Origin of the sequence: Pseudomonas sp. AG1028, assembly GCF_007993955.1 — a bacterium.
GTDB lineage: Bacteria > Pseudomonadota > Gammaproteobacteria > Pseudomonadales > Pseudomonadaceae > Aquipseudomonas > Aquipseudomonas straminea.
The window spans coordinates 173,015-228,736 of sequence record NZ_VIVP01000001.1 but is presented as its reverse complement, the minus strand read 5'-3'; the positions used below and the strand labels follow the sequence as shown (position 1 = coordinate 228,736).

The 55,722-nt window shown below is 63.6% G+C and carries 57 protein-coding genes (2 of these 57 only partly in view); 22 read left to right on the top strand and 35 right to left on the bottom strand.

Annotated elements, in window-relative coordinates; translation table 11 throughout:
• Positions 1-350, bottom strand: partial view of a DNA/RNA nuclease SfsA gene (sfsA, locus tag FB481_RS00995; protein ID WP_147174820.1) — the start only. The gene continues 361 nt to the left of window position 1, outside the view; only the first 350 of its 711 coding nucleotides appear in the window; it begins with the start codon at positions 348-350; its stop codon lies off the left edge, out of view.
• On the bottom strand, positions 340-1,521 hold the full coding sequence (locus FB481_RS00990; RefSeq protein ID WP_147174819.1) for a pyridoxal phosphate-dependent aminotransferase: 1,182 nt from the start codon (positions 1,519-1,521) through the stop codon (positions 340-342). Before FB481_RS00990 ends, sfsA begins: the two co-directional genes overlap by 11 nt.
• A gap of 316 nt (positions 1,522-1,837) precedes the next feature.
• On the opposite strand from FB481_RS00990, the gene dksA reads away from it, so the two are divergent.
• From dksA to FB481_RS00975, 3 genes are all read left to right on the top strand, one after another.
• Positions 1,838-2,281, top strand: a complete 444-nt coding sequence (dksA, locus tag FB481_RS00985) for an RNA polymerase-binding protein DksA (protein ID WP_013792734.1) — start codon at positions 1,838-1,840, stop codon at positions 2,279-2,281.
• Between the two features lie 64 nt (positions 2,282-2,345).
• Positions 2,346-3,233, top strand: a complete 888-nt coding sequence (gluQRS, locus tag FB481_RS00980; protein ID WP_147174818.1) for a tRNA glutamyl-Q(34) synthetase GluQRS — start codon at positions 2,346-2,348, stop codon at positions 3,231-3,233.
• A gap of 52 nt (positions 3,234-3,285) precedes the next feature.
• Positions 3,286-3,816, top strand: coding sequence for a hypothetical protein (locus tag FB481_RS00975; protein ID WP_147174817.1), 531 nt, complete (start codon positions 3,286-3,288; stop codon positions 3,814-3,816).
• Between the two features lie 49 nt (positions 3,817-3,865).
• Here the strand turns inward: FB481_RS00975 and FB481_RS00970 are convergent, their stop codons facing one another.
• Positions 3,866-4,768 (bottom strand): triacylglycerol lipase, encoded by a 903-nt coding sequence (locus tag FB481_RS00970; RefSeq protein WP_093504194.1) that lies wholly within the window; start codon positions 4,766-4,768, stop codon positions 3,866-3,868.
• 144 nt (positions 4,769-4,912) lie between these two features.
• Here FB481_RS00970 and FB481_RS23290 point away from each other — a divergent pair, with 144 nt between their 5' ends.
• Positions 4,913-5,047, top strand: coding sequence for a hypothetical protein (locus FB481_RS23290; protein ID WP_256662692.1), 135 nt, complete (start codon positions 4,913-4,915; stop codon positions 5,045-5,047).
• Positions 5,048-5,153: 106 nt separating this feature from the next.
• Entirely contained in the window at positions 5,154-5,507 is a 354-nt protein-coding gene (gene osmE, locus FB481_RS00965; RefSeq protein ID WP_013792739.1) for an osmotically-inducible lipoprotein OsmE, read from the top strand.
• Between the two features lie 115 nt (positions 5,508-5,622).
• On the opposite strand, the gene cysN is transcribed toward osmE, so the two are convergent.
• Positions 5,623-7,512: a sulfate adenylyltransferase subunit CysN gene (gene cysN / locus FB481_RS00960; protein ID WP_147174816.1), complete on the bottom strand. Its 1,890-nt coding sequence runs from the start codon at positions 7,510-7,512 to the stop codon at positions 5,623-5,625.
• 12 nt (positions 7,513-7,524) lie between these two features.
• On the bottom strand, positions 7,525-8,442 hold the full coding sequence (cysD, locus tag FB481_RS00955) for a sulfate adenylyltransferase subunit CysD (RefSeq protein ID WP_147174815.1): 918 nt from the start codon (positions 8,440-8,442) through the stop codon (positions 7,525-7,527).
• A gap of 372 nt (positions 8,443-8,814) precedes the next feature.
• On the opposite strand from cysD, the gene FB481_RS00950 reads away from it, so the two are divergent.
• Positions 8,815-11,685: an autotransporter outer membrane beta-barrel domain-containing protein gene (locus FB481_RS00950; RefSeq protein WP_147174814.1), complete on the top strand. Its 2,871-nt coding sequence runs from the start codon at positions 8,815-8,817 to the stop codon at positions 11,683-11,685.
• A gap of 57 nt (positions 11,686-11,742) precedes the next feature.
• On the opposite strand, the gene FB481_RS00945 is transcribed toward FB481_RS00950, so the two are convergent.
• Positions 11,743-12,501: a Nif3-like dinuclear metal center hexameric protein gene (locus FB481_RS00945; protein ID WP_147174813.1), complete on the bottom strand. Its 759-nt coding sequence runs from the start codon at positions 12,499-12,501 to the stop codon at positions 11,743-11,745.
• A gap of 109 nt (positions 12,502-12,610) precedes the next feature.
• Here FB481_RS00945 and algW point away from each other — a divergent pair, with 109 nt between their 5' ends.
• Positions 12,611-13,756 (top strand): Do family serine endopeptidase AlgW, encoded by a 1,146-nt coding sequence (algW, locus tag FB481_RS00940; RefSeq protein WP_093504197.1) that lies wholly within the window; start codon positions 12,611-12,613, stop codon positions 13,754-13,756.
• Between the two features lie 62 nt (positions 13,757-13,818).
• Here algW and hisC read toward each other — a convergent pair whose 3' ends face one another.
• The 10 genes from hisC to FB481_RS00890 form a co-directional block, all read right to left on the bottom strand.
• Positions 13,819-14,871: a histidinol-phosphate transaminase gene (hisC, locus tag FB481_RS00935; RefSeq protein WP_093504198.1), complete on the bottom strand. Its 1,053-nt coding sequence runs from the start codon at positions 14,869-14,871 to the stop codon at positions 13,819-13,821.
• Positions 14,872-14,928: 57 nt separating this feature from the next.
• Positions 14,929-16,239 carry a histidinol dehydrogenase gene (gene hisD, locus FB481_RS00930; RefSeq protein WP_147174812.1) on the bottom strand — a complete coding sequence of 437 codons (1,311 nt, stop codon included), beginning with the start codon at positions 16,237-16,239 and terminating at the stop codon, positions 14,929-14,931.
• A gap of 130 nt (positions 16,240-16,369) precedes the next feature.
• The gene (gene hisG / locus FB481_RS00925; RefSeq protein ID WP_093504200.1) at positions 16,370-17,005 is read right to left on the bottom strand and encodes an ATP phosphoribosyltransferase; all 636 of its coding nucleotides are present in this window, start codon (positions 17,003-17,005) and stop codon (positions 16,370-16,372) included.
• 4 nt (positions 17,006-17,009) lie between these two features.
• Positions 17,010-18,275: a UDP-N-acetylglucosamine 1-carboxyvinyltransferase gene (murA, locus tag FB481_RS00920; RefSeq protein ID WP_027903674.1), complete on the bottom strand. Its 1,266-nt coding sequence runs from the start codon at positions 18,273-18,275 to the stop codon at positions 17,010-17,012.
• 15 nt (positions 18,276-18,290) lie between these two features.
• Positions 18,291-18,530: a BolA family protein gene (locus tag FB481_RS00915; protein WP_013792748.1), complete on the bottom strand. Its 240-nt coding sequence runs from the start codon at positions 18,528-18,530 to the stop codon at positions 18,291-18,293.
• A 194-nt stretch (positions 18,531-18,724) separates the two neighbouring features.
• The gene (locus FB481_RS00910; RefSeq protein ID WP_147174811.1) at positions 18,725-19,033 is read right to left on the bottom strand and encodes a lipid asymmetry maintenance protein MlaB; all 309 of its coding nucleotides are present in this window, start codon (positions 19,031-19,033) and stop codon (positions 18,725-18,727) included.
• On the bottom strand, positions 19,030-19,662 hold the full coding sequence (locus FB481_RS00905; protein ID WP_147175033.1) for a phospholipid-binding protein MlaC: 633 nt from the start codon (positions 19,660-19,662) through the stop codon (positions 19,030-19,032). The genes FB481_RS00910 and FB481_RS00905 overlap by 4 nt, the downstream gene beginning before the upstream one ends.
• Positions 19,663-19,673: 11 nt before the next feature.
• A complete protein-coding gene (gene mlaD, locus FB481_RS00900; RefSeq protein ID WP_093504203.1) occupies positions 19,674-20,147 on the bottom strand; it encodes an outer membrane lipid asymmetry maintenance protein MlaD in 474 nt (157 codons plus the stop codon).
• Positions 20,147-20,944 carry a lipid asymmetry maintenance ABC transporter permease subunit MlaE gene (mlaE, locus tag FB481_RS00895; protein WP_013792752.1) on the bottom strand — a complete coding sequence of 266 codons (798 nt, stop codon included), beginning with the start codon at positions 20,942-20,944 and terminating at the stop codon, positions 20,147-20,149. The genes mlaD and mlaE overlap by 1 nt, the downstream gene beginning before the upstream one ends.
• The gene (locus FB481_RS00890; RefSeq protein WP_093504204.1) at positions 20,944-21,753 is read right to left on the bottom strand and encodes an ABC transporter ATP-binding protein; all 810 of its coding nucleotides are present in this window, start codon (positions 21,751-21,753) and stop codon (positions 20,944-20,946) included. Before FB481_RS00890 ends, mlaE begins: the two co-directional genes overlap by 1 nt.
• Positions 21,754-21,995: 242 nt before the next feature.
• Between FB481_RS00890 and FB481_RS00885 the strand changes: the two genes are divergently transcribed.
• From FB481_RS00885 to FB481_RS00840, 10 genes are all read left to right on the top strand, one after another.
• Complete coding sequence (locus FB481_RS00885; RefSeq protein WP_147175032.1) at positions 21,996-22,970, top strand: KpsF/GutQ family sugar-phosphate isomerase; 975 nt, start codon at positions 21,996-21,998, stop codon at positions 22,968-22,970.
• On the top strand, positions 22,970-23,491 hold the full coding sequence (locus FB481_RS00880) for an HAD family hydrolase (protein WP_093504206.1): 522 nt from the start codon (positions 22,970-22,972) through the stop codon (positions 23,489-23,491). The genes FB481_RS00885 and FB481_RS00880 overlap by 1 nt, the downstream gene beginning before the upstream one ends.
• 9 nt (positions 23,492-23,500) lie before the next feature.
• Positions 23,501-24,070 carry an LPS export ABC transporter periplasmic protein LptC gene (lptC, locus tag FB481_RS00875; protein WP_147174810.1) on the top strand — a complete coding sequence of 190 codons (570 nt, stop codon included), beginning with the start codon at positions 23,501-23,503 and terminating at the stop codon, positions 24,068-24,070.
• On the top strand, positions 24,057-24,605 hold the full coding sequence (gene lptA / locus FB481_RS00870; protein WP_093504208.1) for a lipopolysaccharide transport periplasmic protein LptA: 549 nt from the start codon (positions 24,057-24,059) through the stop codon (positions 24,603-24,605). Before lptC ends, lptA begins: the two co-directional genes overlap by 14 nt.
• Before the next feature lie 2 nt (positions 24,606-24,607).
• Positions 24,608-25,333, top strand: a complete 726-nt coding sequence (gene lptB, locus FB481_RS00865) for an LPS export ABC transporter ATP-binding protein (RefSeq protein WP_093504209.1) — start codon at positions 24,608-24,610, stop codon at positions 25,331-25,333.
• 162 nt (positions 25,334-25,495) lie between these two features.
• The gene (locus tag FB481_RS00860) at positions 25,496-27,004 is read left to right on the top strand and encodes an RNA polymerase factor sigma-54 (protein ID WP_147174809.1); all 1,509 of its coding nucleotides are present in this window, start codon (positions 25,496-25,498) and stop codon (positions 27,002-27,004) included.
• An 88-nt stretch (positions 27,005-27,092) separates the two neighbouring features.
• A complete protein-coding gene (gene hpf / locus FB481_RS00855; protein ID WP_013792760.1) occupies positions 27,093-27,401 on the top strand; it encodes a ribosome hibernation-promoting factor, HPF/YfiA family in 309 nt (102 codons plus the stop codon).
• 15 nt (positions 27,402-27,416) lie between these two features.
• Entirely contained in the window at positions 27,417-27,881 is a 465-nt protein-coding gene (gene ptsN, locus FB481_RS00850; protein WP_093504211.1) for a PTS IIA-like nitrogen regulatory protein PtsN, read from the top strand.
• A 16-nt stretch (positions 27,882-27,897) separates the two neighbouring features.
• Positions 27,898-28,755, top strand: coding sequence for an RNase adapter RapZ (gene rapZ, locus FB481_RS00845; protein ID WP_093504212.1), 858 nt, complete (start codon positions 27,898-27,900; stop codon positions 28,753-28,755).
• Between the two features lie 12 nt (positions 28,756-28,767).
• Positions 28,768-29,040, top strand: coding sequence for an HPr family phosphocarrier protein (locus FB481_RS00840; protein WP_093504213.1), 273 nt, complete (start codon positions 28,768-28,770; stop codon positions 29,038-29,040).
• A gap of 25 nt (positions 29,041-29,065) precedes the next feature.
• On the opposite strand, the gene FB481_RS23285 is transcribed toward FB481_RS00840, so the two are convergent.
• The 6 genes from FB481_RS23285 to pmbA all read right to left on the bottom strand — a co-directional run bounded on the left by FB481_RS23285 (position 29,066) and on the right by pmbA (position 33,668).
• The gene (locus FB481_RS23285; RefSeq protein WP_013792764.1) at positions 29,066-29,200 is read right to left on the bottom strand and encodes a hypothetical protein; all 135 of its coding nucleotides are present in this window, start codon (positions 29,198-29,200) and stop codon (positions 29,066-29,068) included.
• A 22-nt stretch (positions 29,201-29,222) separates the two neighbouring features.
• Entirely contained in the window at positions 29,223-29,834 is a 612-nt protein-coding gene (locus tag FB481_RS00835; protein WP_147174808.1) for a superoxide dismutase, read from the bottom strand.
• Positions 29,835-29,846: 12 nt separating this feature from the next.
• Positions 29,847-30,296 carry a hypothetical protein gene (locus tag FB481_RS00830; protein ID WP_147174807.1) on the bottom strand — a complete coding sequence of 150 codons (450 nt, stop codon included), beginning with the start codon at positions 30,294-30,296 and terminating at the stop codon, positions 29,847-29,849.
• Positions 30,297-30,329: 33 nt separating this feature from the next.
• Complete coding sequence (gene fumC, locus FB481_RS00825; protein WP_147174806.1) at positions 30,330-31,718, bottom strand: class II fumarate hydratase FumC; 1,389 nt, start codon at positions 31,716-31,718, stop codon at positions 30,330-30,332.
• Positions 31,711-32,106 carry a FagA protein gene (locus FB481_RS23280; RefSeq protein ID WP_244154158.1) on the bottom strand — a complete coding sequence of 132 codons (396 nt, stop codon included), beginning with the start codon at positions 32,104-32,106 and terminating at the stop codon, positions 31,711-31,713. Before FB481_RS23280 ends, fumC begins: the two co-directional genes overlap by 8 nt.
• A gap of 215 nt (positions 32,107-32,321) precedes the next feature.
• Complete coding sequence (pmbA, locus tag FB481_RS00815; protein WP_147174805.1) at positions 32,322-33,668, bottom strand: metalloprotease PmbA; 1,347 nt, start codon at positions 33,666-33,668, stop codon at positions 32,322-32,324.
• A gap of 102 nt (positions 33,669-33,770) precedes the next feature.
• On the opposite strand from pmbA, the gene yjgA reads away from it, so the two are divergent.
• Positions 33,771-34,289, top strand: a complete 519-nt coding sequence (gene yjgA / locus FB481_RS00810) for a ribosome biogenesis factor YjgA (RefSeq protein ID WP_093504218.1) — start codon at positions 33,771-33,773, stop codon at positions 34,287-34,289.
• A gap of 35 nt (positions 34,290-34,324) precedes the next feature.
• Here the strand turns inward: yjgA and tldD are convergent, their stop codons facing one another.
• The 8 genes from tldD to mreB all read right to left on the bottom strand — a co-directional run bounded on the left by tldD (position 34,325) and on the right by mreB (position 45,259).
• Positions 34,325-35,767, bottom strand: coding sequence for a metalloprotease TldD (gene tldD / locus FB481_RS00805; protein WP_147174804.1), 1,443 nt, complete (start codon positions 35,765-35,767; stop codon positions 34,325-34,327).
• Positions 35,764-36,618 (bottom strand): carbon-nitrogen hydrolase family protein, encoded by an 855-nt coding sequence (locus tag FB481_RS00800; protein ID WP_093504220.1) that lies wholly within the window; start codon positions 36,616-36,618, stop codon positions 35,764-35,766. The genes tldD and FB481_RS00800 overlap by 4 nt, the downstream gene beginning before the upstream one ends.
• A gap of 13 nt (positions 36,619-36,631) precedes the next feature.
• Positions 36,632-40,459: a YhdP family protein gene (locus tag FB481_RS00795; protein ID WP_147174803.1), complete on the bottom strand. Its 3,828-nt coding sequence runs from the start codon at positions 40,457-40,459 to the stop codon at positions 36,632-36,634.
• Positions 40,460-40,490: 31 nt separating this feature from the next.
• Positions 40,491-41,948, bottom strand: a complete 1,458-nt coding sequence (gene rng / locus FB481_RS00790; RefSeq protein WP_093504222.1) for a ribonuclease G — start codon at positions 41,946-41,948, stop codon at positions 40,491-40,493.
• Positions 41,949-42,031: 83 nt separating this feature from the next.
• Complete coding sequence (locus tag FB481_RS00785) at positions 42,032-42,628, bottom strand: nucleoside triphosphate pyrophosphatase (RefSeq protein ID WP_093504223.1); 597 nt, start codon at positions 42,626-42,628, stop codon at positions 42,032-42,034.
• A 34-nt stretch (positions 42,629-42,662) separates the two neighbouring features.
• On the bottom strand, positions 42,663-43,151 hold the full coding sequence (gene mreD, locus FB481_RS00780; RefSeq protein ID WP_093504224.1) for a rod shape-determining protein MreD: 489 nt from the start codon (positions 43,149-43,151) through the stop codon (positions 42,663-42,665).
• Complete coding sequence (gene mreC, locus FB481_RS00775) at positions 43,151-44,092, bottom strand: rod shape-determining protein MreC (protein WP_372239516.1); 942 nt, start codon at positions 44,090-44,092, stop codon at positions 43,151-43,153. The genes mreD and mreC overlap by 1 nt, the downstream gene beginning before the upstream one ends.
• Positions 44,093-44,221: 129 nt before the next feature.
• Complete coding sequence (mreB, locus tag FB481_RS00770) at positions 44,222-45,259, bottom strand: rod shape-determining protein MreB (protein WP_013792778.1); 1,038 nt, start codon at positions 45,257-45,259, stop codon at positions 44,222-44,224.
• A gap of 328 nt (positions 45,260-45,587) precedes the next feature.
• On the opposite strand from mreB, the gene gatC reads away from it, so the two are divergent.
• From gatC to FB481_RS00750, 4 genes are all read left to right on the top strand, one after another.
• Positions 45,588-45,875 (top strand): Asp-tRNA(Asn)/Glu-tRNA(Gln) amidotransferase subunit GatC, encoded by a 288-nt coding sequence (gene gatC / locus FB481_RS00765; protein ID WP_013792779.1) that lies wholly within the window; start codon positions 45,588-45,590, stop codon positions 45,873-45,875.
• A gap of 15 nt (positions 45,876-45,890) precedes the next feature.
• The gene (gatA, locus tag FB481_RS00760) at positions 45,891-47,342 is read left to right on the top strand and encodes an Asp-tRNA(Asn)/Glu-tRNA(Gln) amidotransferase subunit GatA (protein WP_093504226.1); all 1,452 of its coding nucleotides are present in this window, start codon (positions 45,891-45,893) and stop codon (positions 47,340-47,342) included.
• Positions 47,343-47,353: 11 nt separating this feature from the next.
• A complete protein-coding gene (gatB, locus tag FB481_RS00755; RefSeq protein WP_147174801.1) occupies positions 47,354-48,802 on the top strand; it encodes an Asp-tRNA(Asn)/Glu-tRNA(Gln) amidotransferase subunit GatB in 1,449 nt (482 codons plus the stop codon).
• A 63-nt stretch (positions 48,803-48,865) separates the two neighbouring features.
• Positions 48,866-49,279, top strand: coding sequence for a septal ring lytic transglycosylase RlpA family protein (locus FB481_RS00750; RefSeq protein ID WP_147174800.1), 414 nt, complete (start codon positions 48,866-48,868; stop codon positions 49,277-49,279).
• Between the two features lie 205 nt (positions 49,280-49,484).
• On the opposite strand, the gene FB481_RS00745 is transcribed toward FB481_RS00750, so the two are convergent.
• From FB481_RS00745 to FB481_RS00725, 5 genes are all read right to left on the bottom strand, one after another.
• On the bottom strand, positions 49,485-50,345 hold the full coding sequence (locus FB481_RS00745; protein ID WP_147174799.1) for a LysR family transcriptional regulator: 861 nt from the start codon (positions 50,343-50,345) through the stop codon (positions 49,485-49,487).
• A gap of 89 nt (positions 50,346-50,434) precedes the next feature.
• Complete coding sequence (locus tag FB481_RS00740) at positions 50,435-51,565, bottom strand: HPP family protein (RefSeq protein ID WP_147174798.1); 1,131 nt, start codon at positions 51,563-51,565, stop codon at positions 50,435-50,437.
• 332 nt (positions 51,566-51,897) lie between these two features.
• A complete protein-coding gene (locus tag FB481_RS00735; RefSeq protein WP_147174797.1) occupies positions 51,898-52,698 on the bottom strand; it encodes a YfaP family protein in 801 nt (266 codons plus the stop codon).
• A 4-nt stretch (positions 52,699-52,702) separates the two neighbouring features.
• On the bottom strand, positions 52,703-54,298 hold the full coding sequence (locus FB481_RS00730; RefSeq protein WP_178109818.1) for a DUF2300 domain-containing protein: 1,596 nt from the start codon (positions 54,296-54,298) through the stop codon (positions 52,703-52,705).
• A gap of 52 nt (positions 54,299-54,350) precedes the next feature.
• Positions 54,351-55,722, bottom strand: the end of a protein-coding gene (locus FB481_RS00725; protein ID WP_147174795.1) for an alpha-2-macroglobulin. The gene runs 3,158 nt beyond the window's last position; 1,372 of the gene's 4,530 nt are visible here — the last part of the coding sequence; its start codon lies beyond the right edge, outside the window; it ends in the stop codon at positions 54,351-54,353.

Sequence of the window (55,722 nt, the reverse complement as noted above, 5' to 3'; positions counted from 1 at the left end):
CGCTCCACACCGTAGGGCACCTCGCGGCGCAGCGCGCTGAAGCCGGCCAGCTCGGGGATTCGCCCGGCACGCAGGGCCTCTTCGACCAGCGCGTTGGCCCGCGCGGTATTGATGCAGGCCAGCCGGCCATGGGGCGTTTCACCGACTTCCCAGGTGCCGGGCAGTTTGCGTTTGGGGTCGTTGGAGCGGCTGAACCATACCCGACAGCCCTCGCTCATGCAGTTGAGCATCGAGCCGGTGTTCGGGCAGTGGATGGTCAGCAATTCACCGCCAGCGGTTTCGATATCGGCGAGAAAGCGCTTGTAGCGGCGCAGCAACCGGGCCTCTTCGAGGGGCGGATCAAACTGCATGGGCTTGCCAGCTCTTCAGGCCACGGGCGATGCGCGCGACGGCTTCTTCGAGACGCGGCAGGCTCTGGGTGTAGGCGAAACGCACATGGTGGCCGGCCTGGTGGCGACCGAAGTCCAGCCCCGGCGTGAAGGCCACATGCTCGGCTTCCAGGAAATGCTGGCAAAAGGCATAGGCATCGCCGCCAAAGGCGCTCACGTCGGCGTACAGATAGAAGGCTCCCTCGGGCTCGACGGCAATGCCGAAGCCGAGCTCGCGCAATGCTGGCAGCAGAAAGTCGCGGCGCTCGGCAAAGGCGGCGCGGCGCTCCTCGAAGATGGCCATCGACTCCGGCTGGAAACAGGCCAGCGCAGCATGCTGGGCCATGCTCGGCGCGCTGATGTAGAGGTTCTGCGCCAGCTTCTCCAGGTCCGCCACCGCCGCCTCGGGCGCCACCAGCCAGCCCAGGCGCCAACCGGTCATGCCGAAGTACTTGGAGAAGCTGTTGAGCACGAAGGCTTCGTCATCCACTTCCAGCACGCTGCTGGCGTGCACGCCGTAGGTCAGGCCGTGGTAGATCTCGTCGACCACCATATGCCCACCACGGGCTTTCAGCACCTGGGACAGGGCAGCAAGCTCGGCGGCGCTCAGCAGCGTGCCCGTCGGGTTGGCCGGCGAGGCGAGCAAGGCGCCGACGCTGTCGGCATTCCAATGCTCGGCAACCGTTTCCGGCGTGAGCTGATAACGCTGCTCGGGGCCGACCGGCACCAACTGCGCCGCCCCTTCGACCAGACGCAGAAAATGCCGGTTGCAAGGGTAGCCCGGGTCGGCCAGCAGCCAGTGCTTGCCCGGGTCGACCAACAGGCTGGCCGCCAGCAGCAGCGCACCGGAGCCGCCCGGGGTGATGAGAATACGCTGGGGGTCTATGCTCAGCCGGTAGCGCTGCTGGTAGAAGCCGGCAATCGCCTCGCGCAACGCCGGCAAACCGCGCGCGGCGGTATAGCGGGTATGGCCGGCAGCCAACGCGGCCTGGCCGGCGGCGACGATGGGCGCGGCGGTGGTGAAGTCCGGCTCGCCAATCTCCAGGTGAATGACGTCGTGGCCCTCGGCCTGCAATTGGTTGGCGCGGCCCAGCAGGGCCATCACGTGGAAGGGTTCGATCGCGCGGCTGCGGGCGCTGTAAGGCTGTGCCATGGGTCTGCCTTGGTAAACGATAAAGGTGGAATTGTATCAGCGGCGCTTTGTCATACCGTGCCAACGCACCACTGAAATACGTGTTTACATTGCGATTGCAGGCACCTGGAAGCTGGTGTGCGGTGGCTCTTAGCGGCCACTTTGAACCCTAGACAGGGCCGGCTGGAAACCAGACGCACAACCGCGACATCCGGGAGTGGCGCGGCCGGAGTCGATCTGGTAAGTTCGCCGGCTTGCAGTCGCAGGGCCGTTATTGTAAACGGCAACGGACACATTCCCTGCGCAGTGGATTAGAGAGAGTGAGAGGCGGTCATCCATGCCCACCAAAGCAAAAGCAACAAACGGCCAATTGATTCGTGGCTTCGAACCCTACAAGGAAACCAAGGGCGAGGAGTACATGAGCGAGGCGATGCGCGCCCACTTCACCAGTATCCTGAACAAATGGAAGCTGGAGCTGATGCAGGAAGTCGACCGTACCGTGCATCACATGCAGGACGAAGCGGCCAATTTCCCGGATCCAGCCGACCGCGCCAGCCAGGAAGAGGAATTCAGCCTGGAACTGCGTGCCCGTGATCGCGAGCGCAAGCTGATCAAGAAGATCGACGAGACGTTGCAGCTGATCGAAGACGAAGATTACGGCTGGTGCGACTCCTGCGGTGTCGAGATCGGCATCCGTCGCCTGGAAGCGCGCCCTACCGCCACCCTGTGCATCGATTGCAAGACCCTGGCGGAAATCAAGGAAAAACAGGTCGGCTCCTGAGTCGATCCACAGACGGGGCGCTCAGGCGCCCCGTTTCGTTTCGCCCCCGCACAAACGCCCCGCCATGCATAAACCCGCCTATATCGGTCGCTTCGCGCCCACGCCCAGTGGCTACCTGCACTTCGGCTCACTGGTCGCCGCCCTTGCCTCCTATCTCGATGCCCGCTCCGTCGGCGGCCGCTGGCTGCTGCGCATGGAAGACCTCGACCCGCCCCGGGAAGTGCCTGGTGCCCAGGCCACCATCCTGCAGACCCTGGAGCGCTATGGCCTGCACTGGGATGGCGAGCTGGTGCGCCAGAGCGATCGCCATGGCGAATACGAAGCGCTGGTGCAGCGCCTGTTCGACCAGGGCCTGGCCTACGCCTGCACCTGCTCGCGCAAGCAGCTCGAAGGCAGCGGCGGCATCTATCCGGGCAGCTGCCGTAACGCCGGGCATGCCCGCCACGACGCAGCCATCCGCCTGCGCGTGCCCGAGCTGACCTACCGTTTCACCGATCGCGTGCAGGGCGAATACAGCCAGCACCTGGGCCGCGAGGTCGGCGACTTCGTGATCCGTCGCCGCGACGGCCTGTACGCCTACCAGCTCGCCGTGGTGCTGGACGATGCCTGGCAGGGCATCAACAGCGTGGTACGCGGCGCCGACCTGCTCGACTCCACGCCGCGCCAGCTCTACCTGCAGGAGCTGCTCGGCTTATCCCAGCCGCGTTATCTGCATGTGCCGCTGATCATCCAGCCCGACGGCCACAAGCTCGGCAAGTCCTACCGCTCGCCGCCCCTGCCCAGCGACCAGGCCACGCCTTTGCTGATCCGCGCATTACGTGCCCTGGGTCAGCCCGCGCCCGACGAGTTGGTCGATACCAGCGTCGAAGAGCTGCTGCAGTGGAGCGCCAGGCATTGGGACGCCAGCCTCATTCCCCGTACCCGCAACCTCGCGGAAAGCCAGTTGCGCTGAACGCCGCTAACGGTCAGCCTTGCCCACCCAACGTCATCATCAGGAAATCGCCATGCGCGCCCAGCTCGAAGAACTCATCGGCAAAATCAGCTCGGGCTGCCTGCCGCAGGATGAAATCACCCGCATTGCCGACGAGGCCGCCCAGGCCTACGCGGACCCGGCCGCTTTCCTGGCGGCCAATCCGGACATCAATTACGACGACAGCTTTCCCATTCCCCTGGGCGAGTGGATGGTGGTCGGCAACCTGCCGGAGACCGTGCTGTTCCAGGCCGACAGCTACGAAGCGCTGTTCGGCCAGATCACCGAGTCGTTCGGGCCCGAAGTTAGCTTCGTACTGGCCGCCAAGCAGTTGAAGAAGGTCGAACCGCTCAAGGCCCTGAACCGCATCCAGGTGCAGCTCGGCAGCCTGTCGAAGGAAACCCAGGGCTACACGCTGGTCGACTTCAGCGAACCGCTGGATGACGAGCTGCAGGCGGTGCTGGTTTACACCACCGACCTGCCACGAGTGCTGGAGCTGGCGGTCGAGATCGGCATTTACGCGGCGCCGGCTTACGAAGCGCTGAAGGCTGCTCGGGCGCAATAAATACTGCTGGCACCTGAGTGTCGCTTCGCTCGACCCAGGCTACGTCACTTTAAAGCCCCGCGTCGTGCAGCCGACGCAGGTGCTCGATATACAGGCCGACCGGATCGACACCCTCGCCGACCCGGCCGAAGTGCTGGTTGACGATATCCAGGTGATCGAGCGGGTAATCGTCGCGGATCACCTTGCCCAGATGCGAACTGACCCGCCCGACCATGCCGTCGCATTGACCGGCCTCGCGCACGAAGGTGCGGGCGAAACGCCGACAGAACCAGTTCGACGGATCACGTCGGTTGCCACCCTGGTCGGTGATGCCCGGCTGCAGGGTGCCGGACCAGGAGTAATAGCGCACGCCATTGACCTCCTCGGGCCCGTCTTCGCCCCAAGCCGAGGGCAAACCCTGCGGGTACTGGTGGTTGAAAATGCCCACGCCCTCGGTGGTCAGCGAGCGGTGGGCGGCGGTGGCGTTGATCGGCAGGCTCGCCCCGCGTAGCCCGCCGTCGAGCAGGGTAAATAGCCGCGCCAGCATATGGGTGCTGGTGCGCATCAGCAGGCTGCGCAGGCTTTTCGAGGCGTACTTGCGTTCTAGGTGATCGGCCAGCTCGGAACCCTGGTTGGGCCCGGCCACGGAGGTTACCGAGGCGACCCATTCCGGGCGGTGGGCGGCGGCGTACCGGCACACCAGTGCGCCCTGGCTATGGCCGATCAGGTGCACCTTCTGCGCGCCGCTGCGCCGCCGCGCCTCGGCAATCTGCAGCAGCAGCTGTTCACCACGCAGTTCGGTGGCATGCACCGGCGACAGACGCGCCGGGTATACCTCAACACCCTGATTGCGCAGCGCAGTGGTGATGCCATACCAGTAGTCCATCCCGCACAGTTTTACGAAGCCCAGCATGCCGGGCACCAGCACCAGTGGATACCGGGGAACTGCGCGATGACCCTTTTCAGCTTCCATTGGAGCGTTACCTCGTGAGCGACTGGTCACGTGCAACGCGCATCATGACAGTCGATGGCCACTATCGAGCCGTTCGACTTCATCCAAGACTGCCTCGCCCCTAGCATGGTTCCGTGAAACACCGAATGCGAAACGAGGTACACCATGAAAGCCCTGACAATTACCCTGCTGCTGAGCCTGCTCAGCACCCAAGTGATGGCCCTCCCAAGCCGCAACCCGTCGCCGATCCTTGGTGAAGCCGTAGACAGCACCCAGCTGCAGATGCCGACCGAGCAGTGAGGCGCCCACCGCAAGGCCTGTGCGAAAGGCACCTGATTTAAGCCGAACTTAATTCCCTGGCCCAGGCTCAGAAAAATGGTCTGGTTCATCACAAGGGAAATTAACCATGTTCAAGCAAAGCCTGGGTGCCGCCTGCGTACTGGCCGTTCTGACCGGTTGTGCCGGCAAGCCGGAAAATCCGGTCGACCACTTCACCTTCCGCAACGAACCGCTGGTCAAGCAGGTCGAGAAGGATATGAGCAAGTCCACCGTTCTCGAACTGGGCGGCCCACCTTCCACGGAAATCAACCGCACCGTCGCGCCGGGCACCTGCAACAACTACATCCTCAACAAGGATGGCAAGCAGCAGCCCTACTACGTCGCGTTCAACTCGGCTGACCGCGTGGAAAGCAAGGGCTTCCTGACCTGCGAACAGATGGAGATCAACGAGCGCGAGCGCGCCCGTGGTCACGGCATCTGATTGCTGACGCTGAAATTAAAAATGCCCGCCTCGTGAGAGAGCGGGCATTTTTTATGTCCAGCAAAACCTGCCTCTAACGCAGCTGCGCCGAAGCGCAGCTGACCATAAGCAGGTTTTAGATGGCGCCGCGGGCACGCAGTACGGCTAGCACCTGCTTGACGCCGTCCTCCACCGACACGCTTTGGGTGTCGATGACCAGGTCGGCATTGAGCGGTACATCGTACGGGAAGGACTCGCCCGGGATGTTGTCGCCACCGGCCGCGTACAGCCCCTGCGGATCGCGCTCGGCGCACACCTGCGGCGAAGCCTGTACGTAGACGGTGACCAGTCGCTCGGCGCCGATCAGCGCCCTGGCCTGCTCGCGGCCTTCGGCATCCGGCGCCACGAACGCAGCGAGAGCAATCAGCCCTGCTTCGTTGAACTGACGCGCCACATGGGCGGCACGACGCCAGTTCTCGGCACGGCCGGCACGATCCTGCGGCAGCCCTTTGTTCAGGTCATGGCGCAGGTTCTGGCCGTCGAGCACGTACACCGCACGCCCCATGTCGAACAGCTTGCGCTCCAGGGCATAGGCCAGGGTGCTCTTGCCAGCGCCGGACAGACCACTGAACAGCACGGTGGCCGGCTGCTGGCCGAGGCGCGCAGCACGTTCCTCGGTAGACACGTGGCCGCTGTCGGCATGGTGCGCACCACTGCTGGCATCGGCGATGATCATGCCGGCGCCTACGGTGCCGTTGGTCAGGCGATCAATGACGATGAACGCACCGGTGGTGCGGTTGTGCTCGTAGCCGTCGAGCGCAATCGGGGCATCCAGGGCGATTTTGACCTTGCCGATCTCGTTGAGCTGGAGGCTGCTCGCCGCCCCCTGCTCCAGAGTGTTCACGTCGACCCGGTGGGTGATGCTGGCGATCGAGCCCGGCACATAACTGGTAGCACGCTTGATGTCGTATTTCTTGCCCGGCAGCATCGGCTCTTCGGCCATCCACACCAGCATGGCGTCAAAGCTGTCGGTCACCTGCGGACGGTTGTCGGCATGCACCAGCATGTCGCCGCGCGACACGTCGATCTCGTCTTCCAGGGTCAGGGTAATCGCCTGGCCCGGGCCGGCCTGCTCCAGCTCACCTTCGAAGGTGACAATGGACTTCACCCGGCTGCCCTTGCCCGACGGCAGCGCGATGACTTCATCGCCCTTGCGCACGATGCCGCTGGCCAGGGTGCCGGCGAAACCGCGGAAATTGAGGTTCGGGCGGTTGACGTACTGCACCGGGAAGCGCAGGTCGTCGAAGTTGCGATCGCCCGCCACTTCCACGCTCTCAAGAATTTCCATCAGCGACTGGCCGGTGTACCAGGGCGAGCGCTCGGACTTGTTGACCACGTTGTCGCCCTTGAGCGCCGACATGGGTACAAACTCCAGGGTGGTCGGGCGCAGGTCGATCTTCTCGGCAAAGGCCAGGTAATCGGCCTTGATCTGCTCGAACACGCCCTGGTCGAAGTCCTTGAGGTCCATCTTGTTGACGGCGACGACGATGTGCTTGATGCCCAGCAAAGACGCGATAAAGCTGTGCCGTTTGGTCTGGGTCTGCACGCCGTAACGGGCGTCGATCAGGATGATGGCCAGGTCGCAGGTCGAAGCGCCGGTGGCCATGTTGCGCGTGTACTGCTCATGGCCGGGGGTGTCGGCGATGATGAACTTGCGCTTGGCGGTTGAGAAATAGCGGTAGGCGACATCGATGGTGATGCCCTGCTCGCGCTCGGCCTGCAGGCCGTCGACCAGCAGCGCCAGGTCGACCTCCTCACCAGTGGTGCCGCTCTTCTTCGAATCGCGGGTGATGGCTTCCAGGTGATCTTCGTAGATCATCTTGGAGTCGTGCAGCAGGCGCCCGATCAGGGTGCTCTTGCCGTCATCGACGTTACCGCAGGTGAGGAAGCGCAGCAGTTCCTTGCGCTCGTGCTGAGCCAGGTAGGCGTGAATGTCCTGGCTGATCAAATCGGATTGGTGACTCATGGTGCGTGATCCTCAGAAATAGCCCTGACGTTTCTTTTCTTCCATCGAGCCGGCGGCGTCGTGATCGATCACGCGGCCCTGGCGCTCGGAAGTCCGGGTCAGGAGCATTTCCTGGATGATGTCGGTCAGGCTTTCGGCCTCGGACTCCACCGCGCCGGTCAGCGGGTAGCAGCCCAGGGTGCGGAAACGCACCTTCTTCTTCTGGATGCGTGCCTTCTCCTCGTCGCTCAGGTGCTCGAGGATACGCTCGTCATCGATCATGATCAGCGTGCCGTTCTTCTCGATCACTTCACGCTCGGCGGCGAAGTACAGCGGCACGATCGGGATCTGTTCCAGATAGATGTACTGCCAGATATCCAGCTCGGTCCAGTTGGAGAGCGGGAACACGCGGATCGACTCGCCCTTCTTGACGTTGCCGTTGTACACGTTCCACAGCTCGGGGCGCTGGTTCTTCGGGTCCCAGCGGTGCTTGCTGTCGCGGAACGAGTAGACACGCTCCTTGGCACGGGACTTCTCTTCGTCGCGGCGTGCCCCACCGAAGGCGGCGTCGAAGCCGTACTTGTCCAGCGCCTGCTTGAGGCCCTCGGTCTTCATCACATCGGTGTGCTTGGCACTGCCGTAGGTGAAGGGGTTCATGTCCTGCGCCACACCGTCGGGATTGATGTGGGTGATCAGGTCCAGACCCATCTCGCTGACCATCTTGTCGCGGAAGCTATACATTTCCTGGAATTTCCAGCGCGTATCGACGTGCATCACCGGAAACGGCAGTTTGCCGGGAAAGAACGCCTTACGCGCCAGATGCAGCATCACGGCGGAATCCTTGCCGATGGAATAGAGCATCACCGGGTTATCGAATTCGGCGGCCACTTCACGAATGATGTGGATACTTTCCGCCTCGAGCTGTTTCAAGTGCGTCAGTTTGTCGAGCATGGCTACTCACGAGGTCACGGTATTTATTCAGGCCAGACGGGCCTTGGACGAGCGCGCACTCTAGCACAGCGCCTACTTCTAATCAGGGAGGGGCTTAGATCGAAACGCTCTAGCTTTATTCCAGCGAAACAAGCAGACATCGGCGCCCAGGGATAGGCCCCTCAAGGCTGCACGCCAGAACGCTGACCGAGCCTTGCCAAAGCACGGCAGCGCCGCGACTTTGTGAAACGCGCGGCAGCTTCACCGGCTAAGCCTTGACTCGGGCGCCTCCACTGAGCACCCTTGCGCCGCGTCGCCCGCCTGCCTGCCTGCGGCGACACGCGCCCAGCTCGCGGCGCATCGGAACCCGCTACTGCGCTCAAGGAGAGCCCCATGCAACACAGCCCCCTGTCCCTTTCCCTTCTTACCCTCGCCATCGCAGCCGCCAGCCTCTCGGCCCGGGCAGAAACCTACCAGATCGAAAACGGCCCCAAGACCTGGGAGAACGTCATCATCGCGGATGGCCTGAGCATCGGCGGCGAGCTGACCACGCCAGCCAACGCGCTGATCCTGAAGCCGGGAACCCATGTGCAGGGTGACCTGATCATCGATGCCACGATCAATACCACTGGATCCGAAAGCTCACAGGATCGTTACGGTCGTCCGTTGACGCTGGGGGAAGGACTGAGCGCCTTCTCCGATGCAGTGCGCATTGATGGCGGCCTCATCAATAACGGTAATTTGATCGCCAACGGTATCAGCGCCGTCGGTATTCAGGGGCGTAATCTCTCCATTGATGGCACGCTCAGCAACACTGGCCTGGTCAGTGTCCGTGACACCTACGTACTGGACGCCCAGAACCACCTGTTGGGCGACGCGATGCCTGCCGGCATAAGCCTGAGCGAAACCCGCCTGGGTAGCTTGAGCAACAGTGGCCGCATCGAGGTTATCGGTGCGGATATCGGCAGAGGTATCGAGCTGATACGCACCCCATTGGCCGGCGCTCTCGAAAACACCCGCAGCGGCAGCGTCGAAGTGACCGGCGATGAAGTGCATGCGATCGCCGTCAACTTCAAAAGTGATCTGGCTGAACTGATCAATGCAGGAACAGTGCGTGCCACGGGAATCAAGTCGCGTGGTGACTCTCGTAACCTGAGTGAAGCCAACGGCATCACGGTCGGCGACAGCATCGTTCGCGGTCGCCTGCTCAACAGTGGCAGCATCACAGTCAGCGGCTACGAAGCCACCGGTATTGCGTTTATCGCCTATGGTAGTAACGGCGATGAGGCGCGTATCAATGGGGATCTTGTCAACAGCGGCAGCATTGATGTGAGCGCCGCGGCCGAGCCTGGAGCCACCGCCCGTGCTATCAAGATTGCCAATGCGACCGTCGGCGGAGCACTGAACAACAGCGGCACGATCATCGCGCGCGGCACTGACTCGGCAGCGATCCATGTCGATGGCGGACATATTGCTGGGGATATCTTCAACAGTGGAACGATACAGGGCGGCCGTTACGGTATTTACCTCAGGAACCTGCAGCCTGGCGAGAATCTTCCGGCTCACGCCCCTTACACCCTGATTCATCAGAATGCCGGGACGCTCGAAGGTGGCGAGTATGCCCTGTACGCCGACCCTGCAAGCACCGAAGCACGCCTGATATGGGCCGGTGGCACCGTGAAGGGCAATATTCACGGCAGCACCTATATCGACGTGATTGGTGATGTGGTGTTCGATGGCACGCGCATCAGCGGCTTCGGCTACGGCGGCTCCGACGCAGGTGGCATCGACCTGTTCAATGCCGACGACAGCCCACTGGGCCGCGCGGCGAGCCTGACGCTGGTACAGCCCCACGTGACCATCGATGGCCACCTGGAAATGAACCGTGGCACCGTGCTGCAACTCAACCTGAGCCAGGCCACGGATCCCCAGACGGCCATCGTGAAAGTGCGTAGCGATGCCTATTTTGCGCCAGGTAGCAGCATCGCCCTGCGCCCGACATCCGAAGACTTCCGCGCCACGGGCCGGGAATACAAGGTGATCGAGGCGGGCGTCGTCGAGTACGAGGGCACCGATCAGTTGGTGGTCAGCAGCTCGGCCTTGCTGAATATCGATTCGGTGGCGATCAGTGACACCCAAGTGCGCGCGACCGTCAGCACCAAGTCCGACGAACAGGCAGGCACGCTGATCGAGGCGGCAGGCGCCAGCGCCAATGCCCGCCGAGCGTTCCAGCCATTCTACGCAAGTGTCATGGGCCAGCTGGACAACGACGATGCGGTGTTCCAGGCGTTCGCCAATGCCGATCAGGCACAGCTCGCAGCCCTCGGCGAACAACTGGTGCCGCCTGTCGACGGCGCCATGCAGGCCGCCGCCAATGCCGTGCAGAATCTGGTCAGCGGGGCTGTGAGCTCGCGTACTTCGTCGCTGCGTGGTGCCTCGTCCGGTTCGGCATTCAGCGAGACCGGCTTCTGGGTTCAGGGCCACGACAGCGACCTGCGCCAGGGCCGTCGTAGCGGCATCGCCGGTTACGACGCCGACAGCCGCGGCCTGAGCCTCGGCCTCGACGGCAAGCTCGACGAGCAGTGGACGCTAGGTGTGGCTTACAGCAACCTAGATACCAACGTCAGCGGTCGCACCGGCAACAAGAGCGAGATCGACAGCCAGGTACTGACCCTGTACTCGGGCTTCGAGCAAGGGCCGATCTTCGTCGATAGCAGCCTGAGCTACGGCTTCAACGACAACACCAGCAAGCGCGACATCGCCGGCACACGTGCCAAGGGCGAGTTCGACAGCCGCTCCCTGGCGCTGAATCTGGAGGCGGGCTACGGCCTGCATGCCGGCGGCGTTACTCTCGAGCCCCGTGTGGCCACGCGCTACAGCCGTCTGGACATCGACAGCTACCGTGAGAAGGGCTCTTCGGCAGCACTGGCAGTGAGCAGCCAACGTTATGAGGCAATCGAACTCGGTGCTGGTGCACGCCTGGCCAGTGCCATCGCGCTGGGTCAGGGTACGCTGGAACCGGAACTGAAGCTGATGGCCTACCACGACTTCGCAGCCGATCAAGCCAGCAGCACATCGAGCTTCGTGCTGGGTGGCTCCTCGTTCGTGACTCATGGTGCCAAGCCGGCGCGCGATAGCTACGAGGCGAGCCTCGGCGTCAACTACCGCCTGGGCGCCCTGAGCCTCGGCGCGGGCTACGAGCATGTGGGCCGCTCGGGCTTCGATGCCGACACCCTGCGTGCCAAGGTGCGTTACGACTTCTGATCGTGACCATGTGGCGCTCAGGACAAACCTGGGCGCCACCTCTCCCCCACTCCCTTCTCAAATCGGATTCGGGCAATCGATGAACAGGTGCTCGATGGCGAAGCGTCGGCTCAGGTATTCACCCAGCGCCTGCACACCATAACGCTCGGTGGCATGGTGGCCGGCGGCGATGAAGCTGACGCCGTTTTCGCGGGCGCTGTGGTAGGTCTGCTCAGAGGCCTCCCCCGTCAGGTACAGGTCGACGCCGGCGGCGATGGCCTGGTCGATATAGCCCTGGCCGCCGCCGGTACACCAGCCGATACGGCTGACCATTCGGTCTTCCTCTACCAGCAGTGGTTCGCGGCCCAGCACTTCGTGCACACGGCGAGCGAAGTCGCGGGCGCTCATTGGCTGCGTCAGCGAGCCGACCAGGCCAACGGTGCGAGGATTGTCGGGCTCCAGCGGCCCCTCTACGGTGATATCGAGCTGCCGCGCCAGCTGCACGTTGTTACCGACGTCCGGGTGCACGTCCAGCGGCAGGTGATAAGCCAGCAGGCTGATGTCGTTGGCCAGCAGGGTTTTCAGACGGCGTTGCTTCATGCCGGTGAGGCAGGGATTCTCACCCTTCCAGAAGTACCCGTGGTGCACCAGCAGCACATCGGCGCGCGCTTCGACGGCGGCCTCGATCATCGCCAGGCTGGCGGTCACGCCGCTGACGATGCGCTGCACCTGCGGCCGCCCCTCGACCTGCAGGCCATTGGGGCAATAATCGCTGATGCGCGAGGCGCCAAGGCAGCGTTCGGCTTCCTCTACCAGAGTGGTCAGGGCAATGGCCATACAGAATTCCTCACGAACGGTTGTGAACCGCTGCTTTCTTGGCACGGTTCTCTATAATGGCGCACCTTAAGGGCCCGCTAGGGGCCTCGCAACCCTCAGGACTGGATCGATGCTCAAGGCCCTGCGTTTCTTCGGCTGGCCACTACTGGTTGGCGTTCTGGTGTCGCTGCTGATCATGCAGCAGTACCCGCAGCTGGTCGGTTTGCCCATGCATGACGTGCAGCTGCGTCAGGCGCCGATCTACACGCGCTTCGAGGAGGGCCCTGCCTCCTACGCCACCGCCGTCAGTGTCGCCTCGCCCGCGGTGGCCAACCTGTACACCACCAAGTACGTGGGCAAATCCAACCACCCGCTGCTCGATGACCCGCAGTTCCGCAAGTTCTATGGCGAGAATCTGCCCGGCCAGCGCCGCATGGAATCCAGCCTCGGCTCGGCGGTGATCATGAGCCCGGAAGGCTACCTGCTGACCAATAACCACGTGACCGCCAACGCCGACCAGATCGTGGTGGCCCTCAAGGATGGCCGCGAGACTCTGGCTCGGGTGATCGGCAGTGACCCGGAGACCGATCTGGCGGTACTGAAGATCGATCTCAAGGATCTACCGGCCATCACCCTCGGCCGCTCCGACAACATCCGCATCGGCGACGTCACCCTGGCCATCGGCAACCCCTTCGGCGTCGGCCAGACCGTGACCATGGGCATCATCAGCGCCACCGGCCGCAACCAGCTGGGCCTCAACACCTACGAAGACTTCATCCAGACCGACGCGGCGATCAACCCGGGCAACTCCGGCGGCGCCCTGGTCGACGCCTACGGCAACTTGGTGGGCATCAACACGGCGATCTTCTCCAAGTCCGGCGGTTCTCAGGGCATCGGCTTCGCCATCCCGGTCAAGTTGGCGATGGATGTCATGCAGGCAATCATCGAGCACGGCAAGGTGATTCGCGGCTGGCTGGGCCTGGAAGTGCAGCCGCTGACCCCGGAACTGGCCGAGTCTTTCGGGCTTGAAGGCCGCAAGGGCATCATCGTTGCCGGCATCTACCGCAACGGCCCGGCGCAGAAGGCTGGCCTGCAGCCAAACGACCTGATCCTCAAGATTGACGGCGAACCAGCCGGCGACGCCCGCCGTTCGATGAACCAGGTGGCACGCGCCAAGCCCGGCGAGACCATCCGCATCGAAGTGATGCGCAACGGCAAACCGCTGGAGCTAAAGGCCGAGGTCGGCATCCGCCCACCGGTGGCCACCAGCAACTAACAACTGCCGCCGATATAAAAAAGCCAGGGCTCAGGCCCTGGCTTTTTCATTGCAGCTATCGCTCAGAGCGCCGCGAGTGCGTCCAACAGCGCCTGGTTCTGCTCCGGCGAGCCGATGCTAATGCGCAGGAACTGGGCGATTCGCTCCTGCTTGAAGTGGCGCACGATCACGCCCTGTTCACGCAGCGAGGCGGCGATACCGGCCGCGTCACGCTGTGGATGGCGGGCGAAGATGAAGTTGGCAGCCGAAGGCAGCACCTCGAAGCCCAGAGCCTGCAAACCGGCAACGACCTGCTCGCGACTTTCGATCACCGCAGCGCAGGTCTGCTCGAAATAGGCACGATCCTCGAACGCGGCCGCGGCGCCAGCAATGGCGATGCGATCCAGTGGGTAGGAGTTGAAGCTGTTCTTGATCCGCTCCAAGGCCTCGATCAAATCCTCTTGACCCACCGCTAGGCCGACACGCAGACCGGCCAGCGAGCGCGACTTGGACAATGTCTGGGTGACCAGCAGGTTGGGGTACTTGCTCACCAGGCTGATTGCCGACTCACCGCCGAAGTCGATATAGGCCTCGTCCACCAGCACCACGCTGTCAGGGTTGGCTTGCAGCAGACGCTCCACCGCCTCAAGCGCCAGCAGGCAACCGGTCGGCGCATTGGGATTGGGGAAAATGATGCCGCCGTTGGGCCGCGCATAGTCCTCGACGCGAATCTGGAATTGCTCGTCCAGAGCGATCGGCTCGGCCTGGATGCCGTACAGCCCGCAATAGACCGGATAAAAGCTGTAGCTGATATCCGGGAACAGCAGCGGCTTGCCGTGCTGGAACAGGCCGTGGAAGGCATGGGCCAGGACTTCGTCCGACCCGTTACCGACGAATACCTGGCTGGTCGGCACACCGTAATAAGTAGCGACCGCCTGCTTGAGGCGATCGCCATTGGGGTCGGGATACAGGCGCAGGTCGTCGTTGAGCTCCGCCTGCATGGCGGCGATGGCCTTTGGCGACGGGCCGTAAGGGTTCTCGTTGGTGTTGAGCTTGACCAGCTTGGTCAGCTTCGGCTGTTCACCTGGCACATAGGGCACCAGGCTCTTGACGAAGGGGCTCCAGAATTTGCTCATCTGCCCTTCTCTCCTCGAATTCGATGGTGATCGTGGCGCGGATACCCGCGCCGGCTGTCAATTCTTGATGCGATATTCGGCGCTGCGCGCGTGGGCGGTCAGCGACTCGCCGCGGGCCAGCACCGAGGCGATCTTGCCAAGCTCGGAGGCACCGGCGGCCGAGCAATGGATGATCGACGAGCGCTTTTGGAAGTCGTATACGCCCAGTGGAGAGGAGAAGCGCGCGGTGCCCGAGGTCGGCAATACGTGGTTGGGGCCAGCGCAGTAATCGCCCAGCGCCTCGGCGGTGTAGCGGCCCATGAAGATCGCGCCGGCATGGCGAATCTGCGGCAGGTACTGCTCCGGGTTCTCCACCGACAGCTCCAGGTGCTCGGGGGCGATGCGGTTGGCCACTTCGATGGCCTGGGTCATGTCCTCGACCAGAATCAGCGCACCGCGACCTTCGATGGAGGTGCGGGCAATGGTCTCGCGCTCCAGGCTCGGCAGCAGCTTGGCGATGCTTGCGGCGACCTTGTCGAGGAAGGCGGCGTCCGGGCTGACCAGAATCGCCTGGGCATCCTCGTCGTGCTCGGCCTGGGAGAACAGATCCATGGCGATCCAGTCCGGGTCGGTCTGGCCGTCACACACCACGAGGATCTCCGACGGCCCGGCGATCATGTCGATACCGACCTTGCCAAACACATGGCGCTTGGCGGTGGCCACGTAGATATTTCCCGGCCCGACGATCTTGTCCACCGGCGGCACGCTCTCGGTTCCGTAGGCCAGCGCGGCGACAGCCTGGGCACCACCGATGGTGAACACCCGGTCGACGCCGGCAATGGCGGCGGCGGCCAATACGATCTCGTTGATCTCGCCACGCGGCGTCGGAACCACCATGACCACCTCAGGCACGCCGGCGACCTTGGCGGGAATGGCGTTCATCAATACCGAGGATGGGTACGAAGCCTTGCCGCCAGGCACGTACAGGCCGGCACGATCGAGCGGCGTGACCTTCTGCCCCAGCACCGTGCCATCGGCCTCGGTGTAGGCCCAGGAATCCTGCTTCTGCTTTTCGTGGTAGCTGCGCACCCGGGCGGCGGCAGTTTCCAGCGCCTGGCGCTGCTCGGCGGTGATGCGGGTGAGCGCCAGTTCCAGACGCTCGCGCGGCAGGATCAGGTCGGCCATCGAGGCCACGTCGAGCGCATCGAAACGCTGAGTGAACTCGACCACGGCGGCGTCACCGCGCTCGCGCACGGCCTTGATGATATCCAGCACGCGCCCATTGACGCCGTCGTCGGAGACGCTTTCCCAGCTCAGCAGATGATCCAGATGCTGGGCGAAATCCGCGTCGGCAGCGTTGAGTCGGCGAATGGCAACTGGAGCGGTCATAGCTGAAGCCTCATCTGGATGGCGGTATTCTCAGGCGCCGCTAGAGTAGCAAGCCCACCGTGCGGGCACCTGAGAATTTGGCTATGACACGGATAGGCAGTGCGTGGCGGCTAGGCCACGCGAGAGAAGGTCAATGCGGATGATGGCTCTCGACCGCTTCACGCAGCGTGTCGATAAGGGCCTGCAGGCGGCCGTGCTGCATTTTCATGGAGGCCTTGTTGACGATCAGTCGCGAGCTGATGTGAGCGATCAGCTCCTGGGCTTCCAGGCCGTTGGCCTTGAGGGTGTTGCCGGTGTCGACCACGTCGATGATCTTGTCGGCCAGGCCTACCAGCGGCGCCAGCTCCATGGAGCCGTACAGCTTGATGATGTCGACCTGACGGCCCTGCTCGGCATAGTAGCGCTTGGCGACGTTGACGAACTTGGTGGCCACACGCAGGCGGCCCTTTGGCTCGGGCGCGCCTACGGCACCGGCGGTCATCAGCTTGCAGCGGGCGATACGCAGGTCCAGCGGCTCGTAGAGCCCCTGGCCGCCGTACTCGAGCAGCACGTCCTTGCCGGCCACGCCGAGGTCGGCGGCGCCGTGCTCGACGTAGGTCGGCACATCGGTGGCACGCACGATCAGCAGGCGCACATCGTCCTGGGTGGTGGAGATGATCAGCTTGCGGCTCTTGTCCGGATTCTCGGTCGGCACGATGCCTGCAGCCGCGAGCAGCGGCAGGGTGTCATCGAGAATACGGCCTTTGGACAGGGCAATGGTCAGCATGTGGTCAGCCCGGCACGCGGCGAATCTTCGCCCCCAGCAATTGCAGTTTTTCCTCGATGCATTCGTAACCACGGTCGATGTGGTAGATGCGATCGATTACGGTGTCGCCCTGGGCGACCAGCGCGGCGATGACCAGGCTTGCCGAAGCACGCAGGTCGGTGGCCATCACCGGAGCACCCTTGAGCTGCGGCGCGCCGGTGACGATGGCCGTGTTGCCCTCGACCTGGATATGCGCGCCCATGCGGCTCATTTCGTATACATGCATGAAGCGGTTTTCGAAGATGGTTTCGATGACCGTGCCAGTACCTTCGGCAATGGCGTTGAGGGCGATGAACTGCGCCTGCATGTCGGTCGGGAAAGCCGGGTACGGTGCGGTACGCAGGCTCACGGCCTTCGGACGCTTGCCCTTCATGTCCAGCTCGATCCAGTCGGCGCCGGTAGTGATCTCGGCACCTGCTTCCTGCAGCTTGGCCAAGACGGCTTCCAGCGTGCTCGGATCGGCGTCCTTGACCTTGACGCGGCCACCGGTGGCGGCAGCGGCAACCAGGTAGGTGCCGGTTTCGATACGGTCGGGCATCACGTTGAAACGTGCGCCATGCAGGCGCTCGACACCATCGATGGTGATGGTGTCGGTACCGGCGCCCTGAATCTTGGCGCCCATGGCGATCAGGCAGTTGGCCAGATCCACCACTTCCGGTTCACGCGCGGCGTTTTCCAGAACGGTGCGGCCCTTGGCCAGGGTGGCGGCCATCAGGATGTTCTCGGTGCCGGTCACGCTGACCATGTCGAAGAAGAAGTGCGCACCGCGCAGGCCGCCTTCGGGCGCCTTGGCCTTGATATAGCCGCCTTCGACGTCGATGATCGCGCCCATGGCTTCGAGGCCACGGATGTGCAGGTCGACCGGACGCGAACCAATGGCGCAACCACCCGGCAGCGCCACCTCGGCCTCACCGAAACGCGCGACCATGGGGCCGAGCACCAGGATCGAGGCGCGCATGGTTTTCACCAGCTCGTAAGGCGCGACCAGGGTCTTCATGGTGCGCGCGTCGACTTCGACGCTGAGTTTCTCATCGATGATCGGCTCGATGCCCATGCGGCCGAACAGCTCGATCATCGTGGTGATGTCGTGCAGGTGCGGCAGGTTGCAGATGGTCACCGGCGCGTCACCCAGCAGGGTGGCAGCGAGGATCGGCAGTGCGGAGTTCTTCGCACCGGAAATGCGGATTTCGCCGTCGAGACGGACGCCGCCGGTAATGCTCAATTTATCCATAGCTAATTCGTCGTCTCAGGAACGCGCGGCCCAGTCGGCACGGCTGAAGAATTTCATGCTCACGGCGTGGATGCTGCCATCGGCGATCCACGGGTTGAGGTGAGCGTAGATCTGTTGCTGACGCTTGACCGGGCTGAGGCCGGCCAACTCGTCGCTGATCAGGTTGAGCTGGAAATTGCAGCCTTCGCCCTCGACCTCTACCTGGACATCCGGCAGTTTGGTCTCCAAGAAACTTTTTACCTCAAGGGCCTGCATGCTCAACCTCGATCAACGTGTTCAATAGGCATGGACGTCGCCAGGCGACATCTGTGTAAAGCGTGAGCCGGTACCCAGGCAGCCGGTGATCATTGGCCTGGAGGCATGGGGCCGGCATCATACCAAAAAATTGCCAGCGGCGATTTACCGCTGCAGTTCGACTTCACAGGCTAAGACAAGTGCCCGATGGCTGCTCAGGCGGGAACCGGCAGTACGTGCTGCAACTCGCAGACCTTGGCGATGCCACTCATGTCCTGAGGCAGCTCGCGTACGCTCAGCTGCTTGCCGGCCGCGCGCGCATCACGCATGTAGCAGAGCAGCAGTGAAAGGCCGACGCTACTGGATTTCTCCACCGCCGAGCAATCGATCACGCACTCGGGGCCCTGCAGGTTGCGAATCAGCCGCCCGCCCTGCTCGCGCAAGGCCGGGCCGCTCTGATAATCGAGTACGCCACTGAGGGCGAGCACGCCCGGCGCCTGCTCGATGATGGCTGCCGAACTCACTGCGTACCCCGAGCCTGGCGGGCCTTGGCAACGGTGTCGGCCCAGCTGTCGATGACCTTGTCGAGGTCATTGCGGTTGTTCTGCATCGACTGGGCGAACTGGTCGCGGAACAGCTTGCCGACGTTGATGCCGTTGATCACCACATTACGCAGCTTCCAGGTGCCGTCCACCGCGACCATGGTGTACGACAGCGGGTATACGGTGCCCTTGCCGTCACGGATTTCCATGTTCACCGAGGTGCGTTGCGGGTCCTGCTTGCCGGAAGCGGGAATCACGCGAATGTCCTGATTGTTATATTCCAGCAGCGCGTTGCCATAGAACTGCATCAGGCTGCGCTTGAAGTTTTCCTGGAAACGGGTCATCTGCTCGGGCGTGGCTTCACGGGAATAACGCACGGTCATCACACTGCGCGCAACACCGTCGACATCCACCACAGGGCCGAGAATCTCGTTGAGCGACTTGTAGAAAGCGTCCGGGTTCTTGCGGTATTCGTCCTTGTTGGCTTTCAGATCTGCCAGCAGGGTGTCAGTGGTTTTCTGTACCACTTCGTGGGCGGCAGGCGCGGCCATGGCCAGCAAAGGCAGAGCAGCCAGCATTGCGACGAGGCTGTTGCGCAGGGTCTTGATCATCATCGGGTACCTCATTGGCTTTGCTGATCCTTGTTGACCGAATTGAGCAGGAACTTGCCAATCAGGTCTTCAAGCACCAGGGAAGACTGGGTGTCGTGGATGGTTCCGCCATCGGCCAGCAACTGTTCATCGCCACCGACGCTGATCCCCACATACTTCTCGCCAAGCAGACCAGCGGTCAGGATCGACGCGGTGGAGTCCACCGGAAGATTGTCTACAGCGTGGTCGAGTTCCATCGTTACGCGTCCGGTGTAGCTGTCGCGATCCAGGTCGATGGCCGTGACGCGACCGATATTGACGCCCGCCATGGTCACCTTGGCGCGCACGGTCAGGCCGGCAATGTTGTCGAAATAAGCGTACACCTTGTAGGTATCGACGCTGCTACCCGGCGCGAGGCCACTAACGCGCAGAGCCAGCAGCAACAGGGCCAGCAAGCCGGCGAGCAGGAACATGCCGACACCGATTTCCATCGTGCGGTTTTGCATCAGAAATCTCCAAACATCAAAGCGGTCAGAATGAAGTCCAGGCCCAGTACGGCCAGCGAGGCATACACCACGGTGCGAGTGGTCGCACGGCTGATGCCTTCGGAAGTGGCTTCGCAGTCGTAACCCTGGAACACGGCGATCCAGGTCACCACGAAGGCGAAGACGATGCTCTTGATCACACCGTTGAGCACGTCTTCGCGGAAAGAAACACTGTTTTGCATGTTGGCCCAGAACGAGCCTTCGTAAACGCCCAGCCAGTCCACGGCGACCATCGCGCCGCCCCAGATGCCGACCACGCTGAAAATCATCGCCAGCAGCGGCATGGAAATGAAGCCGGCCCACAAGCGTGGCGCGACGATGTGCTTGAGCGGGTCGACACCGATCATCGCCAGACTGGACAACTGCTCGGTGGACTTCATGTTGCCGATCTCGGCAGTAAGCGCCGAACCGGCACGCCCGGCGAACAGCAGCGCGGTCACCACCGGCCCCAGCTCACGCAACAGAGTCAGGGCGACCATCTGTCCCACCGCCTGTTCGGAGCCGTACTTGGCCAAAATGCTGAAGCCCTGCAGCGACAGCACCATGCCGATGAACACACCCGAGACGATGATGATCGCCAGCGACAGCACGCCCACCGAATAAAGCTGCTTGATCAACAGCTGCAGGCCGTTGCCCGAGGTACCCCGGCCAAACAGCGCGCGCAGCAGAAAGATCGTCGAACGCCCCAGCGCGGCGACCACATCGATACCCGCCCGCCCGAACAGGCGCACGCGTTCGAGTGAAGATGTCCTGCGCATCAGCGCCCTCCCAGTAGATCGTCGTGGTAATTCGGCGCTTGGAAATGGAAGGGAACCGGGCCATCCGGCGTTCCCTGCATGAATTGACGCACTCGCGGATTATCCGAGTCACGCAGCTCGGCCGGCGTCCCCTGGCCCAGCACCTGGCTGTCGCCTACCACGTAGATGTAGTCGGCGATGCTGGCCGTCTCGGCCAAGTCATGTGAAACCACGATGCTGGTGATGCCCAGCGCATCGTTGAGCAGGCGGATCAAGCGCACCAAAACGCCCATAGCGATCGGGTCCTGACCGACGAACGGCTCGTCATACATGAGAATCTGCGGATCCAGGGCGATTGCCCGCGCCAGCGCCACGCGACGCTTCATGCCACCGGAGAGTTCATCAGGCATCAGCTCGATGGCGCCACGCAAGCCAACGGCCTGCAGCTTCATCAGAACAATGTCACGAATCATTTCTTCAGGCAGCTGGGTGTGCACACGCAGCGGAAACGCCACGTTCTCGAATACGTCGAGGTCTGTGAACAGCGCGCCGCTCTGGAACAGCACGCCCATCTGCTTGCGCATGTCGAACAGCTCGCTGCGCGACAGGTCGGGCAGGTTCAGGCCATTGACCCGAATCTCGCCGGCGCTGGGACGCAGCTCAGCGGCGATGAGGCGCAGCAGCGTGGTCTTGCCACAGCCGGACGGCCCCATGATCCCGGTGACCTTACCCCGCGGGATACAGATATCGACGTTCTTGAAGATGTGTCGCTCGCCGCGCTGAAAACTTACGTTCTTAAGCTCGACCGCGTACTGATTTTCCGCGCTCATCGGAACTCCATTGCGTACTGCCTTCCTAATCAGACGCCCGGGATCGGGACAAGGGCACTCCGTTCGCCCTCTCAAAACGGCTGCGGACTATAGCACTTGCCCATTTGGCCGCCAAAGCCGGGCAGTGCCGGTGTTCAGGGTTGTGACAGCTTTGCCATTTATAGGTTGGCGCATGAATGATGAGTCGCCAGGGCTTTCCCGCTATAATCCCCGTCTTTTTCGTCGAGCAGTCCAAGCCGAGCATGAACCAGACCCGCGACCTGATTGATTCCGCACAGCGCACCATTCGTCTCGAGATCGAGGCGGTTAAGGAGCTGCTGCCTCGTATCGACGCCAATTTCGTCCAGGCCTGCGAGCTGATTCTGGCCAGCAAGGGGCGCGTGGTCGTAGTGGGTATGGGCAAGTCCGGACATATCGGCAACAAGATCGCTGCAACCCTGGCGAGCACAGGCACCACCGCCTTTTTCGTGCATCCGGCCGAGGCCAGCCACGGCGACATGGGCATGATCACCCGTGACGACGTGGTGCTGGCGCTCTCCAATTCGGGCTCCACCGCAGAAATCGTCACCCTGCTGCCGCTGATCAAGCGCCTAGGCATCACCCTGATCAGCATGACTGGCAACCCCGAGTCGCCGCTGTCCAAGGCCGCCGAAGTCAACCTCGATACCCGCGTCGCCAAGGAAGCCTGCCCGCTTAACCTGGCGCCAACTTCCTCGACCACTGCCGCCTTGGTACTGGGCGACGCCCTGGCCATCGCCCTACTCGAAGCCCGCGGTTTCACCGCCGAAGACTTCGCCTTCTCGCACCCGGGTGGTGCCCTGGGCCGCCGCCTGTTGCTCAAGGTCGAGAACGTCATGCATGCCGGCGACAGCCTGCCTCAGGTCAAGCGCGGCACCAGCCTGCGCGATGCACTGCTGGAAATGACCCAGAAGGGCCTGGGCATGACCGCCGTACTGGAAGGCGATGGCCGCCTGGCCGGCATCTTCACCGACGGCGATCTGCGTCGCGCGCTGGATAAAGGTATCGACGTACGCGATGCGCGCATCGACGACGTCATGACCCCCCACGGCAAGACCGCCCGCGCCGACATGCTTGCCGCCGAGGCCCTGAAGATCATGGAAGACAACAAGATCAGCGCGCTGGTGGTGATCGACGCCAAGGGCTTTCCGATCGGCGCCTTCAACCTGGGCGACCTGCTGCGCGCGGGGGTCATGTGATGAGCGATCTACTGAAACGCACTCAGGCGATCAAACTTGCGGTCTTCGATGTCGACGGTGTGCTGACCGACGGCAAACTGTACTTTCTCGTCGATGGCAGCGAATTCAAGACATTCAATACGCTCGATGGCCAGGGCATCAAGATGCTCATCAACTCCGGCGTGCGCACCGCCATCATCACCGGCCGCAAGACCCCGGTAGTGGAACGCCGCGCCCAGAACCTCGGCATCCAGCACCTGTATCAGGGTCGCGAGGACAAGCTCGACGTGCTCGACGAGCTGCTCGCCGAACTGGGCCTGAGCTACGAGCAGGTCGCCTACTTGGGCGATGATCTGCCGGACCTGCCAGTGATTCGCCGCGTCGGCCTGGGTATGGCTGTGGCCAACGCCAACGAATTCGTTCGTGAGCATGCCCACGGCGTAACAAGCGCACGAGGCGGTGAAGGCGCTGCCCGTGAATTCTGTGAACTGATCATGCGCGGACAGGGCACGCTCGACGCCGCCCAGTCTGCCTACCTCTAGGGCCTGACAATGCTGCGCAAACTCCTCACTCCCGTTCTGCTGACCTTCGGCGCCCTGCTGGTGGTCGCGGCCGGCTATTGGAACATCAACCCGGACAGCTTTTCCGGTACACCGCAACACACCGGGCCAGAAAACCCGATCGACTTTTATGCGCTCAATGCGCGCAGCATTCAGTACCTGCCTGACGGTCGGGTGCAGAACGACATGACCAGCGAAAAGCTCGAGCACGTGCAGAGCACCGACACCACCCTGCTGACCGAGCCGCGCATGAACCTGTTTCGCGGCACCGACCTGCCGTGGAAGGTGCGCAGCGCCCGTGGCGAAGTCGGCCCTGACGGCAACGAAGTCGAGCTGATCGATCAGGTACGCGTCGAGCGCACGGACGAAAAGGGCCGCCCCACTATACTCACCACCAGCCGCCTGACCGTATTCCCACAGAAGGAATATGCGCAGACCCAGCAAGCCGTTAGAATCGACGCGGCCAATGGGGTGACCACGGCACAAGGAATGAAAGCGTACTTGAATGACGGCAGGATGATCCTGCAGTCCAACGTAAGAGGCCAGCATGAGGTTCGTTAAAACCCTCCCCCTACTTCTCAGCCTCGGCGCCACGCTTGGAAGCGTAAGCGCCTGGGCTCTGCCGAGTGACCGCGATCAGCCGATCCGCGTGCAGGCCGACAGCGCTGAACTGGACGACAAACAAGGCGTCGCGGTGTACCGCGGCGACGTGGTCATCACCCAGGGCACCATGAAGATCACCGGCGATACGGTGACCATCACCCAGAATGCCCAGGGCGATGTCGACGTGTTCACCTCGGTGGGCAAACCGGCCTATTACGAGCAGAAGCCGGCGGTCGACAAGCAGATCGTTAAGGCATACGGCCTGACCATCCAGTACTTCGCGGCCAATGAGCGCATCGTGCTGATCGACCAGGCCAAGGTCGTACAGGAAGGCAACACCTTTGAAGGCGAGAAGATCGTCTATGACACGCGCCGTCAGATCGTCAACGCTGGTCGCGCCACCGGCACCAACGTGTCGAGCCCGCGCCCACGCATCGACATGGTGATTCAGCCGCAGAAAAAGGCAGCCCCGGCTGCCGAGCAGGGCCAATAACCATGGCAACTTTGAAAGCCCAGCACCTGGCCAAGAGCTACAAGGGTCGCCAGGTTGTGCGCGACGTCAGTCTGAGCATCGACAGCGGCCAGATCGTCGGTCTGCTCGGTCCTAACGGCGCCGGCAAGACCACCTGCTTCTACATGATCGTCGGCCTGGTTCAGGCAGATCAGGGCCGCGTACTGATCGACGATCTGGACGTCAGCCATCAGCCGATGCACGGCCGCGCGCGCGCAGGGATCGGCTACCTGCCCCAGGAAGCCTCGATCTTTCGCAAACTCAGCGTCGCCGACAACATCATGGCGATCCTGGAAACCCGCAAGGACCTGAACCGCGAGCAGCGGTTGCAGGAGCTCGAAGGCCTGCTGCAGGAATTCCACATCACCCACATTCGCGACAACCTGGGCATGAGCCTCTCCGGCGGTGAACGTCGCCGGGTGGAAATCGCTCGCGCCCTGGCCACCTCGCCAAAATTCATCCTGCTGGACGAACCCTTCGCTGGCGTAGATCCGATTTCCGTCGGTGACATCAAGCAGATCATTCACCACCTCAAGGCCAAAGGCATTGGCGTGCTGATCACCGATCACAACGTGCGCGAAACCCTGGACATTTGCGAAACCGCCTACATCGTCAATGATGGTCAACTGATCGCCGAAGGCGATTCAGAGGCGATTCTCGCCAACCAGGTAGTCAAGGAAGTCTATCTGGGCCACGAATTCCGCCTCTAGCGGACAGCTCCTCATGATCCTTTGCAAAGGCCCGTTACCCTGGCGGCAACGAAATGGTAACAGGGCTAGGCAAAGCGCTCGGACTCAGGCATATAATTTGCTTCCTAGTGGCGCTTCGTCGCCCTGTCGTGGATTACGTACAGACGCCGGATAAGGTCTGCAATGAAACCATCGCTAGTCCTGAAAATGGGCCAGCAGCTGACGATGACACCGCAGCTGCAACAAGCCATTCGCCTGCTCCAACTGTCGACCCTGGACCTGCAACAGGAAATCCAGGAGGCGCTGGAATCCAACCCGATGCTGGAGCGTCAGGAAGAAGGCGAAGACTTCGACAATTCCGACCCGATGGCCGATGGCGCCGAAAGCGCCACCGCGACTGCTGCTCAGGAAGAAACCTTTCAGGAGCCGAGCTTCCAGGAAGCCCCACAAACCGTCGACAACCTGGAAGACGGCGAATGGGGCGAGCGCATTCCCAACGAGCTGCCGGTCGACACGGCGTGGGAAGACATCTATCAGACCAGCGCCAGCAGTCTGCCCAGCAACGACGATGATGAATGGGACTTCACTACCCGTACGTCCTCAGGTGAGAGCCTGCAGAGCCACATGCTCTGGCAACTCAACCTCGCGCCCATGTCCGACAAGGACCGCCTGATCGCCGTCACGATCATCGACTGCATCAACGACCAAGGCTACCTGGAAGAAACTCTCGAGGAAATCGTCGACTCCTTCGATCCGGAGCTGGACGTCGAGCTGGATGAAGTCGAAGCCGTGCTGCGCCGCATCCAGCAGTTCGAGCCCTCGGGAATCGGTGCGCGGGATCTGCGCGAATGCCTGCTCCTGCAACTGCGCCAGCTGCCTGCCTCCACGCCCTGGCTCAAGGAAGCACAGCGCCTGACCAGTGATTACCTGGATCTGCTCGGCAACCGTGACTACAGCCAGCTGATGCGCCGCATGAAGCTCAAGGAAGATGAGCTGCGCCCGGTCATTGAGCTGATCCAAAGCCTCAACCCCCGCCCAGGCTCGCAGATCGAATCCAGCGAGCCGGAATACGTGGTGCCGGACGTGATCGTGCGCAAGCACAACGACCGCTGGCTGGTCGAGCTCAATCAGGAAGCCATGCCACGCCTGCGCGTCAACGCCCAGTACGCCGGCTTCGTGAAGCGCGCCGACTCCAGTGCCGACAACACCTTCATGCGCAATCAGTTGCAGGAAGCACGTTGGTTCATCAAGAGTCTGCAGAGCCGCAACGAAACCCTAATGAAGGTCGCCACGCAGATCGTCGAACACCAGCGCGGTTTCCTCGACTACGGCGACGAAGCAATGAAGCCTCTCGTGCTGCACGACATCGCCGAGGCGGTGGGCATGCACGAGTCGACCATCTCCCGCGTCACCACCCAGAAATACATGCATACCCCGCGTGGCATTTACGAGCTGAAATACTTCTTCTCCAGCCACGTCAGCACCTCCGAAGGCGGCGAATGTTCGTCGACCGCGATCCGCGCGATCATCAAAAAACTGGTCGCAGCGGAAAATGCGAAAAAGCCATTGAGCGACAGCAAGATCGCTGGTTTACTGGAAGCACAGGGCATTCAAGTGGCGCGCCGCACAGTCGCCAAGTACCGTGAATCGCTCGGTATAGCGCCTTCGAGCGAACGCAAGCGACTGATGTAAGGGAGCCCTTGTAGCGAAAGCGACGCCCCAGTGTTCCTGCGGTGGGTTCGATACCCGCCACTCACACACGGCAACAAGGAGAAGCGGTATGCAAGTCAACATCAGTGGACACCAGCTGGATGTGACAGACGCACTACGCAGCTACATCGAAGAGAAGCTCGAGCGCCTCGAGCGGCACTTCGACAAGATCACCAATGTGCAGGTCATCCTGGAGGTCGAGAAACTCAAGCAGAAAGTCGAAGCCACCTTGCACATCGCAGGAGGCGAAGTGGTGGCCAATGCCGAGCACGACGACATGTACGCAGCCATCGATCTACTCACCGACAAACTCGATCGCCAACTTATCAAGCACAAGGAAAAACAGCTCGATCGCCAGCAGGGCGCAATGGCCCGCTGAGTTCGTCCTTCTCCTATGATCCGACTTGAAACCATCCTGACCCCCGGCCGTTCCCTGGTGAACGTGCCGGGCGGCAGCAAGAAGCGTGTCCTCGAACAGATAGCCAGCGTAATCGCGCGTGACCTGCCCGATCTCGACGGCCAGATCATCTATGAAAGCCTGATTGCCCGCGAGAAGCTTGGCTCCACCGGCTTCGGCAATGGCATCGCCATTCCCCACTGCCGCCTGCCCGGTTGCAGTACGCCGATTAGCGCGCTGCTCAAGCTGAGCACTGCCGTCGACTTCGATGCCATCGACGGCGCCCCTGTCGACCTGCTCTTCGTGCTGCTGGTACCCGAAGCGGCCACCGACGAGCACCTCGAGCTGCTGCGCCAGATCGCCAGCATGTTCGACCGCGAGGATGTCCGCGAACGGCTTCGCCAGGCTCAAGACAGCGAATCCCTATACCAGACCGTCGTCGACGTCCAGAACGGCCAATAGCCTGCGAGGGTGAGCCATGCGCCTGATCATCGTCAGTGGTCGCTCCGGTTCGGGCAAGAGCACGGCGCTCGACGTGCTCGAAGACAACGGTTTCTATTGCATCGACAACCTGCCGGCCGGCCTGCTACCCGAGCTGGCAGAACGCGCACTGCCCCATTCCGAACTTCTGCATCCGCAAGTGGCCGTGTCCATCGATGCGCGCAACCTGCCCAGCCAGCTCAGGCGCTTCTCCGAACTGCTAGACGAGGTCCGCTCACGCAATATCCAGTGCGACGTGCTGTACCTCGACGCCAGCGAAGAAACCCTGCTCAAGCGTTTCTCAGAGACGCGTCGCCGGCACCCGCTGACCAATGACCAGCGCTCGCTGGCCGAGGCCATGGTGGCCGAGGTCAAGCTGCTCAGCCCGATCATCGACCGGGCCGACCTGAAGATCGACACCACGCACCTGAATCTCTACCAGCTCCGCGATACGCTCAAGCTGCGCCTGCTCAACCAGTCGGAGCCTGGCACCGCGTATCTGATCGAGTCGTTCGGCTTCAAGCGCGGTATGCCGGTGGATGCCGATCTGGTGTTCGACGTGCGCTGCCTGCCAAACCCCTACTGGAAACCCGAGCTGCGTGACTTCACCGGCCTGGAGCAGCCCGTGGAGGAATACTTGTCGGCCCAGGCGGACGTCGAGGAGATGTACCAGGACATCTACACCTACCTGCACAAATGGCTACCGCGCTTCGCCGCCAGCAATCGCTCCTACGTGACGGTAGGTATCGGCTGCACGGGTGGCCATCACCGCTCCGTCTATCTGGCCAATCGCCTGGGCCAGGCCCTCAAGCCGCTGCTGAAGAACGTTCAGATTCGCCACCGCGACCTCAGTTAAGGAATTGCCGCGATGCCCGCCCGTGAAATCACCATCATCAACAAGCTCGGCCTGCACGCCCGGGCAGCTGCCAAGTTCGTCGGCGTCGCGGGGCGCTTTCCGTGCCAGATCAAGATTGGTCGTAGCGCCGAATCGATGGTCGACGGCAAAAGCATCATGGCAGTGATGATGCTGGCCGCTGGCAAGGGCACCAATGTGCACCTGCTGACCGACGGTGAACGGGAAGACGAAGCGATGCAGGCGCTGGTCGATCTGATCAACAATTACTTCGACGAAGGCGAGTAACCACCACGCCCCTCGACGTGGGCGCTCAGAAGAACCAGGCCGTGGCGCCGTCGAGGATCTTGACGGCGATGATCAGCCCGCCCGCAAACACCAGCATGAAGCCCAGCGCATAACGCAGCGAGCGGCGGTTGGCCACGATCAGCTCATGCAATGGGCTCATGGAATACTCTCCAAGCGCTGGATCAAGCCAGTGCGGCCTGATAGCGACGGGCGACCTCCGCCCAGTTCACCACGTTATAGAACGCGCCGATGTATTCCGGGCGACGGTTCTGGTAACGCAAGTAATAGGCGTGCTCCCACACATCCAGACCTAGGATCGGCGTATTACCGTTCATCAGCGGGCTGTCCTGGTTGCCGGTGCTCTCGACCACCAGCTTCTTCTCTGGCGTTACGCTGAGCCACGCCCAGCCGCTGCCGAAGCGGGTTAGTGCCGCCTTGGTGAAGGCTTCCTTGAAGGCCTCGAAGCCGCCCAACTGGCTGTCGATGGCGGCTTTCAGATCGCCTTGGGGCTCGCCGCCGCCGCTGGTGCTCATCACAGTCCAGAACAGCGAATGGTTGGCGTGCCCGCCACCGTTGTTGATCACGGCACCACGCTTGTCTTCCGGCACTTCCTTGAGGCGGGTCAGCAGCTCTTCGACAGGCAGCTCGCCGAGCGGGTTGCCTTCCAGCGCGGCATTGAGGTTGTTGACGTAAGTCTGGTGGTGCTTGCTGTGGTGGATTTCCATGGTTTGTGCATCGATATGCGGCTCCAGAGCGTCGTAGGCATAGGACAAAGCAGGCAGGCTGTACGGCATGATTTCACTCCTCTAATGGTACTGACGACTGACAGGCGCCGAGCGCACTGCCATTGGCACATCGCTGGATGCCTGAGCACCCAGCAATCGCTCCGTACGGGGGTAGGCTCCGTGCTCGGCGACAAAGTTCAACACTCCCGAGTAGCTGCGCCGACTGTGATGCAGGGCCGCCTGACGCAGCGCAGGCGAAAGCTGTTCGCTCGCCATGCAGTGCAGCAGGTGCTCGTGGCAGGCACATAGATGCTCGGCCGCGCCCTCAGGATGGCCGATGGTCAATTGCAGGTCGGCCAGGTTGTGCTGCGAGACGACGAACGCCGCCACCGCCGCATCGGCATCACGCCAGCGTTCGAGCAGCACCTGAGCGAGGGCGAGCGCCTGCAGGTACTGCTCGCGCGCCTCGACCCAGGAGCCTTCGGCGAAGTAGCGGTTACCGGTCTCGATGAGTCGTTTCCACTGCTCCATGATCTGCTCTCCCCCGGCTGACAAGCGCAGCGTTTAAAGACCGCCCTGGGTGAGCCGCTCGGGGTTGAGCAACTGCTCCAGCTCGGCGCGACCGAGTTCGGTCATTTCTTCGGCCACGTCGATGATCGGCCGACCTTCGCGGTAGGCCTTCTTGGCGATTTCTGCGGCTTTCTGGTAACCGATCAACGGATTGAGCGCGGTGACCAGAATCGGATTGCGCCCTAGCGCTTCCTTGAGCTTGGGTTCGTTGACCTTGAAGCTGGCGATGGCGCGATCGGCCAGCAGACGGCTGACATTGGCCAGCAGCTCGATGCTGCCGAGCAGGTTATGGGCGATGACCGGCAGCATGACGTTCAACTCGAAGTTGCCGGACTGCCCGGCCACGGCGATGGCAGCGTCGTTGCCGATTACCTGCGCGGCGACCATGGCGGTGGCTTCGGGGATCACCGGATTGACCTTGCCGGGCATGATCGACGAGCCGGGCTGCAGGGCTTCCAGCTCGATCTCGCTGAGGCCGGCCAGGGGCCCCGAGTTCATCCAGCGCAGGTCGTTGGCGATCTTCATCAGCGAAACGGCAGTGGTCTTCAGCTGACCAGAGAGCGCGACCGCGGTGTCCTGGGAGCCGATCAGGGCAAAGAAATTGGTGCCCGGCGTGAACTGCCGGCCAGTCAGGGCATTGAGCTCCTGACAGAACAGCTCGGCGAAACGGGGATGGGCGTTGATGCCGGTGCCCACGGCGGTGCCGCCCTGGGCCAACGCTTGCAGCGCCGGCAGCAACCCAGTGAGCAACTGGATGTTGGCCTGAATCTGCTGGGCCCAGCCATCGAGCACCTGGCTCATGCGCACGGGCATGGCATCCATCAGGTGAGTACGGCCGGTCTTCACGTAGGGCTGCACTGCCAAGGACTTGTTGCACAGCACTTCGAGCAGATGCCCTAGCGCGGGCAGCAGCTTCTCGCTGACCTCGATGGCGGCACTGACATGGATGGTGGTGGGAATGATGTCGTTGCTGCTCTGGCCGCAGTTGACGTGATCGTTGGGGTTAATCGGCTCGCCCAGAATGCGCGTGGCCAGGGTGGCGATCACCTCGTTGGCGTTCATGTTGGAACTGGTGCCGGAACCGGTCTGAAACACATCCACCGGGAAATGCTGCATGAAGTCTTCAGCCAGTAATTGCTGGCAGGCGGCGACGATGGCATCGCCCTGAGCCGGCAGGATCTGCTCCAGGTCGACGTTGGCGCGAGCGGTGGCCGCTTTGGCCAGCACCAGGGCACGGATGAACGCCTCGGGCATGGCCTGCCCCGAAACGGGGAAGTTATTGACCGCACGCTGGGTCTGGGCGCCATACAGCGCTGCGGCGGGCACAGCCAGCTCACCCATGCTGTCGCGCTCGATACGGGTGTCGCTGTGGAAATTATTCATAGGGGTTTCCTTCTGCCAGTTCGGAGATCGAAAGCGAGGGCTGCATGCGCAAGGTGGACAGGCGATTGCGCGCGCTAATCAGGCTGCGCTGCTGCTCGCGGTCGACCGCCAGATGCTGCAGGGCGTAGAGCGAGCGATAGGCGTGATCCAGACAGACACTGCGCCAGTGCCAGGGCAGTGCCGTGTCGCAGGCGGTGTCCATGAGCAAGGTCAGAGTGGTCAGCGACATCCGCCAGGGGCACAGACGCCCGTGTTCGACCAGCTGGCGGCCCTGCGCCCAGTGCAGTTCCAGCAGTCGCGGCTCGTCTGGCAGCAGCGCGCAGCGGATCCTGAATCCCAGCCAGTGCCAGCAATCCAGACAAGGCGTAGTGCTCGAACGAAATCTCATGGCGAACCCTCAAAAGATAATGATATTAATTCCTATATAGGAAAAATAATCAATCCTTTATGGCAAATGCAAACGCAGGTGCCGATTCGCAGAGGTGGGATGTCGTAAGCGGACTTGCCCGGTAAAAAGCACAGAGAAAGAAACGGTAGGAAGGAAAGCCGTCGCCTTGCACGACGGCTTGCAATAAGGAAGGGCGCCGAGATCGCCCTTCTGGTTCAGCTGCCGGCGACGGTCATCTTCTCGATCAGCACCGAGCCCGTGCGGATATTGCTGCGCAGTTCTAGGTCGCTGCCCACGGCGACGATCTGCCGGAACATGTCGCGCATGTTGCCGGCGATGGTCACCTCCTGCACGGCGAACTGGATCTCGCCATTCTCGACCCAGTAACCGCCTGCGCCGCGGGAATAGTCACCGGTCACCATGTTCAGGCCATGGCCCATCAGCTCAGTAACCAGCAGGCCGCGGCCCATGCGCTTGATCAGCGCCTGCTGATCTTCCTCGCCATGGCTGACGAACAGGTTGTGCACACCACCGGCGTTGGCGGTACTCGGCATGCCCAGCTTGCGCCCGGAATAGGTGCTCAGGATGTAGGACACCAACCGGCCGCCCTCGACGAACGGCTTGGCGTAGGTAGCCAGGCCGTCGCCATCGAAAGAGGCGCTGCCCATGGCGCGCGGAATGTGCGGGCGCTCATCGAGGCTCAGCCAGGACGGGAACAGTTGCTCGCCCAGGGTGCCTTCCAGGAACGACGATTTGCGGTACAGGGCGCCGCCTGAAATGGCGCCCAGAAAGCTGCCGAAAAGGCCGGTGGCCAGCTCTGCCGAGAACAGCACCGGCACCTCGCAGGTCGGCACCGGGCGCGCGCCCAGGCGGCTGACCGCACGCTGGGCGGCACGCCGGCCGATGCTGGCGGCGTCGGCGAGCAGGTTGCCCTGGCGGTTCACGTCATACCAGTAGTCGCGCTGCATCTGCCCTTCGCTCTCGGCGATCATCACGCAACTCAGGCTGTGGCGGGTGCTGGCGTAACCGCCGATGAAACCGTGGCTGTTGCCATACACGCGGCAGCCCTGGTGAGTGCCCAGGCTGGTGCCATCGGCATTACGAATGCGCGCATCGGTATCGAAGGCCGCCGCTTCACAGGTCAGCGCACGCTCGACGGCCTGCTCGGGGGTGATCTCCCAGGCGTGATAGAGGTCCAGATCCGGCAGATCGCGAGCCATCAGCGCCGCGTCGGCGAGGCCGGCACTCTCATCTTCGGAGGCGTGCTTGGCAATCGCCAGAGCAGCCGCCACGGTTTCGCGAATGGCCGCTTCGCCGGTGGCCGACGTACTGGCCGAGCCCTTGCGCTGGCCCACGTACAGGGTGATACCGAAACCCTGGTCGCGATTGAACTCGACGGTTTCCACCTCGCGCTGCCGCACTGTGGTGGACAGCCCCTGCTCTACCGATACGGCGACCTCGCAGGCGGTGGCGCCCTGCTTCTTGGCCTCGGCGATGATCTGTTCGACCTGCGCCTGCAAACCAGGCAACGCGGCAGGTCCGACTACTTCCACTTCACTCATAACGACTCCTGAACGATAGCCACAGCGGCAACGACGCGGGTCGCGCATGCGGCAAGAAACTTGCTGCTATCATGGCGGCGTTTCCCATTGGATCACCGCCCCATGTCTGATTACTCCGATGACTTCTCCGGCGAGAAGAGCAAATCCCAGGTCAAGCGCGAGCTGCATGCGCTCCAGGAACTAGGCCAGCGCCTGGCCGGCCTCAAGCCCGACCTGCAGCGCAAGCTACCGCTGACCGACGCCCTGCGCCGCGCCCTGGAAGAAGCACCGAAGCACACCGCCAATTCGGCCAAGAAGCGCCATGTCCAGTTCATCGGCAAGCTGATGCGCGAACAGGACATCGACGCCATCGTCGCGCTGCTCGACCAGGTCGATGCCTCCACGCGCCAGTACAACGAACGCTTCCACAATCTCGAGCGCTGGCGTGACCGGCTGATCGAGGGCAACGACGAGCTACTGGAAAAATTCATCAGCGAGTACCCCGACGCCGACCGCCAGCACCTGCGCGGCCTGATTCGCCATGCCCAGCACGAAGCGGCGCAGAACAAGGCACCGGCCGCCTCACGCAAGATCTTCAAGTACATACGCGAGCTCGACGACACCCAGCGCGGCTTGCGCTGAGCGCCCCGCGCGGATGACGCCGTCGCCCGCGCGCATCACGCGCCAGTACCGCCGACCGTGATCGCATCGATCTTCAGGGTCGGCTGACCGACGCCGACCGGCACCGACTGGCCATCCTTGCCGCAGGTGCCGACGCCGCTGTCCAGCGCCAGGTCGTTGCCGACCATCGATACCCGGCTCATCGCCTCCGGACCGTTGCCGATCAGGGTCGCACCCTTGACCGGTGCGGTGATCTTGCCGTCCTCGATCAGGTAGGCCTCGCTGGTGGAGAACACGAACTTGCCGCTGGTGATGTCGACCTGACCGCCGCCGAGGTTGGCGCAATAGATGCCCTTCTTTACCGAGCGGATGATTTCCTCGGGGTCGCTCTCGCCGGCCAGCATGTAGGTGTTGGTCATGCGCGGCATCGGCAGGTGCGAGTAGGACTCGCGGCGGCCGTTGCCGGTGCGCGCCACGCCCATCAGGCGGGCGTTGAGCTTGTCCTGCATGTAGCCCTTGAGCACGCCGTTCTCGATCAGCGTGGTGCATTGGGTCGGCGTGCCCTCGTCGTCCATGCTCAACGAACCACGGCGCTCGGCCAGGGTGCCGTCATCGACGATGGTGCACAGGTTGGATGCCACCTGCTGGCCGATCTTGCCGCTGTAGTTGGAACTGCCCTTGCGGTTGAAATCACCTTCCAGGCCGTGGCCGACCGCCTCATGCAGCAGCACGCCGGACCAGCCGGCGCCCATCACCACCGGCAGGGTGCCGGCTGGTGCAGCGATCGCCTTGAGATTGACCAGTGCCTGGCGCAGCGCCTCGCGGGCATAGCCCATGGCGCGATCTTCGTTGAGGAAATAGCGGTAGTCGGTACGCCCGCCGCCACCGTGGCCGCCGCGCTCGCGACGGCCGTTCTGCTCGACGATCACGCTGACGTTGAAACGCACCAGAGGGCGGATATCGGCGCCCAGGCTGCCGTCGGTAGCCGCGACCAGCACGCGATCCCAGACGCCGGCCAGGCTCACCGTCACCTGTTTGATGCGCGGATCCAGAGCACGGGTGGCGAGGTCGATGCGCTTGAGCAGCTCGACCTTCTGGGCGCGGTCGATCACGTCCAGCGGGTTGTCGGCGGCGTACAGCGGCATCACTTCGGTAGCCTTGAAGGCCTGCACGCGGCCCTGCTGACCGGCGCGGGCAATCGAGCGCGCGGCGCGAGCCGCCTGGCTCAGCGCTTCGGGGGTGATGGCATTGCTGTAGGCGAAACCGGTCTTCTCACCGGACTGGGCACGCACGCCCACGCCCTGGTCGAGGTTGAAACTGCCCTCCTTGACGATGCCGTCTTCCAGCACCCAGGTTTCCGAGACCTGGGTCTGGAAGTACAGGTCGGCGGCGTCGATGCCAGGGCCGGCCAGCTCGCCGAGCACGCCCGGCAGGTGCTCCAGGGTCAAGCCGCCGGGGCTCAGCAGTTGCTCGCTGACGGTCGATAACAGGTCGCTCATAAGGTCTCCACATCAGGCTGCCGCGGCTCGGCCGCAGCGAAAAAACGTTTGTGTCGCAGCACCGGCATACGCTCGCGAATCGCCACCTGCTCGCCGGCATCCCGCTCGGCCAGCAGCATCGCTTCACCCTCGGCGTACTCTGCCAGCTTACGCCCCCAGGGGTCGACGATCAGGCTGTGGCCGTGGGTTTCCCGGCCGCCAGGGTGAATGCCGCCCTGGGCCGCCGCCAGCAGGTAGCACTGGGTTTCGATGGCGCGGGCGCGGATCAGCACCTCCCAGTGCGCCGCCCCGGTAACCCGAGTGAAGGCCGAGGGCGCGGTGATCAATTCGGCGCCAGCCTCACGCAGGGCGCCATAGAGTTCAGGAAAGCGCAGGTCATAGCAGACGGTCAAACCCAGACGCCCGACGGGCGTGTCGGCCACCACTATCTGCCCGCCATGGGCATAGTCGTCCGACTCGCGATAACGGCCGCGGCTGTCGCTGACATCCACGTCGAACAGGTGCAGTTTGTCGTAACGGGCGACGAACTCGCCGTGCTCATCGACCAGTAGCGAGCAGGCCCGCGGCTTGCCGTCGGGCTCATCTCGCGGTGGCAGCGGCAGGGTCCCGGCGACTATCCACAAACCAAGCTCGCGGGCGGCGCTGCGCAGCCAGGGCAGCACCGGGCCTTCGCCGCTGGCCTCCTGGCGGCCAAGAGCTGCGGCGTCGCGGCGGCCCAGAGCGGAAAAATTTTCCGGCAGCACGGCTAGTCGCGCGCCACCCGCCGCGGCCTGCTCCAGCAGGCGCCGGGCCTGCAGGAGGTTGGCGGCGATATCGTCCTGGCTGACCATCTGGATCACGGCGAATGACATCATGACCTCCGGCTCAGTTGGGCTTCTCGAACGGCTTGTCGAACTTCAGTTCCGGGTCGTGCAGCGTGCCCTCGACGTCGTACTGCACGCTGGCGAAGCGCGCCACGCGATCACCCAACAACTTGTCGGCGATGAACAGCGCACCGCCAATGGCCGGTGCGCCGACGATCAAGGCGGCAATCGGCAGGTTGTTGGTCACCGGCAGGGTGACCAGCAGCTTGGCGTCGATGCCCTCGTTAACCATGTTAAGGGTGCCGTTGAGCTCCAGGTTGCTCGACGGGCCGGTCATGGTGATCGGCTCCTGGGTGACGAACACGCCGTCGGTAGCCAGCAGGTTGCCTTTCACCCGGTCGTAGCTCAGGCCCTTGTCGAGCAGGTCGGAAAAATCCAGGCGCAGACGCCGGCCGATGGAATTGAAGTTGAGCAGGCCGAATACCCGCAGCGCCGATGCTGAGCCCTGCACCTCGACGAACTGGCCCTTGCGCAGCGCTGCGTCGAGGCTGCCGGAGTAGCGTTTGAGGCTGAACCAGGCTGGCGAGCCCGGCCAGTGGCCGTCGGCGTCCAGGCGGAAGCTTTCGCTGGTCGCTGACGGCGCGTAGCCCCAGGCCTTGAGCACTTCGGAGAGCTTTTCGCCCTGCAGGCGGCCCTTGTACCAGCTGCGCGTCTGCCCCGGCACGCCCTGCCAGCCGATGGCGCCGCCCATATGCAGGCCCTTGAGGTTGATGTCCAGATCGCTGAACTGCACGCCCTGGCCGTCCGGCCGTGCCTTGAGCGACCAGGTGCCCATGTCGTCGTCGCCCTGGAACACATGGGCGACGCGCAGGTTCAGCGCCGGAATCTTGCGCGGGTCGAAATCGGCCAGCGGATCAGGCGCCTCAGGCTCCGGTTCGTCCTCGGTTTTCGGCTTGACGGCCGGCAGGCGCACATATTCCATATCGGCGACGATAGGCTTGTCGGCGGCCTCGAACAGGTCGATGCGGCCCTTGGCCAGGGTGCTGTCCAGGTTCAGCGACCAGCCGCCATTGAGCGGACGGAGGCCCACATCCAGATCATCGAGCTTCTGCCCAAGGCCTTCGAAGTGGCCGATACGCAGCTGCGCATCGCTGAACAACTGCTGCGTCTGCTGACGTGACGCCTGTTGATAAGGCTCGATCGCCTTCTGCCATTCGGCCAGGTTGACCCGCTCGACGCGCCCACGCACCCGCACGCCGCGACTACTCGGCAGGATCGCCGGGCCATCGCCAATGCGCAGCTCACCGCGACTCTGGTCAAACTTGCCTGTAGGTGCAGCCAGGGTGAAGCTGGCCACATTGGCGTAGTCGAGCCCATAGCGCTGCTCGGCACCGCCGAAACTCATGCGCCACTGAGCCGCGCGCTGCTCGTTGGCAGCCTTGCCGAAGGGCGCCGGCAAGCCAATGCTCAGGCCCTTGAGGTCGGAGTCGACGCTCAGCTGGCTTTGCGCGCCCTCCAGGCTCAGGTTCAGGCGATATGGCAGGCTCCCTTCGGCCGGCAGCTTCTGCTTGACGCCCAACCACTGCGTCAGGCTCGCCAGAGTTACCACGCCATTGGCCTCGATCTGGCTACGTGGCTGACCGGGTTTGCCATCGGCCACCGCCTTGCCACGGATGGCATGTCCCAGCGCTCGGGCAGTGATCGTCGGCGCGCTCAGCCCCTTGCCCGTGTCGTAACGGAAATCTCCGGTCACGTCGCTCAATTGCAGATCGGGCTTGCTGATGGCGAGCGAGGCCTTGTTGGCGCTGAAGTCGACGATCACATTGGCCGGCTCGCCTTTCTGCAGTGGGATATCCAGATTCAGAGCGCCATTGAGGGCGCCCTCGCCCTTCCAGCCAGCGAAAGTGTCGGCGACGCCAAGCGGGGTTTCCTGAAGGATCTTCAGACCATCGCCGACGCTGCTCTGCAGCTTGCCCTTGAGCTTCAGGTGCGGAGTCTGGCCACTGTCGACATGGGGGATATCGGCAAATGCCTCGCGCACGCGGCTGTCGAGAATCTTGCCTTCGGAAACGCGCACGCGCACGCCGCTGTCTTCGATCAGCACCTGGCCGCGGGCATCACGCAGCGCCGGCCAGCCGGGCTGGAAGGCCAGCTCGGCGTCCTGCACGTCGAAGAACAGGCTGATACTACGCACTGCCGGATCCGGGTTGCGGTTGATCGAACCCTGATACTGAAAGTAGCCCTCGTTGACCTTGCCGCTGCGGATGGCGGTCTTCAGCCATTCGTCGAGGGCCGGGCTGAGCACCGGGGTCGGCAGGTACTTTTCGGTGAAACGCGCATCGCCGTCACGCATGCCGACGCGCAGGTCCATATAGTCCTCGCGCTCTGGGTCCTTGAGCATGCGGATCAGAAAATCGCCGGCCACCTTGCCCTCTTCACCCACCACTTGCAGATAAGGCGCACGCAGGGTGAAGCCTTCGTCGTCGAGGGTCCAGGTCAGCCGACCCTTGGCCTGCTGATAGACCCAGGCCTTCGGGAACAGGGTGGTCAGGTGCAGGGAGAAATCTTCGCTGTCGACCTTCAGTTCGCCGCCGCCCAGGTCGCCGGTGATGCTGCCACTGCCGTTCTCCACGGCAGGCGAGGCATGCCAGGCGGAAAAGCCGACGCGCTCTAGGTTGGCGGAGAACTGCAAACGTTTCGGCCCCTCAGCATCCGGCTGGAAGCTGGCGTTGAGGTTACGCAGGCCGCCGTGGGGCTTGAGGGTCTGCAGCAGATCCAGCGCCGTGTCCGGCAGCGGCGCCAGGCTCTCGACTAGCGGCACAAGCGGGCCGACATCGAGGCGGTCGGCGCTCAGTTTCCAACGCTGCGACTGGTCGTCCTTGGCCGCCTGATGGCCCAGGGCGATTCGCGCTTCGCCCCAGCGGTTGTCACCACGGCTGAAGGCGAAATCATCGAGCAACAGGTCGAAGTCATCACCCTTGCGATCGAAGTAGGCATTCAGGGCCAGATCCTTGAGGGCGACGGACTTGCGCTCGCCATAATGCCCCTTGATGGCTGGCGCATGCAGGCGAGTAACGGCACGCTGCAACTGACGCTGGTCCCACACGCCCCACAGCTCACCGCCCAGTTGCAGATTGTCGAGGTGCCAATCGCGGGTCAGCCTCTGCGGCAGCCAGGCGGCCCAGTCGCTCTGTGGCGCACTCAGGTACAGCTCGGCACGGGCGTCCTGCCAGTGCTCGGCCTGGATGCGCGTGCGCAGCTGCAGGGCCAGGGGTTGGCCATCCGGCAGGTGCAGGCGTGCGTTCAGGCGCTGACGGCTGCTGCCGTTATCGACGCTGAGGTTGATGTCGGTGAGTTGCAGCGGCGCCTGCCCGAGCGCCTGGACGCTAACCTGGCTGCCGAGCAGGGAAAGATGGCCGAGCACCTGGGACTGGCGCAGCGCCTTGGCGATATCCAGCGGCGGCTGATTCTGCCGTTGCGGCAGGCCGTCCACGTGCCAGGCGCCTTGCTCGTCTTCACGCAGGGTCAGGCTGAGGCCATCGAGCTGTAGATCGGCGAGGCGCGGTTGCCAGGTCATGAGGCTGCCAAGCAAGTCGGGCACCACCTTCACCTGGTCGAGAGCCAGTGCCTGCTCGCCTTCGCCAATGCGCAGATCGCGCACGGTCAGCAGCGGCGCGAAACCGCTCCAGTGCCCTTCCAGTGCGCCGATGCTGACCGGCATGCCCAGGGCCTCACTGGCGCGGGTTTGCGCCTCTTCGCGGTATTCGGCCACCAGGGGCACCAACTGGCGACCGAGGCTCACGTAAAAGGCGGCCAGCACCAGGCCCAGCGCACACAGCCCCAGGCCCCAGCGCAGCAACGTGGCGAATGCCTGCCCCAGACGCGCCATTCAGTTCACTTCCCGGCCCGGCCGGGCAACGTTACAGCAGCACCACATCATATTGTTCCTGGGAGTACATGGTTTCGACCTGGAACTTGATGGTTCGTCCTATGAATGCTTCAAGGTCGGCGACGTTGCCCGATTCCTCGTCGAGCAGGCGGTCGACCACCTTCTGGTTGGCCAGCACGCGGTAGCCCTCGGGCTGGTAGGCACGGGCCTCGCGGAGGATCTCACGGAAGATTTCGTAGCAGGTGGTTTCCGCGGTTTTCAGCTTGCCGCGTCCCTGGCAGTGGCTGCACGGCTCGCACAGCACCTGTTCGAGGCTTTCACGAGTGCGCTTGCGGGTCATCTGCACCAGGCCCAGCTCGGTGATGCCGATGATGTTGGTCTTGGCGTGATCGCGCTCCAGTTGCTTTTCCAGGGTGCGCAGCACCTGGCGCTGGTGCTCCTCGTCTTCCATGTCGATGAAGTCGATGATGATGATGCCGCCGAGGTTGCGCAGGCGCAGCTGGCGGGCGATCGCGGTGGCCGCCTCGAGGTTGGTCTTGAAGATGGTTTCTTCGAGCGTGCGATGGCCGACGAAGGCGCCGGTATTCACGTCGATGGTGGTCATCGCCTCGGCGGGGTCGATGATCAGATAGCCGCCGGACTTGAGCGGCACCTTGCGCTCCAGGGCCTTCTGGATCTCGTCCTCGATGCCGTGCAGGTCGAAGATCGGCCGCTCGCCCGGATAATGCTCCAGACGGTCGGCGATTTCCGGCATCAGTTCGGCGACGAAAGCGGTGGCCTTGCCAAAGGTTTCCCGGGAGTCGACGCGGATCTTCTCGGAGCGCGGGCTGACCAGATCGCGCAGGGTGCGCAGGGCCAGGCTCAGGTCCTCATAGATCACCGAGGGCGTCGGCGCACTTTTCATCTGCTCGGCGATCTGCGTCCACAGGCGGCGCAGGTAGCGGATGTCGACGAGAATCTCCTCGGCCCGCGCGCCATCGGCCGCCGTACGCAGGATGAACCCGCCGGCTTCGGCGATGCCTTCAGCGGCCACGCAATCGGTGACCACCTGTTTGAGGCGTTCGCGCTCGGCTTCGTCTTCGATCTTCAGGGAGATGCCGACATGACTGGTGCGCGGCATGTACACCAGATAACGCGACGGGATCGACAACTGGGTGGTCAGGCGCGCGCCCTTGCTGCCAATCGGGTCCTTGGTGACCTGGACGGTGAGGCTCTGGCCTTCGTGCACCAGGGCGCTGATGCTCTCCACGGCGCTGCCTTCGCGGCTGGAAATTTCCGAAGCATGGATGAACGCCGCACGCTCCAGGCCGATGTCGACGAACGCCGCCTGCATGCCGGGCAGCACGCGCACCACTTTGCCTTTATAGATGTTGCCGACGATGCCACGGCGCTGGGTGCGCTCGACGTGCACTTCCTGCAGGACACCGTTTTCCACCACCGCCACACGCGACTCCATCGGCGTGATATTGATCAGAATCTCTTCACTCATGCGCCCATCTCTTGGCTGAGATGAAGCTGAAAGCAGCGGCGGGCTCATCGCGCCCGAACCATCGCAGCCTGCAACCTCTTAGGTTATGCGCTGGCAGTCGTTTGCCAACACGGAATCGCGAATTGCGCGAGCAGTTCGGCAGTCTCGCACAACGGCAGGCCAACCACCGCTGAATAACTGCCCTGCATCTGGCTGACGAACACTGCAGCCAGCCCCTGAATACCATAACTGCCAGCCTTGTCGCGCGGCTCGCCAGTGGCCCAATAGGCTTCAATCTGTTTCCGGTCGAGAGGCTTGAAGCACACCGTGCTGGTCACCACGCGCGCTTCGGCGCGGCTATCACTGACCAGCGCGACGGCGGTCAGCACCTGATGCTCGCGGCCGGACAGCGCCCCCAGCGTGACCAGCGCATCCTCGCGGTCGACGGGCTTGCCGAGAATCCGGCCATCGAGCACCACGGCGGTGTCGGAGCCGAGCACCACGGCGTCGCGGCGATCAGCCAGAGTCGCGAGAGCAGCCTGAGCCTTGGCCCGTGCCAGGCGCTCGACGTAGGCCGCAGGCGCCTCGCCGGGCTGCGCGGTTTCATCGATGGGCACCACGTGGGTGGTGAAGGGGACGCCGATCTGCGCGAGCAGCTCGCGACGGCGCGGCGAAGCGGAGGCCAGGTAGAGCGTGGTCATGCACAGGTCTCGCAATCAGGCGCTACAGCGCGGTTCAGTTGACTCGCATGCGCCGGTGCACGGCACGCAGCAGGGTGCACACCCAGGGCCAGAGTAGCGCGCTGACCAGAGCCGGCAGCACGAAGGCGAGGGTCGGCGGGCGGTTGCCGGTCAGGGCGTTGAGCCAGAGCTGCACCAGTTGAGCCACGCCGAACACCACCAACAGCACCATGCTCTGCTGCCACATGGGAAACATGCGTAGGCGCTGATGCAGGCTGAGCACCAGAAAGGTGATCAGGGTGAGGATCAGCGCGTTTTGCCCCAGCAAAGTGCCATTGAGCACGTCGGCCAGCAGGCCGATGCAGAAGGCGCTGGTCATGCCGATGCGGTGCGGCACGGCCAGCACCCAGTAGGTGAGAAACAGCGCCAGCCACAGCGGTCGGCCGATTTCCATGAAGCGCGGCATGGCCGATACGCTGAGCAGCAAGGCCAGCACCAGACTGGCCCAGATCACCCAGAGGTTGCTCGAACGGGACGCGATCATTAGCGGGGCTCCTCACCGTTGGGTGGCTCTACGGGCTGCACCTCCGGTGGCGGCGCCTCGACCGGTGGGGCGTCTTCGATAGGCGCTTCGGCGTCAGGACGGTGACGCGTCTGGCGGTCGACCTCTTCCTGAGCCTCCGCCGACTCGGCAGCACGCTGCTCCGGCGAACGCGGGTCGGTGAATACCAGCAGCATGTAGCGGGTGCGATTAAGGTTGGCGGTCGGCACGGCCCGGACGATGGCGAACGGCTGACCGGAGTCATGCACCACCTCGGTCACCGTGGCCACCGGATAGCCAGCCGGGAAACGCTGGCCAAGACCGGAGCTGACCAGCAGATCGCCTTCCTTGATGTCGGCGGTATCGGCGACGTGGCGCAGCTCGAGGCGTTCGGGGTTACCGGTGCCGGTGGCGATGGCGCGCAGGCCGTTACGGTTGACCTGCACGGGAATGCTGTGGGTGGTGTCGGTGAGCAGCAGCACACGGGAGGTGTAGGGCATCACCTCAACCACCTGGCCCATCAGGCCGCGAGCATCGAGTACCGGCTGGCCGAGCACCACGCCGTCCTTCTCGCCCTTGTCGATGAGAATGCGGTGGGTGAAGGGGTTGGGGTCGATACCGATCAGCTCGGTGGCCAGCACTTCATCGTCGACCAGCGCCGAGGAGTTGAGCAGTTCGCGCAGGCGCACGTTCTGTTCGGTCAGCGCGGCCAGCTTCTGCAGGCGGCGCTGCATCATCAGCTGTTCGGCCTTGAGCTTCTCGTTCTCGGCGGCCAGCTCGTTGCGCGAGCTGAGCTCCTGGGTGGCGCTTTCCCACAGAGTGACCGGCAGACGGCCAAGCCAGTACACTGGCTCGACGATCAGGCCGAGCTGGCTACGAACCGAATGCAGGACGGTGAGACGGGCGTCGACGACCATCAGAGCGGCCGACAGCACGGCGAACACCAGCAGGCGAACACCGAGCGAAGGACCTTTGGCGAATAGCGGCTTTATGGTGATTACCTCGTAGCCTGCCCGGAAGCTGCATGCGGCGCGATGGTAGCTTCCGAGCTGCTGCAGCGTGAGGCGTGCGGCTTATTCGGTGGACAACAGATCCATGCTGTGACGATCCATCATCTCCAGCGCCTTGCCGCCGCCACGGGCGACGCAGGTCAGCGGGTCTTCGGCGACGATCACCGGCAGGCCGGTTTCCTGGCTCAGCAGCTTGTCGAGGTCACGCAGCAGCGCGCCACCACCGGTCAGCACCAGGCCGCGCTCGGCGATGTCCGAAGCCAGCTCGGGCGGCGACTGCTCCAGGGCGCTCTTGACCGCCTGGACGATGGTTGCCAGGGATTCCTGCAGCGCTTCGAGCACTTCGTTGGAGTTCAGGGTGAAGCTGCGCGGCACGCCTTCGGCCAAATTGCGGCCACGTACGTCGACCTCACGGATCTCGCCGCCCGGGTACGCGGTGCCGATTTCCTGCTTGATGCGCTCGGCGGTGGATTCGCCGATCAGCGAACCGTAGTTGCGGCGCACATAGGTGATGATGGCTTCGTCGAAACGGTCGCCGCCAACCCGTACGGATTCGGCATAGACCACGCCGTTCAGGGAGATCAGTGCGATTTCAGTGGTACCACCACCGATATCGACGACCATCGAACCACGGGCTTCTTCGACCGGCAGGCCGGCACCGATGGCAGCGGCCATCGGCTCTTCGATCAGGAACACTTCGCGGGCACCGGCGCCCAGCGCGGATTCACGGATGGCACGGCGCTCGACCTGGGTCGACTTGCACGGCACGCAGATCAGCACGCGCGGCGACGGCTGCAGGAAGCTATTTTCGTGAACCTTGTTGATGAAGTACTGCAGCATCTTTTCGCAGACGCTGAAGTCGGCGATCACGCCGTCTTTCATCGGGCGAATGGCGGCGATGTTGCCAGGAGTACGACCGAGCATGCGCTTGGCGTCAGTACCGACGGCGACGACGCTCTTCTGATTGCCATGGGTACGAATGGCGACGACCGACGGTTCGTTCAGGACGATGCCGCGCTCGCGTACATAAATAAGGGTATTGGCAGTGCCCAGGTCAATCGACAGATCGCTGGAAAACATGCCACGCAGTTTTTTGAACATGGGATAGGGACCCTAGGCAACGCGTGGTAAAGATCGGCGCAAGAAAACACGCAGGTAAAAAAGTGCGGCAAACTCTAACAACGGCAGGGATTTTGAGCAAGGCACCAATATGTTAGATTGCCTGTTTTTCCGCGGCCTTGAGGCATCTTTCACACGGGTGGCGACAGCACTGAAAAGCTGTCATGCGCTACCGGTAACTGCCCCAAACCGCACGTCGCCGCCTTAGACCGCCAGCCAAGCGCATCCGTTCCCTGCCACCTGTGCACGGGTACCTGCCGATACGCGCGCTGGCGACCGCCTGGCGGCCAGTTTTCAAAGGGAGAACCCGATGGCGCTTGAACGCTCCGAGGTGGAAAAGATCGCACACCTGGCCCGCCTGGGCCTGAGTGACAGTGAACTGCCACAGACCACCGCAACCCTCAACAGCATTCTGGGCCTGATCGACAACATGCAGGCGGTCGACACCACCGGCATCGAGCCCCTGGCCCACCCGCTGGAAACCACCCAGCGCCTGCGTGCCGACGCCGTTACCGAAGCGAACCAGCGCGACGCCTATCAGGCCATCGCCCCGGCCGTGGAAAGCGGCCTGTACCTGGTTCCCAAAGTCATCGAGTAAGGAAAGCCTTCCGCCATGCATCAATTGACCCTGGCCGAGATCGCCCGCGCACTCGCCGACAAGCAATTCTCCTCCGCCGAGCTGACCCAGAGCCTGCTGAGCCGCGTCGAGCAGCTCGATCCGCAGCTCAACAGCTTCATCACCGTCACCGCCGACCAGGCCCTCGAGCAGGCCAAGGCCGCCGACGCCCGCCGCGCTGCGGGTGAAAACGGTCCGCTGCTCGGCGCGCCGATCGCCCACAAGGACCTGTTCTGCACCCAGGGCGTGCTGACCAGTTGCGGCTCGAAGATCCTCACCGGCTTCAAGGCGCCCTACGACGCCACCGTGGTCGACAAGCTCAAGGCTGCCGGTACCGTCAGCCTCGGCAAGCTGAACATGGACGAGTTCGCCATGGGCTCGGCCAACGAATCCAGCCACTACGGCCCGGTCAAGAACCCCTGGGACACCAGCCGTGTACCCGGTGGTTCCTCCGGCGGCTCCGCGGCTGCCGTGGCGGCACGGCTGATTCCGGCCGCCACCGGCACCGATACCGGCGGCTCGATTCGCCAGCCGGCCGCGCTGACCAACCTCACCGGCATCAAGCCGACCTACGGTCGGGTGTCGCGCTGGGGCATGATCGCCTACGCCTCCAGCCTCGACCAGGGCGGCCCGCTGGCCCGCTCTGCCGAGGATTGCGCCCTGCTGCTCGGCGCCATGGCCGGTTTCGACCCGAAGGATTCGACCAGTGTCGATCAACCGGTCGATGACTACCTGGCCGCCCTCGCCCAGCCACTGGCGGGCCTGCGCATCGGCCTGCCCAAGGAGTACTTCGGTGCCGGCCTGGACGCGCGCATCGGCGAGAAAGTCATGGCCGTGGTCGAGGAGCTGAAGAAGCTCGGCGCAACCGTCAAGGACATCAGCCTGCCGAACATGCAGCATGCCATCCCGGCCTACTACGTGATCGCCCCGGCCGAGGCCAGCTCCAACCTGTCGCGTTTCGACGGCGTGCGTTTCGGCTATCGCTGCGAAAACCCGAAGGACCTGCAGGATCTGTACAAGCGTTCCCGTGGCGAAGGCTTCGGCGAGGAAGTGAAGCGCCGCATCATGGTCGGCACCTATGCGCTGTCCGCCGGCTACTACGACGCTTACTACATCAAGGCCCAGCAGATCCGCCGACTGATCAAGAACGACTTCGTGGCGGCCTTCAAGGACGTCGACGTGATCCTCGGCCCGACCACGCCGAACCTGGCCTGGAAACTCGGCGAGAAGAACGCCGACCCGGTCTCCGCCTACCTGGAAGACATCTACACCATCACCGCCAACCTGGCCGGCATTCCCGGCCTGTCGATGCCGGCCGGCTTCGTCGATGGCCTGCCGGTGGGCGTGCAGTTGCTCGGCAACTACTTCCAGGAAGGTCGTCTGCTCAACGTCGCGCACCAGTACCAGCAGGTCAGCGACTGGCACAAACAAGCACCGAGCGGATTCTGAGGAACACTTTTATGCAATGGGAAACCGTCATCGGGCTCGAGATTCACGCTCAGCTCAGCACCCAATCGAAGATCTTCTCGGCCAGCGCCACCACCTTCGGCGCCGAGCCCAACACCCAGGCCAGCCTGGTCGACCTCGGCATGCCCGGCACCCTGCCGGTGCTCAACGCCGAGGCCGTGCGCATGGCCTGCCAGTTCGGCCTGGCCATCGATGCAGAGATCGCCGAGCGTAACGTCTTCGCGCGCAAGAACTACTTCTACCCGGACCTGCCGAAGGGCTACCAGACCAGCCAGATGGATCATCCCATCGTGGGCAAGGGCTTCCTCGACATCACCCTGGAAGACGGCACCGTCAAGCGTATCGGCATCACCCGCGCGCACCTCGAAGAAGACGCCGGCAAGAGCCTGCACGAAGACTTCCAGGGCATGAGCGGCATCGACCTGAACCGCGCCGGCACGCCGCTGCTGGAAATCGTCTCCGAACCGGACATCCGTTCGGCCAAGGAAGCGGTGGCCTACGTTAAAGCCATCCACGCACTCGTCCGTTATCTGGGTATCTGCGACGGCAACATGGCCGAAGGCTCGCTGCGTTGCGACTGCAACGTGTCGGTACGCCCTAAGGGCCAGGCCGAGTTCGGCACGCGCCGCGAGATCAAGAACGTCAACTCATTCAAATTCATTGAGCGCGCGATCAATACCGAGATCGAGTGGCAGATCGACGAGATCGAATCTGGCAACAAAATTGTGCAGGAAACCGTTCTGTACGACGTAGCAGCCAACAAGACCAAGTCCATGCGCAGCAAGGAAGAAGCCAACGACTACCGTTACTTCCCCTGCCCGGACCTGCTGCCAGTGGTGATCGAGCGTAGCTTCCTCGACGAGCTGCGCAGCCAGTTGCCCGAGCTGCCGCCGCAGAAGCGCGAGCGTTTCGAGCGCCAGTTCGGCCTGTCCACTTACGACGCCAGCGTGCTCAGCGCCAGCCGCGAAATGGCCGACTACTTCGAAGCCGTGGAAAAGACCTGCGGCGACGCCAAGCTGTCGGCCAACTGGGTGATGGGCGAGCTGTCCAGCCTGCTCAACAAGGAAGGCCTGGAGATCGAGCAGTCGCCGGTGTCCGCCGAGCAACTGGGCGGCATGATCCTGCGCATCAAGGACAACACCATCAGCGGCAAGATCGCCAAGATGGTCTTCGAGGCCCTGGCCGCCGGTGAAGGCGCCAGCGCCGACGAAATCATCGAGAAAAAGGGCCTCAAGCAGGTCACCGATTCCGGCGCCATCGAGGCGATGCTCGACGAAGTGCTGGCCGCCAACGCCGAGCAGGTCGAACAGTACCGCGCCAGCGATGAAGCCAAGCGCGGCAAGATGTTCGGCTTCTTCGTCGGCCAGGCCATGAAAGCCTCCAAGGGCAAGGCCAACCCGGGGCAAGTGAACGAACTGCTGAAGAAAAAGCTCGAAGGTTGAGCGATTTGAAAACGCCGGGATTGCCCGGCGTTTTCATATCTGATGGATGGCAAAGGGAGAACAATGATGCGAGGACTGTCGATTGTGCTGGTGCTGTTCAGCCTGCTGCTCGCCGGCTGCAGCACGCCCCGTGGCGGCCTGTCCTATGGCAGCGGTACGCCCTATGACAGTAGCGTGGCTGGCGATTACCGCGCCGAGGGCAAGGCCTCGTATTACGGCCGTGCGCACCACGGCAACAAGACCGCCAGCGGCGAGCGCTTCGACCAGAACGCGCTGACCGCCGCCCACCGCACCCTGCCCTTCGGCACCATGGTCCGGGTCACCAACCTCGACAATGGCCAGAGCGTGGTAGTACGCATCAACGACCGCGGCCCCTTCGCCCGCGGGCGCATCATCGACGTGTCGCGCAAGGCAGCCGAGTCGTTGGATATGCTCAAGACGGGCGTGGCGCCGGTGCGGGTGGAAAGCCTGAAGTAAGACGGAGGGGTTGCTCATGATCTCTCAGGCAGCGTAAAGGACTGCTACAAAACAAAAGCGGACATCGTTGCTTTACCTGTGGGAACGGGCCATGCCCGTGATTTTTTCGCGGGCATGGCCCGCTCCCACAGATGGGCCTTATGGCTGCTACCGCCACTTCGCAGGCAAAGCGCTGAACTTCAACCTGAAAATCGTGAGCAGACGCCTACAACGCCGGATCCCAGCGCTGCGACCAGTCGGTATCTTGCGCAGCGATCTCGCGCAGCAGCTCGAAGCTTTGCTGCAGGGCTGCCGAATCCCGCTCGCGGGAATACACCAGATAGGTCGGGTAGCTGAACTCTGGCGCCCTGGGCACCCGCTCCAGTACCTTCTTGTCCAGGTAGCTCTGCACAACGCGCGTGCGGAAGTAGCCCGAGCCGCCGTGCTCCAGGATGTATTGCAGGGCCAGCGGCCCGAGATTGAAGGACACCGGTGCCCGCGCCTTGTCCGGCAGGGCGCGGTCGTGCTGGGCGCGGAAGCTGTCGCTCCAGTCGATATAGACGTAGGGCTCCGGGTTTGCCGCACGGACCAGAATCAGCTTTTCCTCGAGCACCTGCTCGACCTGCACGCCGGCCCAGTAGGTGGGCTGGTAGACCAGCGCCGCGTCCATCACGCCCATTTCCACCTGCCGCAACAGGCTGGCGCATTCGGCCACTTGGGCGCGCACCGCGTAGCCGTCGACGCCCTCGCGGATGGCGCTGACCCAACGCAGCATCAGCGGATTGCACAGGCTCACCTCGCCGCCGATATGCAGCACGTTGTGATAACCGTCCGGCAACGGCAGGTCGCGCTGCGCGGCCTCCCAGGTCTGCTGGATCTGGTTGGCGTAGGTGACGAACGCCTCGCCATCGGGCGTCAGCCGCGCGCCAGCGCGATTGCGCACGAACAGCGTGCTGCCCAGATGACTTTCCAGCTTCTGGATACGCGCGGTGATCGCCGTCTGGGTGACGTGCATGCGCTCGGCGGCGGCGATGAAACTGCCGCTACGGACGATTTCCAGAAAGGTACGGGTAAGGTCGATATCCATGGTCGCTGGGCCAGCCCGATTGGCGCTGGCGATTCCTCAAGCCTGATCCGGCGCCCAGTGTACGGGCGCGCGGCGGATCATTCGATGCTTCAATCGAGGTGTCTGAGCAGGTCGCGGTGCAGCGCGGCGACCAGGTCGGTCTGGGTGATCACCCCGACCAGCCGGCCCTCGTCGAGCACCGGCAGGCAATGCAGGCCGTCGTCGGAGAGCAACGCGATCAGGTCGACGACATGGGTATCGACATCCACCGTGCGCACCGGCGCGGTCATCAGCTCGCCCAGCGTCTGCTTCTTCTGCAGGCCGAGGATCGCTCGCAGGTTGAACGTATTGGCCCGCGTGGCGCTGACCAGATCGACCAGGCTGACGATACCGACCAGCCTGCCGACGTCGAGAATCGGAAGCGCCTTGAGGCCGTGATGGGTGAGCAGGTACAGGCCCTTGGCGACCGCCGTTTGCGGCGTGGCGTGGATCAGATCGCGGGACATCATCTGCCCGGCACGGATCTCGCCCATGCTGCGGCGCAGCGCGTGCTTCTCGGTGCTGCGCACGATCAGCTCGAGGTCTTCGCGGGTGATGTCGACGAAGGAACCCAGTTCGTCGAGGGCGTAGTCTAGGTCATCGGCGTTGATGCCGGCGCGCTCGCTCGGCAGCGGGTCGCGGGTGTGATGCACCGCAGGCGTGCCGGGGTGCGGGCGCGGATACGGCACGCGGGTCAGGTTGTTGTAGAGCAGCGCGCAGGCCAGGAGCCCGACGCCGGCGGTCATCGCCGCCAGCGCCGGCTGCCAGAATGGCTCGCCCGGCAACGGTGTGGCGAACACCATGCAGAAGGCGATGGCCCCGCCCGGCGGATGCAGGCAGCGCAGCGGGCACATCAATAGCAGGCTCAGGCCCAGGGCCAACGCCGCGCCGAGCAGGCTGTGATCGATGAAATGGGTGATCGTCAGTGCGACGGCACTGGCGCACAGGTAGCTGCCGAGAATCGACCAGGGCTGGGCCAGAGCCCCCGAGGACACGGCGAACAGCAGCACGGCCGAAGCCGCCAGGGGGCCGGAGAAATGTACCGCCATGTGCAAGCCGAACAACTGGCTGCATACCCAGGCGCTGAACAGGAACCCGGCAGCGGCACCAAAGGCGGCGCGGCTCCACTCACGAGGACGGGTGTGCAGGGCATCAGGCAGAAAGGCGGAGAGCCATTGGGGGAAATGCGCGTGGGACTTCATCGCTACCGTCGAAAAGATCGAGCCTCTCAAATGAGAGGCCCGCTGGGGACCGCTGGAAGCGGCTTGCAGGAGCATCCGTCCCTGGATGATGTACTCGTCTGTTTGCAACCTTGCCCGCCCCGGTAGAGAAACCGTGGCGAGCAATGGAGCAGAGTGTGACGAACGGCGATAGCGCGATCAAACGAATAATAATGAAGGATGGATAAGCTTTTTTTGATACTAAAACGACACGCATCACGCCTGTGGCCCGGGTTGAGCGCAGCGATATCCGGGGAACCGAATCCTGGGTATCGCTGCGCTCAACCGCAGGCTACGTATGATCGGCTGTGCCTTTACGGATAGCTGAAGCTTTTTACCAGGGTCAGCTCACCCGGCGTACGCATCGGCACCAGAAAGCTCTCCTGCTTCTCGTTGACCGTGCCCTCTTCGGTAATCAGGGTGATCTGCCCGGTGGTGAGGATCTGCCCGGCCTCGCTCGCGCCCTCCTCGTCATAGCTGTAGCCGCCGCCGTAGTAGTTCACGTAGACCAGGTACCGGCCCTTTAGCGGCGTGGGCGAGGCGATCATTTCCGGGCCGTAGCCGGTGGTCACGTCGACATCCAGGGCAGCGCCGTTGGCCAGCGAACGATTGCCGTACCACACATGCTCGCCATCGGGCGTGACCAGGTGCAGGTCCAGGTCGGTGTTGTCGCTGTCCCACGACAGCACCACGCGCAGGCGCGCGGGGGTTTCGCCGCTGCCATTGTTGTAGAACTGCACGCGCCGACGCTGGCTGCCATCCGGGCTGCGCACCTCGACGTTGTTGCTGCCGGCCGGGAACACGAACGGGCGGTCGAAGCCGCCGTCCTCGTCGATCTTCAGCGGCATGCTGGTGCCGTTGACCACCAGGCGACCCGGCGCCCTGCTCTCGTCCTTGCGCAGCGCGCTGATCGCACCCTTGATGCGTGCGGTGTCGGCCTGGTTGGCGGCGCTGTTCACCGAAGAGGCCGGGTAATTGACCTCCTGCATGAACTGCGCGCCGTCGCCACCGCCGACGCGCCAACCGCTACGTGGCGTGTCGAGCTTCACCTCGGCCAGTGCGTACAGCGGCAGCAGGGTCAGGCAGAGGGCGATACGAGGGGTGATCAGGGCCATGATGTCATTCCAGTAACAGGGTGCGGGCGAGGCCTTCGACGTAGGCCTCGTCCTGTCCATTGGGGTGGGCGACGAACGCCAGGTGCAGGTATTCGTGGGTCAGGTCGAGGCGATCCTGTAGGGAGAAGAAGCCGCGCACGAAAATGCGCTGCCGCTCACGATCCACATAGGGCCGCCCGGAAGCCAGTTGGCAAACGGTGAACTGCTGAATTTCTTCATACCCCGGCTCCATGTCCAGGCGCGGGCGCCAGTCGCGGCGCTGCTTGCGCAGCCACTGCTCGGCAGCGACCAGCGGCTGGCAGGCGGCCACGGGCTTGTCCCAACGGCTCAGGGTGGCACGCGGGAAGGCGCGAGCGAGGATGGCGTCGTAACGCAGGCCACTGTTCGCCTGCTCGACCGCTTGGCTCCAGGCCAGACGATCAGGCCCCGGCTGGGTGCTGTGATAGGTCACCGGCGAGCCGGCCAGCACCAGGTCGGCCGTCCACGCGGCGATATCCTTGGCGCCCTGGCTGGCCGGGCGCGGCGCCACGCGCTGGCTGGCGCTGCTGTCGTCGATGCGCAGGCATTCGCCACGGCGACCGGCGCTCTGCAACAGGTAGGTGCGCGCAGCGATGGCCAGTGCCTTGGCGGCCTCGGCGGGCTGCGCCGAGGCCTCTCGATCCAGCACCCGGGCCACGTAGTCTTCGCGCTGCAGATGGGCAGTGAGCTGCTGGCCCTCGTTCGTACGTTCGAGAAACAGCTCGCCGTGGCTTTCGATGGGCAGGCGGTTGCCATTGGCGAACTCGACCTCGTAGCGCCCGTTGAGCACACCCGGCTCCATGGCCGCGTCACTGCCCTCGCGCCGCAGCTGACGCAACGGGTAGCGGGCGAACAGGCGCACCTCGACGCAGCTGCCGGCCTCGCTTGGCCAGGCCGCTGGCAGCACCTGGCCGAGCGCCTCGGCATGGCGCTTGAGCACCATCACGCTGGTGCCCGAGCCGCCCGCCCAGACGGGCGTGCCGTCGGCCAGCCAGCCGGCGAAACCACCCTGGCGCGCCTGGGGATCGTTATCGGCCAGCCAGCTCCAGGTCTTCACCCGCAGGCGGCTGCCCAGGGCGCTGACGGTCGAGCCGTCGCCGGCCAGCACCACGTCCAGCAGCACCTTGCGGGCATCGGCCTGGGCGGGCAATTGCGCAAGTTGCGTGAGCAGTTGCTGAATGGAGACGCGGGTCGCCGGCGCCAGGCGCTGGCGCTCGCTGATCCAGCTCGGCGCCTTGCGGGCCTGCCAGTAGCGCGACCAGTCGTCTTGGTCCAGCTGCAGATTCTCCTGCGCGAAATACAGACCGCAGGATTTGACCAGCGCCTGATCCCGATCGATGCGCTCGCCCGGGTTGCAGCAATACACCTCTTCCTTGTCCTGCCCGCGGCACTGATAGCCGTTGTCCGGCTGTTTGGTGTCGACCAGATAGGCGTAGACGAACAGCTTCCACAGGCTGCCCAGCGGCGCCTCCAGGCTGTCAGACAGAGCTTCGCGGCTGAGCAACCGCTGCCCGTCGAGGCGCAACAACTCGCTGCCGTCGGCCCGTAGCCAGGCCAGCGACAGCGGCGCTTCGCTGGCCATCGCCGAACCGCCCAAGGCGGCCAGCAGGGCTAGCGAAACGAGCAGGCCGTACTTACTCAACGGTTACCTTCTGCAATGCGGGCTCGCTCTCGAGTGCCTGCTGGCCCGGCGCGTAGAGGCGCACGTAGCGAGCCGGCGGCAACACGAACTCGCCCTTCTGCGAGAAGCGCACCAGGTGACGCAGCACCAGTTCGCCTTGCAGGGCGTCCACCGGCACCGCATAGCTGAGTTCGCCCGGCTCGTTGCGGGCCTTTTCCAGCGCCGCGGCTTCATCGCCACCCAGGCCGCTGACCTGGATGCCCCAGGTGGTGCGCTCCACATCGGCGCCCGGCGGCAGCGGCACTTCCAGCATGCCGTAGCGCAGGATCTGTTCGCCTTCGCTGCTGAGGGTCACTTCGTCCAGGTACAGGTCGGCGCTGGATATCTCGTCCTTGCCGACTTCTTCGGCACGGAACTCGAAGGCCTTTTCGCCCGGTACCAGCCGCAGCAGACGACGCTTGACGGTGACCGGCACATTGCTCGGCGCAGCCTGGGCGCTCTGGTAGTCGAGGCGTACGTCGTTCGGCTGATCCAGATCGCCGGCCACCTGCAGGGCCTGGGGCGGTTGCACGCCCGTCCACTGCCAGTAGTTGTCGCCGCTGGTGCCTTCCACGGCCTGCCAGTCGCCCTCCAGCGCTAGCGTCGGCTGGGCACTGCGCAGGTCCAGCGAAGGTTGCAGCCAGGTCAGCGCCAGGGCGCGTTCCAGGCCGGCCTGGGCCGGTGCCAGCTCGCCGAGCAGGCGCTGGGCGCGCTGACGATCCGGGCCATCGAGGTACAAGGCGACGGCCGCGACGAACGGCGACTGGCTCTCGGCCAGGCGACGACGGGCACCATCGAGTTGTACTTGCAGGGCCTCGTCGACCGGCACGTTGTTCTGCTGCGCCAGGCGATTGCCCAGCTCGCGGGCAATCGCCTGGCCCAGGGCCGAATCCGGCGCCGCCATCACCAGGCTGTCGCCTTCGCCAAGCACCACTTCCTCGCCCTCACCCGCGGCGGCCAGGTCATACACCAGGCCTTCGAGCAGGGTTTTCACCGGCAGGCCCATGTCGCGGGCGAACGCCAGGATCAGCGCACGCTGCAGCAGTGGCGTTTCTGGAGCGCGCTTGGCATAGAGTTCCAGCACGCGCTGCCAGTGCTCGGGCGGCAACTGAATGGCCAGGGCGCGGCTGGCGTGCCAGTCGGCGTAATAGGCGTAGGTGGTCAGGAAGGCGTCGCCATCGGCATCGCCGCCCCACCAGGTGAAGGTCGCTTCGGGACCAGCCATCTGCACCAGGCGCAGGCGGCTGTTCTGCATGATCAGGCGCAGGCGATCCTTGATGCGCGGCTCGCCGGCGGCCAGCGCCGGGTAGGCCAGGCTCAGTGGCAGCAGGCGGCTGGCGGTCTGC

Coding starts and splice junctions, on each gene's coding strand:
- FB481_RS00990 (WP_147174819.1), bottom strand. CDS start 1,521: ATGGCACAGCCTTACAGCGCCCGCAGCCGCGCGATCGAACCCTTCCAC.
- dksA (WP_013792734.1), top strand. CDS start 1,838: ATGCCCACCAAAGCAAAAGCAACAAACGGCCAATTGATTCGTGGCTTC.
- gluQRS (WP_147174818.1), top strand. CDS start 2,346: ATGCATAAACCCGCCTATATCGGTCGCTTCGCGCCCACGCCCAGTGGC.
- FB481_RS00975 (WP_147174817.1), top strand. CDS start 3,286: ATGCGCGCCCAGCTCGAAGAACTCATCGGCAAAATCAGCTCGGGCTGC.
- FB481_RS00970 (WP_093504194.1), bottom strand. CDS start 4,768: ATGGAAGCTGAAAAGGGTCATCGCGCAGTTCCCCGGTATCCACTGGTG.
- FB481_RS23290 (WP_256662692.1), top strand. CDS start 4,913: ATGAAAGCCCTGACAATTACCCTGCTGCTGAGCCTGCTCAGCACCCAA.
- osmE (WP_013792739.1), top strand. CDS start 5,154: ATGTTCAAGCAAAGCCTGGGTGCCGCCTGCGTACTGGCCGTTCTGACC.
- cysN (WP_147174816.1), bottom strand. CDS start 7,512: ATGAGTCACCAATCCGATTTGATCAGCCAGGACATTCACGCCTACCTG.
- cysD (WP_147174815.1), bottom strand. CDS start 8,442: ATGCTCGACAAACTGACGCACTTGAAACAGCTCGAGGCGGAAAGTATC.
- FB481_RS00950 (WP_147174814.1), top strand. CDS start 8,815: ATGCAACACAGCCCCCTGTCCCTTTCCCTTCTTACCCTCGCCATCGCA.
- FB481_RS00945 (WP_147174813.1), bottom strand. CDS start 12,501: ATGGCCATTGCCCTGACCACTCTGGTAGAGGAAGCCGAACGCTGCCTT.
- algW (WP_093504197.1), top strand. CDS start 12,611: ATGCTCAAGGCCCTGCGTTTCTTCGGCTGGCCACTACTGGTTGGCGTT.
- hisC (WP_093504198.1), bottom strand. CDS start 14,871: ATGAGCAAATTCTGGAGCCCCTTCGTCAAGAGCCTGGTGCCCTATGTG.
- hisD (WP_147174812.1), bottom strand. CDS start 16,239: ATGACCGCTCCAGTTGCCATTCGCCGACTCAACGCTGCCGACGCGGAT.
- hisG (WP_093504200.1), bottom strand. CDS start 17,005: ATGCTGACCATTGCCCTGTCCAAAGGCCGTATTCTCGATGACACCCTG.
- murA (WP_027903674.1), bottom strand. CDS start 18,275: ATGGATAAATTGAGCATTACCGGCGGCGTCCGTCTCGACGGCGAAATC.
- FB481_RS00915 (WP_013792748.1), bottom strand. CDS start 18,530: ATGCAGGCCCTTGAGGTAAAAAGTTTCTTGGAGACCAAACTGCCGGAT.
- FB481_RS00905 (WP_147175033.1), bottom strand. CDS start 19,662: ATGATCAAGACCCTGCGCAACAGCCTCGTCGCAATGCTGGCTGCTCTG.
- mlaD (WP_093504203.1), bottom strand. CDS start 20,147: ATGCAAAACCGCACGATGGAAATCGGTGTCGGCATGTTCCTGCTCGCC.
- mlaE (WP_013792752.1), bottom strand. CDS start 20,944: ATGCGCAGGACATCTTCACTCGAACGCGTGCGCCTGTTCGGGCGGGCG.
- FB481_RS00890 (WP_093504204.1), bottom strand. CDS start 21,753: ATGAGCGCGGAAAATCAGTACGCGGTCGAGCTTAAGAACGTAAGTTTT.
- FB481_RS00885 (WP_147175032.1), top strand. CDS start 21,996: ATGAACCAGACCCGCGACCTGATTGATTCCGCACAGCGCACCATTCGT.
- FB481_RS00880 (WP_093504206.1), top strand. CDS start 22,970: ATGAGCGATCTACTGAAACGCACTCAGGCGATCAAACTTGCGGTCTTC.
- lptC (WP_147174810.1), top strand. CDS start 23,501: ATGCTGCGCAAACTCCTCACTCCCGTTCTGCTGACCTTCGGCGCCCTG.
- lptA (WP_093504208.1), top strand. CDS start 24,057: ATGAGGTTCGTTAAAACCCTCCCCCTACTTCTCAGCCTCGGCGCCACG.
- lptB (WP_093504209.1), top strand. CDS start 24,608: ATGGCAACTTTGAAAGCCCAGCACCTGGCCAAGAGCTACAAGGGTCGC.
- FB481_RS00860 (WP_147174809.1), top strand. CDS start 25,496: ATGAAACCATCGCTAGTCCTGAAAATGGGCCAGCAGCTGACGATGACA.
- hpf (WP_013792760.1), top strand. CDS start 27,093: ATGCAAGTCAACATCAGTGGACACCAGCTGGATGTGACAGACGCACTA.
- ptsN (WP_093504211.1), top strand. CDS start 27,417: ATGATCCGACTTGAAACCATCCTGACCCCCGGCCGTTCCCTGGTGAAC.
- rapZ (WP_093504212.1), top strand. CDS start 27,898: ATGCGCCTGATCATCGTCAGTGGTCGCTCCGGTTCGGGCAAGAGCACG.
- FB481_RS00840 (WP_093504213.1), top strand. CDS start 28,768: ATGCCCGCCCGTGAAATCACCATCATCAACAAGCTCGGCCTGCACGCC.
- FB481_RS23285 (WP_013792764.1), bottom strand. CDS start 29,200: ATGAGCCCATTGCATGAGCTGATCGTGGCCAACCGCCGCTCGCTGCGT.
- FB481_RS00835 (WP_147174808.1), bottom strand. CDS start 29,834: ATGCCGTACAGCCTGCCTGCTTTGTCCTATGCCTACGACGCTCTGGAG.
- FB481_RS00830 (WP_147174807.1), bottom strand. CDS start 30,296: ATGGAGCAGTGGAAACGACTCATCGAGACCGGTAACCGCTACTTCGCC.
- fumC (WP_147174806.1), bottom strand. CDS start 31,718: ATGAATAATTTCCACAGCGACACCCGTATCGAGCGCGACAGCATGGGT.
- FB481_RS23280 (WP_244154158.1), bottom strand. CDS start 32,106: ATGAGATTTCGTTCGAGCACTACGCCTTGTCTGGATTGCTGGCACTGG.
- pmbA (WP_147174805.1), bottom strand. CDS start 33,668: ATGAGTGAAGTGGAAGTAGTCGGACCTGCCGCGTTGCCTGGTTTGCAG.
- yjgA (WP_093504218.1), top strand. CDS start 33,771: ATGTCTGATTACTCCGATGACTTCTCCGGCGAGAAGAGCAAATCCCAG.
- tldD (WP_147174804.1), bottom strand. CDS start 35,767: ATGAGCGACCTGTTATCGACCGTCAGCGAGCAACTGCTGAGCCCCGGC.
- FB481_RS00800 (WP_093504220.1), bottom strand. CDS start 36,618: ATGTCATTCGCCGTGATCCAGATGGTCAGCCAGGACGATATCGCCGCC.
- FB481_RS00795 (WP_147174803.1), bottom strand. CDS start 40,459: ATGGCGCGTCTGGGGCAGGCATTCGCCACGTTGCTGCGCTGGGGCCTG.
- rng (WP_093504222.1), bottom strand. CDS start 41,948: ATGAGTGAAGAGATTCTGATCAATATCACGCCGATGGAGTCGCGTGTG.
- FB481_RS00785 (WP_093504223.1), bottom strand. CDS start 42,628: ATGACCACGCTCTACCTGGCCTCCGCTTCGCCGCGCCGTCGCGAGCTG.
- mreD (WP_093504224.1), bottom strand. CDS start 43,151: ATGATCGCGTCCCGTTCGAGCAACCTCTGGGTGATCTGGGCCAGTCTG.
- mreB (WP_013792778.1), bottom strand. CDS start 45,259: ATGTTCAAAAAACTGCGTGGCATGTTTTCCAGCGATCTGTCGATTGAC.
- gatC (WP_013792779.1), top strand. CDS start 45,588: ATGGCGCTTGAACGCTCCGAGGTGGAAAAGATCGCACACCTGGCCCGC.
- gatA (WP_093504226.1), top strand. CDS start 45,891: ATGCATCAATTGACCCTGGCCGAGATCGCCCGCGCACTCGCCGACAAG.
- gatB (WP_147174801.1), top strand. CDS start 47,354: ATGCAATGGGAAACCGTCATCGGGCTCGAGATTCACGCTCAGCTCAGC.
- FB481_RS00750 (WP_147174800.1), top strand. CDS start 48,866: ATGATGCGAGGACTGTCGATTGTGCTGGTGCTGTTCAGCCTGCTGCTC.
- FB481_RS00745 (WP_147174799.1), bottom strand. CDS start 50,345: ATGGATATCGACCTTACCCGTACCTTTCTGGAAATCGTCCGTAGCGGC.
- FB481_RS00740 (WP_147174798.1), bottom strand. CDS start 51,565: ATGAAGTCCCACGCGCATTTCCCCCAATGGCTCTCCGCCTTTCTGCCT.
- FB481_RS00735 (WP_147174797.1), bottom strand. CDS start 52,698: ATGGCCCTGATCACCCCTCGTATCGCCCTCTGCCTGACCCTGCTGCCG.
- FB481_RS00730 (WP_178109818.1), bottom strand. CDS start 54,298: ATGGCCAGCGAAGCGCCGCTGTCGCTGGCCTGGCTACGGGCCGACGGC.